This is a genomic window from Nocardia sp. NPDC051911, assembly GCF_040681035.1.
GTDB lineage: Bacteria > Actinomycetota > Actinomycetes > Mycobacteriales > Mycobacteriaceae > Nocardia > Nocardia sichangensis.
On the sequence record NZ_JBFAXY010000008.1, the window covers coordinates 56,872 to 113,201 of the forward strand.

Annotated in this window: 53 protein-coding genes and 1 pseudogene (2 of these 54 only partly in view); 24 read left to right on the forward strand and 30 right to left on the reverse strand. The window is 69.5% G+C overall.

Annotation, left to right across the window (positions count from 1 at the left end; translation table 11 throughout):
- A protein-coding gene (locus tag AB0L97_RS12100) for a response regulator (RefSeq protein WP_355080889.1) crosses the window boundary here: on the forward strand, nucleotides 1-149 show its final stretch. It extends 298 nt beyond the left edge of the window; 149 of the gene's 447 nt are visible here — the last part of the coding sequence; the start codon falls outside the window, past its left edge; its stop codon occupies nucleotides 147-149.
- 285 nt (nucleotides 150-434) lie between these two features.
- Complete coding sequence (locus AB0L97_RS12105) at nucleotides 435-854, forward strand: ATP-binding protein (RefSeq protein ID WP_364428119.1); 420 nt, start codon at nucleotides 435-437, stop codon at nucleotides 852-854.
- An 8-nt stretch (nucleotides 855-862) separates the two neighbouring features.
- Here the strand turns inward: AB0L97_RS12105 and AB0L97_RS12110 are convergent, their stop codons facing one another.
- Complete coding sequence (locus AB0L97_RS12110) at nucleotides 863-1,240, reverse strand: MerR family transcriptional regulator (RefSeq protein ID WP_355080893.1); 378 nt, start codon at nucleotides 1,238-1,240, stop codon at nucleotides 863-865.
- Between the two features lie 145 nt (nucleotides 1,241-1,385).
- On the opposite strand from AB0L97_RS12110, the gene AB0L97_RS12115 reads away from it, so the two are divergent.
- From AB0L97_RS12115 to AB0L97_RS12125, 3 genes are all read left to right on the forward strand, one after another.
- Nucleotides 1,386-1,805, forward strand: coding sequence for an HSP20 family small heat-shock protein (locus AB0L97_RS12115; RefSeq protein WP_355080895.1), 420 nt, complete (start codon nucleotides 1,386-1,388; stop codon nucleotides 1,803-1,805).
- Nucleotides 1,806-1,997: 192 nt separating this feature from the next.
- Nucleotides 1,998-2,171 carry a hypothetical protein gene (locus AB0L97_RS12120; RefSeq protein ID WP_355080897.1) on the forward strand — a complete coding sequence of 58 codons (174 nt, stop codon included), beginning with the start codon at nucleotides 1,998-2,000 and terminating at the stop codon, nucleotides 2,169-2,171.
- Between the two features lie 23 nt (nucleotides 2,172-2,194).
- The gene (locus tag AB0L97_RS12125; protein WP_356962144.1) at nucleotides 2,195-2,452 is read left to right on the forward strand and encodes a cold shock domain-containing protein; all 258 of its coding nucleotides are present in this window, start codon (nucleotides 2,195-2,197) and stop codon (nucleotides 2,450-2,452) included.
- Nucleotides 2,453-2,479: 27 nt separating this feature from the next.
- On the opposite strand, the gene AB0L97_RS12130 is transcribed toward AB0L97_RS12125, so the two are convergent.
- Nucleotides 2,480-4,075, reverse strand: coding sequence for a GMC oxidoreductase (locus tag AB0L97_RS12130; protein WP_364428125.1), 1,596 nt, complete (start codon nucleotides 4,073-4,075; stop codon nucleotides 2,480-2,482).
- 347 nt (nucleotides 4,076-4,422) lie between these two features.
- Between AB0L97_RS12130 and AB0L97_RS12135 the strand changes: the two genes are divergently transcribed.
- Nucleotides 4,423-5,886, forward strand: a complete 1,464-nt coding sequence (locus tag AB0L97_RS12135; protein WP_364428128.1) for a DUF6345 domain-containing protein — start codon at nucleotides 4,423-4,425, stop codon at nucleotides 5,884-5,886.
- A gap of 106 nt (nucleotides 5,887-5,992) precedes the next feature.
- Here the strand turns inward: AB0L97_RS12135 and AB0L97_RS12140 are convergent, their stop codons facing one another.
- On the reverse strand, nucleotides 5,993-6,127 hold the full coding sequence (locus AB0L97_RS12140) for a hypothetical protein (protein ID WP_364428131.1): 135 nt from the start codon (nucleotides 6,125-6,127) through the stop codon (nucleotides 5,993-5,995).
- A gap of 82 nt (nucleotides 6,128-6,209) precedes the next feature.
- The gene (locus tag AB0L97_RS12145; protein WP_364428568.1) at nucleotides 6,210-6,542 is read right to left on the reverse strand and encodes a TetR/AcrR family transcriptional regulator; all 333 of its coding nucleotides are present in this window, start codon (nucleotides 6,540-6,542) and stop codon (nucleotides 6,210-6,212) included.
- On the opposite strand from AB0L97_RS12145, the gene AB0L97_RS12150 reads away from it, so the two are divergent.
- The 4 genes and pseudogenes from AB0L97_RS12150 to AB0L97_RS12165 all read left to right on the forward strand — a co-directional run.
- Nucleotides 6,463-6,633 carry a hypothetical protein gene (locus AB0L97_RS12150; protein WP_364428594.1) on the forward strand — a complete coding sequence of 57 codons (171 nt, stop codon included), beginning with the start codon at nucleotides 6,463-6,465 and terminating at the stop codon, nucleotides 6,631-6,633. The two genes, AB0L97_RS12145 and AB0L97_RS12150, sit on opposite strands and share 80 nt — an antisense overlap.
- Before the next feature lie 137 nt (nucleotides 6,634-6,770).
- Nucleotides 6,771-6,962 (forward strand): (2Fe-2S)-binding protein, encoded by a 192-nt coding sequence (locus AB0L97_RS12155; RefSeq protein WP_355080904.1) that lies wholly within the window; start codon nucleotides 6,771-6,773, stop codon nucleotides 6,960-6,962.
- Nucleotides 6,963-7,020: 58 nt separating this feature from the next.
- Nucleotides 7,021-7,500, forward strand: a complete 480-nt coding sequence (gene bfr / locus AB0L97_RS12160) for a bacterioferritin (RefSeq protein WP_039801806.1) — start codon at nucleotides 7,021-7,023, stop codon at nucleotides 7,498-7,500.
- Between the two features lie 118 nt (nucleotides 7,501-7,618).
- Nucleotides 7,619-7,753: pseudogene (locus AB0L97_RS12165) on the forward strand (aldehyde dehydrogenase family protein); the annotation flags it as partial.
- Between the two features lie 91 nt (nucleotides 7,754-7,844).
- Here the strand turns inward: AB0L97_RS12165 and AB0L97_RS12170 are convergent.
- From AB0L97_RS12170 to AB0L97_RS12195, 6 genes are all read right to left on the reverse strand, one after another.
- Entirely contained in the window at nucleotides 7,845-8,687 is an 843-nt protein-coding gene (locus AB0L97_RS12170) for a patatin-like phospholipase family protein (protein ID WP_364428136.1), read from the reverse strand.
- A gap of 75 nt (nucleotides 8,688-8,762) precedes the next feature.
- The gene (locus AB0L97_RS12175; protein ID WP_364428139.1) at nucleotides 8,763-8,942 is read right to left on the reverse strand and encodes a hypothetical protein; all 180 of its coding nucleotides are present in this window, start codon (nucleotides 8,940-8,942) and stop codon (nucleotides 8,763-8,765) included.
- Nucleotides 8,930-9,130, reverse strand: coding sequence for a hypothetical protein (locus AB0L97_RS12180; RefSeq protein WP_364428142.1), 201 nt, complete (start codon nucleotides 9,128-9,130; stop codon nucleotides 8,930-8,932). The genes AB0L97_RS12175 and AB0L97_RS12180 overlap by 13 nt, the downstream gene beginning before the upstream one ends.
- A 38-nt stretch (nucleotides 9,131-9,168) precedes the next feature.
- The gene (locus AB0L97_RS12185) at nucleotides 9,169-10,197 is read right to left on the reverse strand and encodes an adenylate/guanylate cyclase domain-containing protein (RefSeq protein WP_364428145.1); all 1,029 of its coding nucleotides are present in this window, start codon (nucleotides 10,195-10,197) and stop codon (nucleotides 9,169-9,171) included.
- A 25-nt stretch (nucleotides 10,198-10,222) separates the two neighbouring features.
- Nucleotides 10,223-10,549: a hypothetical protein gene (locus tag AB0L97_RS12190; RefSeq protein WP_364428148.1), complete on the reverse strand. Its 327-nt coding sequence runs from the start codon at nucleotides 10,547-10,549 to the stop codon at nucleotides 10,223-10,225.
- A 338-nt stretch (nucleotides 10,550-10,887) separates the two neighbouring features.
- On the reverse strand, nucleotides 10,888-11,313 hold the full coding sequence (locus tag AB0L97_RS12195; RefSeq protein WP_355080915.1) for a DUF4383 domain-containing protein: 426 nt from the start codon (nucleotides 11,311-11,313) through the stop codon (nucleotides 10,888-10,890).
- A 1,094-nt stretch (nucleotides 11,314-12,407) separates the two neighbouring features.
- On the opposite strand from AB0L97_RS12195, the gene AB0L97_RS12200 reads away from it, so the two are divergent.
- Together AB0L97_RS12200 and AB0L97_RS12205 are read left to right on the forward strand one after the other, a co-directional pair.
- Nucleotides 12,408-14,252: an ABC transporter ATP-binding protein gene (locus tag AB0L97_RS12200; protein ID WP_364428152.1), complete on the forward strand. Its 1,845-nt coding sequence runs from the start codon at nucleotides 12,408-12,410 to the stop codon at nucleotides 14,250-14,252.
- The gene (locus AB0L97_RS12205) at nucleotides 14,249-16,084 is read left to right on the forward strand and encodes an ABC transporter ATP-binding protein (RefSeq protein WP_364428155.1); all 1,836 of its coding nucleotides are present in this window, start codon (nucleotides 14,249-14,251) and stop codon (nucleotides 16,082-16,084) included. Before AB0L97_RS12200 ends, AB0L97_RS12205 begins: the two co-directional genes overlap by 4 nt.
- Nucleotides 16,085-16,192: 108 nt before the next feature.
- Here the strand turns inward: AB0L97_RS12205 and AB0L97_RS12210 are convergent, their stop codons facing one another.
- Nucleotides 16,193-16,498: a hypothetical protein gene (locus tag AB0L97_RS12210; protein ID WP_355077673.1), complete on the reverse strand. Its 306-nt coding sequence runs from the start codon at nucleotides 16,496-16,498 to the stop codon at nucleotides 16,193-16,195.
- A gap of 172 nt (nucleotides 16,499-16,670) precedes the next feature.
- Nucleotides 16,671-17,261, reverse strand: a complete 591-nt coding sequence (locus AB0L97_RS12215; RefSeq protein WP_355077672.1) for an HdeD family acid-resistance protein — start codon at nucleotides 17,259-17,261, stop codon at nucleotides 16,671-16,673.
- 213 nt (nucleotides 17,262-17,474) lie between these two features.
- Here AB0L97_RS12215 and AB0L97_RS12220 point away from each other — a divergent pair, with 213 nt between their 5' ends.
- Entirely contained in the window at nucleotides 17,475-18,461 is a 987-nt protein-coding gene (locus AB0L97_RS12220) for a glycosyltransferase family 9 protein (protein ID WP_356962128.1), read from the forward strand.
- A gap of 30 nt (nucleotides 18,462-18,491) precedes the next feature.
- On the opposite strand, the gene AB0L97_RS12225 is transcribed toward AB0L97_RS12220, so the two are convergent.
- A complete protein-coding gene (locus tag AB0L97_RS12225) occupies nucleotides 18,492-18,812 on the reverse strand; it encodes a metalloregulator ArsR/SmtB family transcription factor (RefSeq protein WP_356962127.1) in 321 nt (106 codons plus the stop codon).
- A 183-nt stretch (nucleotides 18,813-18,995) separates the two neighbouring features.
- On the opposite strand from AB0L97_RS12225, the gene AB0L97_RS12230 reads away from it, so the two are divergent.
- From AB0L97_RS12230 to AB0L97_RS12240, 3 genes are all read left to right on the forward strand, one after another.
- Entirely contained in the window at nucleotides 18,996-19,712 is a 717-nt protein-coding gene (locus AB0L97_RS12230; protein WP_364428162.1) for a M23 family metallopeptidase, read from the forward strand.
- The gene (locus tag AB0L97_RS12235) at nucleotides 19,696-19,878 is read left to right on the forward strand and encodes a hypothetical protein (RefSeq protein WP_364428165.1); all 183 of its coding nucleotides are present in this window, start codon (nucleotides 19,696-19,698) and stop codon (nucleotides 19,876-19,878) included. The genes AB0L97_RS12230 and AB0L97_RS12235 overlap by 17 nt, the downstream gene beginning before the upstream one ends.
- Before the next feature lie 140 nt (nucleotides 19,879-20,018).
- Complete coding sequence (locus AB0L97_RS12240) at nucleotides 20,019-21,080, forward strand: hypothetical protein (RefSeq protein ID WP_364428168.1); 1,062 nt, start codon at nucleotides 20,019-20,021, stop codon at nucleotides 21,078-21,080.
- Here AB0L97_RS12240 and AB0L97_RS12245 read toward each other — a convergent pair.
- Nucleotides 21,052-21,372 (reverse strand): hypothetical protein, encoded by a 321-nt coding sequence (locus tag AB0L97_RS12245; RefSeq protein WP_355077663.1) that lies wholly within the window; start codon nucleotides 21,370-21,372, stop codon nucleotides 21,052-21,054. The two genes, AB0L97_RS12240 and AB0L97_RS12245, sit on opposite strands and share 29 nt — an antisense overlap.
- 243 nt (nucleotides 21,373-21,615) lie before the next feature.
- Here AB0L97_RS12245 and AB0L97_RS12250 point away from each other — a divergent pair, with 243 nt between their 5' ends.
- Nucleotides 21,616-21,951, forward strand: a complete 336-nt coding sequence (locus AB0L97_RS12250; RefSeq protein ID WP_355077661.1) for an RNA polymerase-binding protein RbpA — start codon at nucleotides 21,616-21,618, stop codon at nucleotides 21,949-21,951.
- Between the two features lie 76 nt (nucleotides 21,952-22,027).
- Here the strand turns inward: AB0L97_RS12250 and AB0L97_RS12255 are convergent, their stop codons facing one another.
- The 9 genes from AB0L97_RS12255 to AB0L97_RS12295 form a co-directional block, all read right to left on the reverse strand.
- Nucleotides 22,028-22,810: an ABC transporter permease gene (locus AB0L97_RS12255; RefSeq protein WP_355077700.1), complete on the reverse strand. Its 783-nt coding sequence runs from the start codon at nucleotides 22,808-22,810 to the stop codon at nucleotides 22,028-22,030.
- Between the two features lie 89 nt (nucleotides 22,811-22,899).
- Nucleotides 22,900-23,892: an ATP-binding cassette domain-containing protein gene (locus AB0L97_RS12260; protein ID WP_364428173.1), complete on the reverse strand. Its 993-nt coding sequence runs from the start codon at nucleotides 23,890-23,892 to the stop codon at nucleotides 22,900-22,902.
- Nucleotides 23,889-37,526 carry an amino acid adenylation domain-containing protein gene (locus tag AB0L97_RS12265; protein WP_364428176.1) on the reverse strand — a complete coding sequence of 4,546 codons (13,638 nt, stop codon included), beginning with the start codon at nucleotides 37,524-37,526 and terminating at the stop codon, nucleotides 23,889-23,891. The genes AB0L97_RS12260 and AB0L97_RS12265 overlap by 4 nt, the downstream gene beginning before the upstream one ends.
- Before the next feature lie 376 nt (nucleotides 37,527-37,902).
- Nucleotides 37,903-39,573: an apolipoprotein N-acyltransferase gene (lnt, locus tag AB0L97_RS12270; RefSeq protein WP_364428572.1), complete on the reverse strand. Its 1,671-nt coding sequence runs from the start codon at nucleotides 39,571-39,573 to the stop codon at nucleotides 37,903-37,905.
- Between the two features lie 666 nt (nucleotides 39,574-40,239).
- Nucleotides 40,240-41,838 (reverse strand): amidohydrolase family protein, encoded by a 1,599-nt coding sequence (locus AB0L97_RS12275; RefSeq protein ID WP_364428179.1) that lies wholly within the window; start codon nucleotides 41,836-41,838, stop codon nucleotides 40,240-40,242.
- Nucleotides 41,839-41,878: 40 nt separating this feature from the next.
- Nucleotides 41,879-42,133, reverse strand: a complete 255-nt coding sequence (locus AB0L97_RS12280) for a hypothetical protein (RefSeq protein ID WP_364428182.1) — start codon at nucleotides 42,131-42,133, stop codon at nucleotides 41,879-41,881.
- Between the two features lie 54 nt (nucleotides 42,134-42,187).
- The gene (locus AB0L97_RS12285; RefSeq protein ID WP_364428185.1) at nucleotides 42,188-42,670 is read right to left on the reverse strand and encodes an FxsA family protein; all 483 of its coding nucleotides are present in this window, start codon (nucleotides 42,668-42,670) and stop codon (nucleotides 42,188-42,190) included.
- A gap of 92 nt (nucleotides 42,671-42,762) precedes the next feature.
- Nucleotides 42,763-43,422, reverse strand: coding sequence for a response regulator transcription factor (locus AB0L97_RS12290; RefSeq protein WP_039798341.1), 660 nt, complete (start codon nucleotides 43,420-43,422; stop codon nucleotides 42,763-42,765).
- 133 nt (nucleotides 43,423-43,555) lie between these two features.
- Nucleotides 43,556-44,728 carry a histidine kinase gene (locus tag AB0L97_RS12295; protein ID WP_364428189.1) on the reverse strand — a complete coding sequence of 391 codons (1,173 nt, stop codon included), beginning with the start codon at nucleotides 44,726-44,728 and terminating at the stop codon, nucleotides 43,556-43,558.
- Between the two features lie 107 nt (nucleotides 44,729-44,835).
- Here AB0L97_RS12295 and AB0L97_RS12300 point away from each other — a divergent pair, with 107 nt between their 5' ends.
- A complete protein-coding gene (locus AB0L97_RS12300; protein ID WP_355077647.1) occupies nucleotides 44,836-45,603 on the forward strand; it encodes a TSUP family transporter in 768 nt (255 codons plus the stop codon).
- Here AB0L97_RS12300 and AB0L97_RS12305 read toward each other — a convergent pair whose 3' ends face one another.
- A complete protein-coding gene (locus AB0L97_RS12305; protein WP_356962114.1) occupies nucleotides 45,604-46,251 on the reverse strand; it encodes a TetR family transcriptional regulator in 648 nt (215 codons plus the stop codon).
- A 172-nt stretch (nucleotides 46,252-46,423) separates the two neighbouring features.
- Here AB0L97_RS12305 and AB0L97_RS12310 point away from each other — a divergent pair, with 172 nt between their 5' ends.
- Nucleotides 46,424-47,947, forward strand: a complete 1,524-nt coding sequence (locus AB0L97_RS12310) for a TldD/PmbA family protein (protein ID WP_364428575.1) — start codon at nucleotides 46,424-46,426, stop codon at nucleotides 47,945-47,947.
- Nucleotides 47,948-48,015: 68 nt separating this feature from the next.
- On the forward strand, nucleotides 48,016-49,332 hold the full coding sequence (locus AB0L97_RS12315; RefSeq protein ID WP_364428578.1) for a metallopeptidase TldD-related protein: 1,317 nt from the start codon (nucleotides 48,016-48,018) through the stop codon (nucleotides 49,330-49,332).
- Between the two features lie 10 nt (nucleotides 49,333-49,342).
- On the opposite strand, the gene AB0L97_RS12320 is transcribed toward AB0L97_RS12315, so the two are convergent.
- Nucleotides 49,343-49,726 carry a PPOX class F420-dependent oxidoreductase gene (locus AB0L97_RS12320; RefSeq protein ID WP_364428194.1) on the reverse strand — a complete coding sequence of 128 codons (384 nt, stop codon included), beginning with the start codon at nucleotides 49,724-49,726 and terminating at the stop codon, nucleotides 49,343-49,345.
- A 68-nt stretch (nucleotides 49,727-49,794) separates the two neighbouring features.
- Nucleotides 49,795-50,343: a helix-turn-helix transcriptional regulator gene (locus AB0L97_RS12325; protein WP_355077641.1), complete on the reverse strand. Its 549-nt coding sequence runs from the start codon at nucleotides 50,341-50,343 to the stop codon at nucleotides 49,795-49,797.
- Between the two features lie 112 nt (nucleotides 50,344-50,455).
- Between AB0L97_RS12325 and AB0L97_RS12330 the strand changes: the two genes are divergently transcribed.
- Nucleotides 50,456-51,172 (forward strand): glyoxalase, encoded by a 717-nt coding sequence (locus tag AB0L97_RS12330; RefSeq protein ID WP_364428198.1) that lies wholly within the window; start codon nucleotides 50,456-50,458, stop codon nucleotides 51,170-51,172.
- Between the two features lie 4 nt (nucleotides 51,173-51,176).
- Here AB0L97_RS12330 and map read toward each other — a convergent pair whose 3' ends face one another.
- On the reverse strand, nucleotides 51,177-51,941 hold the full coding sequence (map, locus tag AB0L97_RS12335) for a type I methionyl aminopeptidase (RefSeq protein ID WP_364428201.1): 765 nt from the start codon (nucleotides 51,939-51,941) through the stop codon (nucleotides 51,177-51,179).
- A gap of 102 nt (nucleotides 51,942-52,043) precedes the next feature.
- Between map and AB0L97_RS12340 the strand changes: the two genes are divergently transcribed.
- Nucleotides 52,044-52,307 (forward strand): helix-turn-helix transcriptional regulator, encoded by a 264-nt coding sequence (locus AB0L97_RS12340; RefSeq protein WP_356962109.1) that lies wholly within the window; start codon nucleotides 52,044-52,046, stop codon nucleotides 52,305-52,307.
- Here the strand turns inward: AB0L97_RS12340 and AB0L97_RS12345 are convergent.
- Nucleotides 52,304-52,699, reverse strand: a complete 396-nt coding sequence (locus AB0L97_RS12345) for a PPOX class F420-dependent oxidoreductase (protein WP_356962108.1) — start codon at nucleotides 52,697-52,699, stop codon at nucleotides 52,304-52,306. The genes AB0L97_RS12340 and AB0L97_RS12345 overlap by 4 nt on opposite strands.
- Nucleotides 52,700-52,822: 123 nt before the next feature.
- Entirely contained in the window at nucleotides 52,823-53,809 is a 987-nt protein-coding gene (locus AB0L97_RS12350) for a putative sulfate exporter family transporter (RefSeq protein ID WP_364428206.1), read from the reverse strand.
- 118 nt (nucleotides 53,810-53,927) lie between these two features.
- Between AB0L97_RS12350 and AB0L97_RS12355 the strand changes: the two genes are divergently transcribed.
- Entirely contained in the window at nucleotides 53,928-54,851 is a 924-nt protein-coding gene (locus AB0L97_RS12355) for a LysR substrate-binding domain-containing protein (protein WP_364428209.1), read from the forward strand.
- A gap of 133 nt (nucleotides 54,852-54,984) precedes the next feature.
- Nucleotides 54,985-55,755 (forward strand): histone deacetylase, encoded by a 771-nt coding sequence (locus AB0L97_RS12360; protein WP_364428212.1) that lies wholly within the window; start codon nucleotides 54,985-54,987, stop codon nucleotides 55,753-55,755.
- Here AB0L97_RS12360 and AB0L97_RS12365 read toward each other — a convergent pair.
- On the reverse strand, nucleotides 55,695-56,330 hold the 3' portion of the coding sequence (locus tag AB0L97_RS12365) for a helix-turn-helix domain-containing protein (RefSeq protein WP_355077629.1). The gene runs 630 nt beyond the window's last position; the window shows 636 of its 1,266 coding nt (coding positions 631-1,266); its start codon lies beyond the right edge, outside the window; its stop codon occupies nucleotides 55,695-55,697. The genes AB0L97_RS12360 and AB0L97_RS12365 overlap by 61 nt on opposite strands.

Genomic DNA, 56,330 nt, shown 5'->3' on the forward strand with positions numbered 1-56,330 from the left:
CGGCCGAGGAGGACATACTGCGCAGTTACCGGCTGCACGCGAACGCGTACGTCACCAAGCCGGTGGACCTCGACCAGTTCGTCGCCGCCATCAAACAGATCGACGAGTTCTTCGTCCAGGTCGTCCGACTGCCGCGCCAAATGCTGTGATGACGTTCGCCGCGGTGCCGGTGCCGGTGGTTCTCACCGACGGGACCGCGGCCTTGCATGAGGAATGATCAACTGGGTATAGCTTCGGGGAGAACGGCACATCCACGGCGAACACGACAGCCGAGCTCGACGGCGGTCCACGTGCTCGGCGTGGCGAGTACAGCGCACCGATCCCCGATAGGGAGGTAACGAGGTGACGGCGCATCGACGCTATCGGCGAGGCACGACGACGGGAAAACCGGGCCGCGACAGACACACTGCGATCCCGGCGGCTGGTACGCGCTCGTGAGCGCGGGCGAGCGGGTTCCCCTACCCAACGCCGTGACGCCGCTGGAGCTGGACTTCCCCGCCGAGGCGGTGCAATTGGCTACCGTCCGGCATACCTTGCAGGATTGGCTCACCCAGTGCGGCATGGCCGCGGCCCCGGCCTACGACGTGCTGCTCGCCGTCGGTGAGGCGTGTACCAACGCCGTCGAGCACGGCCATGAAGGCGACGGCGGCGTGGTCCGCTTGCGCGCGTCGGTCGACGGCGACGAACTCCGGGTGACCATTTCTGACAGCGGCCGATGGAAACACCCTGATCCGCAAGCCGATTCGCTGCGGGGTCGGGGCATGCCACTGATCCGCGCACTCATTCCAGAGGTCACCGTGACCGCTGGCGATACCGGCACGGTGGTCGATCTGCGCACACCCTTTTCGGCATAGTCCCGAACCTACGCGCCACCGGGCGGATGGTTCCGCGCGTCTCGCAGACGGACGTTGTCGGCCTGCAACCGGTCGTTGTCCGCGTGCAGCCGGTCGTTGTCCGCGTGCAGGTCGGCGTTCGCGTCCTCCAAGTCGAGGATGCGGCGGATGCCGGCCAGGTTCGCTCCCGTGGCGACCAAGTCGGTGATTCGCCGCAGCCGGGCCAGATCGTCGCCGCTGTATCGGCGTGTGCCCCCGTCGCTGCGCGCAGGGGTCAGCAATCCGTGACGCTCGTAGAGCCGGAGCGTCTGCACCCCGATTCCGGCGAGTTCGGCAGCGACCGAAATCCCGTACACCGCTCGGTCGGGATCCGGCAGATGCACCGAGTCGCCCCTCTCCTGCGCCATCCATCCTCACTTCACTTCGGTCGACAGATTTCCTAGTTTAGCGCCTTGCGCTCAACTTTCTCTGGTGGTACAAAAAATCTATGCCAGACAACAGAGGTTATCTGGCCCCTACTATGGAGAATGGAGTGAGTTGGAGGTGGCGACCATGCTGATGCGCACCGATCCGTTCCGCGATCTGGACCGTCTGACGCAGCAGGTGTTCGGCACGAAGGCGCACCCCGCGGTGATGCCGATGGATGCCTGGCGCGCCGGCGAGGAGTTCGTCGTGGAGTTCGACCTGCCCGGTATCGATCCCGAATCCCTGGACCTGGACATCGAGCGCAATGTGGTGACGGTACGCGCGCGTCGTCCCGAACTGGACTCGGGCCGGGAGATGATCGCCGCGGAACGCTCTCGCGGCGTGTTCAGCCGTCAGCTGTTCCTGGGCGAGAACCTCGACACCGACAAGATTCGCGCCGACTACACCGACGGCGTTCTCCGCCTCACGATTCCCGTGGCAGAGAAGGCCAAGCCACGCAAGATCGAAATCGGCCGCGGTAACGGGCACAAGGCGATCGACGTCTGAGAAGCCGCGTAAACCGCAAGATTCCCGCACAATCGAAAGCGAGGTGATGTCGCAGCCAGTGATATCGGAGTCAAATCTGCGAAGAGTGTCATTCCCGCTTTTTCGGGCGGGCCCGGAATACCGGGCCCGCCTCTCGCCGAAATATGGAAGATGTTGTCGCACAAGCGTTTTCGTGCGAACGGAGCGTACTCGATGGAGCATCCGATTATGGCAGCCACCGATCCACCCGACCCCATGCTCACCGCGACCGAGACCGGAGCCGGGATCTCCTCCGACGCCGCGATCGTCTGGCCCGACCCCAGTCCGCTGGACGCTTGGTGGCGGCGGATCATGCATTCCGATCCGGTGCGCCGCAGCGCCGCGTGATCCGGCCTCTATCCTTGACTTTCGTGACCGAACAGCCCTACCGCCCCCGTGCCGCGGCGGAATACTGGCGCCGCGGCACGGTGGTCTGGTTCAACATCGAGAAGGGCTTCGGGTTTCTACAGCCCGAAGACGATCCCACGCCGGTTTTCGTCGAGTACACCAGCATCGAGACCACGGGATACAAAGCGCTGTACGCGGGTCAGCCAGTGGTGTTCACCGCCGCCATGCGCAAGCGCGGCCCCGAGGCCACGGCGGTGCGCCCGGTGCTGCCTGACGCTTGACCACGGCCCTGGGCCCGGCGGCAACGGTCAGATGACCGTGCCGACGTCATCGGCCACCAAGGTGTCCAAAGCGCGCTCGGCAACAGCGGCAATCGTCATCGACGGGTTGCACGCCGCGGTGTTCCCGGGCATGAGAGCACCGTCGAGCACGTACAGGCCCCGCTGGCCGTGCACCCGGCCCTCCAGATCACAGACGGCTCCCATACTCGCACCACCCAAGGGGTGCCAGGTCGACGGGAACAGGAGGTTGGTGTCGGTGAGAATGCCCGCCGGACCGGCGATCCGGTGGGCCGCGGGACCGATGTAGTTGTCCTGGATGTAGCTGTCACCGTCCTGCGGCCACTGCAGAATCGCGTCGTCGCGGGCCGCGTCGTAGACGAAGTGCCCACGACCGTCGCTGATGCCGTACCCGACCATCATGGTGCTGTTGGCATCGGCGCCCATGGGCGGGATGGACGCCTGGATCAGCGTGTGAGCGGAGTGCGGGTCGGACCAGTTCTTGCTGCCGTAGACCACTGGACCGCCCTGCTCCGCACCGAAACTCGCGGTCGGATCGGTCCACAGGTAGATGCGGTCGGCGTTGGTGCCCCAGCCTTGGCCGAGTCCGTCGGGCATATCGGGAATCAGGCCTTTCGCCGAGGCGCGCACCAGCAGTCTTGTGGTGTTGAGGCTTCCGGCCGCCAGCACCAGCGCACCAGCGGTGATGATCTTGTTCTCCAGCACCGCGCCGCTGGTGTCCAGGCGCTCGACGTGGACGATCCACTTGCCGTCGGCGGCACGCTCGACATCGGTGACCTGGTGCAGCGGCTCGACCGTCACCAGGCCGGTCGCCTCGGCGGCGGCGATGTAGGTGACGTCGACCGAATGCTTGCCGCCGTTGTTCACCCCCATGGCGCCGTCGCCGTTGGTGTAGGAGGGCTTCATCTCGCCCCGCAGTTCGGCCAGGGCGAAGTTCCAGTCGATGGGCATCGGGATCTTCGACAGCGGAAGCCCGGCGCGGCGCACACGGTCGGCGAAGACCCGCGCGGCCGCGTAGTTGGGACTGGCGATCAACTCGTCCGGGGCGACGGCCAAGCCGAGCATGCCTGCCACCCGCGGGTAGTGCACCCTATTCATCGTCGGCCAGTCCAAGGCCTCGGGGAAGTGGGTATCGAACACCTCCCGCGTCGGTTGCAGGGACATCCCTTGATAGACCAGCGATCCCCCGCCCACACCCGCCGCGCACAGCGCGGTCATGTTGGTACCCGGCACCGCCTCGACGAGTCCGGTGTACGGCTCGAAGACCATCGGCTTGCCGAACAATACGGGGCTGGACTTGTACCAGAGCACCCGCTTGTCCAGCGCCGAAGCGCGCGGGAAGGTCTCCGCGTTCGGGCCCGTCCGCCAGCGCAGACCACGTTCGAGCACCAGGACCCGAACTCCGGCCTCGGCCAGGCGCAGGGCGGTGACGCCACCGCCGAACCCCGATCCGATGACGACCACCCGATGCTCCTCGCGGGTGAGCGGAACGCTGTTCACCCGCGCGGCGATCGGACTCGTCGTGTTCGCGTAGCGGGAGGCGACCACGAGACCGCCCGCCGCGGCTGCTCCGGTCAACAGTGACCGGCGCGAAATTGCTGACATCACACACCCTCGAAGATCAGACGCGAGCTCGGATCTCGCGCGGCCCACCATGGCCGCTACGGGACAGTAATATAACCGGACATGCATGTCCGGTAGTGGCATGATCTGTAGCAGAGGTCACAATCGCTTCGGAGGTGGTCGGGTGCTCGATGAAGTTCCGGATGCGGCTGCGGTCCTCGCGCAGGCACCACTGGATATTGGGTTCCTCCTGCGGTCCTCGACGTACGCGGAGAACTCGGTGTAATCGCGACGTTCCGTTCAACCAGGTCGAAAACGGCCGATGACCCGCGCGGATCGAGTAGTCGGCTACCCGTGCTCCGATGGCCGATGCCCGCGACCATTCAGCCATGTCAGACAACATCTACGCCGGCGCGTCGATTCAGGTCTACCCGCAGGACGCCCCACTGAGTCACCCGCACGCCTGCGTCAACGGCTTCCTCGACTACGTCGCGAAGTTCAACACGATCAATTTCCACGCCAAGGACGACGACGTCCGGGAATGGCGTTACGACAAGGAGTACGACAACTGGCAGGATCGCCTCGGCATGGACTCGGTGAAGGTCTTCTATCACTACGCGCACAGCACGACCATGGACGACGGCGTGTTCCTCACCGCGATGGGCCGGACCTGGGACGACACCATCTACGCGTGGTCGGATCGAATGAGTTTCGGTGACCAGCGGTTGCGCTACTTGTTCCTCCACGGATGCGAGTCGTTGCGAATGCACGACGGGCACAGCCCATTTCGCACCTGGCATACGCCGAACCTGGGCGCACGGATGCTGTTCGGGTTCGACAGCCTCACCTTCGACACCGATCAGCAGGGAACGCGGTTCTTCAAGGAGTGGAACACCGGCAAGTCGTTCAGCCAGGCCTGGCAGGACGCGGCGCTGTCGATCTTCCACAACGATCACCGGGTGTCCTCGGCGGCATGTGGCGCCACCGACCGGGAGGCACAGGACCGGCTGTGGAACGAGCGTCTCTTCTTCGGCGAGCCGGTGTCGGACAATTGGTACTGGTGGCGATGGGCTGGCCAAGTCCCCATCGAGGTCGACCTCGGCCTTCACGTTCCTCGCCGGCCGCGGGCGCTGCGCTTGTCGCGCCGTCGCGCCGACGCGGATACCGCCGCCGGACTCGCCGAACGGTTCGGTCTGCGGGCCGTGCTCGCCGAGCCCGCGTCACCCACAGCCGAGGAATATTCTGCCCCGGTCGAATTCGAACCGCGACTGGTCATGCATCCGGACGGCGCGTACCACGTGTTCTACGCCGAGCCGGACCGCACTGCCGACAGCATCGCACCACAGGAGGTTCGGGATATCGCCGATCGCGCGATCCGGCAGCTCGACCTCGGCCACGACCTGGCGTTGGCCGGCATGTCGGCCACCTTCCACGGCGGTGGCAGCCGCGACGGCGACGAGGTAGCGGCATCGGTGGCCGAGTACACCCTGCACTACCGCCAGGTCTACGACGGCGTCGCCGCGGTGGCAGGCGGCGATGGTCAACTGAGCGTGACGCTCGACCCGGCCGGTCGGCTCTGCTCGATATCGGACACGACAGTCCCGATCGCGGGCGCCGACGAGACCCGCCCGCCATCGGGCGACGATTTCGACGCCATGGCGGCTCTGGACGCGGCGACCAGCGCGCGGGCCGAATGCCTGCGCGACGGAGCGCGCTCGAGCGTCGTGCCCGATTCGCTCGAGGTCGGCTACCGCTTCGATCGCGACGCCGCGATCGTTGTCGCCCGGCAGGCGGTCGAGATCACCTCCAGTGACCGCTTCCGGATCCGCGACGTCGTCGAGATCACCGTCTGAGCCGGGCCCGGCGCCCTCTCTCCCGCGCATTCCGGGTCTCAGTCCTGGATGGTTTGTCGACCAGAACGAACCGCGCCCACCCGCACCTACGTCGACAGGCGCGGATTCATTCCGGACCCGGCGGAGTCAGGGCGCGCAGGCAGAAGGCCGTGATGCGCTCGACGTCGCCGGGAGCGGGCTCGCCGCGTCGGCGCAACCGCTCGGCGAGCGTGCCGGTGATCGCGTAAGCGCCGCGTCGCAATTCGTTGCGGCGCTTACCAATGCCGCGAGCGTGTCGCGCAGTAGCCCGGCAGGCGCGGTGTCCACCACATCAGGTCCGGCCGTCAACCCCAGGCCCGGCCCAGCGGCGTTCCAGAGCACGGCCAGTGTCGCGGCCGCGGTCCGCTCTTCGGTCTGCGCCAGGATCGCCGCGACCAGCGCCGGAAGCGCGCACGCGGGTCGGCTTCCTTGGCCATCGGGTGGGCCACACAGCCGGTCAACCGCTCCGCTCCGTCCTCCAGCAGGGCGGCCCCCAGCGCGTCCTTGGACGGGAAGTGCCGATAGAACGCGTCGTTGGACAGCCCGGCGGTGGCCACGATGTCCGTTACCCGTGGACGTCCGGTGGTACCGGCCGCGCTGATCACCGTCAGCGCGGCGTCCACCAATGTGCGCACCATCGCGTACTCGGCGCCGCGTTTGACCAACGTCCGCCGGGCGCTCCAGTCCAGCGAGTTGCGGCAGCTGGCCGCGAAGCGGCTGACCGGCTAGCGCCCCTATCCGATGCGCCGCGATTCGCGTCGGCACCGGACTTCACAGCGCTGCTCCGAGCTGCTATACATTAGGGGAGGCTTACCTCGTTAGTCGAGGCTAACCTCAGCGATAAAGTGACCTGGTTGTGAGGCTTCATGTATGTCTGCATCTGTAACGCGGTGTCCGAAGGTGACGTGCACACCTGCGTTTCGGCGGGCGCCGACAGCATCCGCCAGGTGAAGAACGCCTGCGGATGGAAGCCCGGTTGCGGCAGCTGCACGGCGCGGTTGGCCGAGGTGATCGGCCGCGCGCGGGCATCCACCGGAGCGCAACCCTCGGCCGCCTGAGCCGACACACCAGGCGGTCTGTCCGCAGCTGCGCGCATTTTGTGCCACGATCGCTGCTATGGACGGCGACAAGGACATCGTTGCGCTGCTCAACGAGCAGCTGACGGCCGAACTCACGGCGATCAACCAGTACTTCCTGCACGCCAAGATGCAGGAGAACTGGGGCTTTACCAAGCTGGCCCGGCACACCCGGCACGAGTCCATCGATGAGATGAAACATGCCGAGATCCTCACCGACCGGATCCTCTTCCTGGAGGGCCTGCCGAACTACCAGAAGCTCAACCCGCTGCGCATCGGGCAGAGCGTGCCCGAGCAGCTGCGGGCCGATCTGCAGATCGAGATGGAGGCGGTCGAACGGCTGCGCCGTGGCATCGAGTTGATGCGTTCACGCGGCGACGTCACCTCCGCTCGTATCTTCGAGCAGATCCTGGAAGACGAAGAACAGCACGTCGACTACCTGGAAACCGAACTCGATCTGGTGGAGAAACTCGGCGAGCCGCTGTACCTCCAGCGCTTCACCGAGACTCCGGACGACTGATCTGCCCTCGCGGTGCGCCTCGGAGCGGCCGACCGGCGTTACGCTCCGGCGCTCGTCACGCCGAGGCGTATCGCCGGGCCAGCCGCCTCCGGTGCTCCGCGGGCGAACCATCGACGACGCCTTCGACTTCCACGCGCCCTTCGGCGGCTATCGCAAGAGCGGAAACGGCCGGGAATGGGGCGAATTCGGTTTCCACGACTACTTGGAGATCAAGGGCATCCTCGGGTACGCGCCGGACGAGACCGGGACGTAGTGAGGGATGAGGCCGACGACGACCACAGCGGCGCCGGACGTGTAGCGACGGGACACGCCCGGCCGATCGGCCGGCGCTCGCCACGGCTCGGTCAGCCTTCGGGCCAGACGTCCTTCAGCAGCAGCGCGGCATCGGCAGACTGGCGCACGCCCGCCGCATACGCGGGAGCAAGCGCCGCCGAGTCGAACACGTCGATTCCGAACGCGGCGACGCCTTCCTCGTCGGGGACAATGGAAACCTCTGTCGCCGAGCCCAACTCGCGATCGCTGGGGATGCGCGGGAACATGTGCGCCAAGGGTTCGAGGATAACCACGACATCCGCGCCCGCGGCCAGGTCCGCGTTGACCGGCGAGCGCAACCCGCCGTCGAAGTAGTGGCGGCCGTCGATCGGGACCGGCGGGAAGACACCGGGCACCGCCGTGCTGGACGCCAGCGCTTCGGGCAACGACGCGGCGCCGTCCTTGGTCCATGCCCGCAATTCACCAGTGGTGATGTCGATCGCGGTCACGACGAGATCGCGCGCCGGCCACTGCGCCACACCGGCCAGCCCGCCGATACGCGCGATGTGCTCGTCCGGATCACCGGCCTGCGCGGCCAGCGCCAGCTCCCCCGCCCGGCGGCGCGCCTGGGCCGGATCCTGGCCGGGGGCGCGCAGCACGGCGAATATCTCCGCGATTCGCGCCGGATCCGCCCGCACCGCCGGCGCCGACGTGGACGGCGGCCGCAACAAGCGCGCCGGATCGCCACCGTCGGCCAGGACCGCACCGACCACCGAGCCGGCGGAGGTCCCCACGAACCGGTCGGCCAGCGTCAAGTCGATCCCGTTGTCCCGCAGCCCCGTGGCCAGTCCCGCCAACCACGTCAGACCGACCGGGCCACCCCCGCCCAGCACCAGCGCGACCGAGAAACCCTTGGATGACACTGTCTCCGACATGACGCCAGCCTATCCGCACCGGCCCGGCCGACCGCTTGCTCATTCGGCCGACTCGTCGACCTGGCTCGCGATCTCTCAACGGTGATAGATCTCCACGACGGCGTTGCCGACCACCCCGACGAGACCGGGACCCCAGTTCATGCACCCTGTCGTCGTACGCTGCCCGTTCGGCGTGAAGGGATAACTGAGCTGGACGTAGGAACCGACCGCGTACAGCGGGAACGGCCCCGAGCTGTAGATGCCTACGCATTCCACGGCAAGATGTATTCGGCTCCCTCGAGCTCGTCGGGTTGGCAGACCGCCGAAGCGCTGAACAGATCCCGCTCGACGACGCAATCCCGCGGCGTCGCCTGAGCCGGGCCCGAACCGGCGACCGCCACGAAGGCCGGCACCGGAATCCCGGCGACCCCGAGCCGCGCGAGTGCGGCGACAGTGCTTTTCATCGAAGCTCCACATCATCTCGCCACGGGGCGGTAGCCGGTCAGCTTTGTTTCCGCTGGCGCTCTCGCAACACGTGGGAACGCAATCGTGAGAATCCCTTGACCCGCACGCTGCGCAGATGGCGCAAGAGGAATTGGTCGTCGTCATCCAGAGCCGCGGCGGCGCCGTCGTCGAGGAGGACGGTCCCAGGGCGGGCCACGCCGGTGAGCCGAGCGGCGACGTTGACCACCGTGCCGTAGAGGTCGCCGAAGCGGGTGAGGACGGGCCCGTACGCCAGGCCCACCCGGATCTGGGGCATTTCCGGAACGGTTTGCGCCGCTCGGGCGACCGCCGCGTGCATCGCCAGGGCGATTCGCGCACCGTCGCGGGCATTCTCGGCGGCGAACATCACCTCGTCGCCCACGTTCTTGATCACCCAGCCGCCGTGGGCGGTGACCGCTTCGGTGGTGGTGGTCTCGAATGTCTCCAGCAGATCCGTCAACTCGTCGAGGTCGAGGTGACGGGAAAGCCGGGTGTAGCCGACCATATCGGCGAAGCCGACGAGCAGTTGGCGTGTGGCGCCATCGGATTCGAGTGAGCGGCTCAGCGCCGCGGCGAGATGTCGTTGCCACGCGTACTGCTGCAGATCGGTGAGCACCGCGATGGTCCGGGCAGTGGCCTGGCGGTTCGATTCGGACATCGACTGCCCGCCTTCGGCGGCGATGCGGCTGCCGATCTCACGGGCGATCAGATCCGCCTGCCACTCGGCCAGTCGCGCCATCGCCTGACCGACACTGCGGGCGGCGGCGATCTGACTCTGCTCGCTCGCCCCCGCGACCGGGTCCATCGCGGTGAAGTGGCGCACCGCGGCGATGTCGGCATCGGTGAACACCACGTCGTCGTCACTCGCCGTGGCGGGGAAGCCGAGCGCCACCCACAGCTTCTTGGCACGTTCGACAGACACTCCGGAAAGCTCGGCCACCTGGGCGCGCGTGTACCGTCGTGGGCCGCCGAGCAACGACTGCTCGACCACAGCGTCGACCACGTCGGTCACCGCACCGGATTCGATCACCCCGCCAGTACAGCACATGCGGCGGCGACCGGCGCCCGATGATTCATGCCCAGATTCGCGACAGCGCCGAACGGGAGTACGTCTGCTGGGGCGTCACGGTGATCAGGTCGCAAACCTCGACGAGTTCGCCCGGCACCGCATTGCCGAAGTGGTGCAGACCCGGTGCGATCACGGCGTCGACGCCGAAGGTGCGAACGACGTCGACGAGGCGATCCACCGGTGCGTCGGTGCCGGCGCCGAAGGTCACCGTCTTACACAACTCGTAACCCAGGCGTTTTGCCATACTCCGCATCTGCGCTTCGTCCCAATCCTGGGACACACCCGAGACGTCCTTGCGGAGATATCCCAGTGCGGGTGGTTTGGCCCTCATCGGTACTCCCTTGCCGCGTTGCCGAAGTAGTCGAAGCGCCTGCACTCCTGCGGCTCGCGCGGTGTCGGCGCATCGAATTGCAGGCTGAGCAAGTTATTGACATCATATGTTGTCAACAGCAGTCGATGTCAACATGTGAGGCGTTCGACAAAGCGACTTTCCGGCATCGCCCGCACCGAGCGTACCGCCGAAGGGCGAGCTGCGCCGGTTGCGCCGCCTGGCGATGGGATTCGTTGAACCACAACACTTTTCGGTAACAGACCGGACACGGGGTGGTGTCGGGACACAGCCTTCGAACCGGCGGTCCATTCCCATGGACGACGCGGCCGATGCGTCGGCTATTCCAGAATTCCGGTCTGCCTGCCCGCGCCGGGCGCCTGGGTCAGTGGCCGCCGCGCCAAGACCGCACCGAGGGCGATCATGCCCGCGCCGAGCACGAAATGCAGCCAATTGTCGGCCGTATCGAGCGGCACGAAGTTCGCGTCGCTGCCGGGGTTCACGACGAGTCCGTACAGCCACAGCACGAGATAGAGGGCGCCGCCGCCGAGGAGGAACGCGCGCGCCGACGGAGCCGTGCGGGCGGCCAGCACTCCGGCGAGGCCGAAAGCCAGATGGACCGCGTTGTGCAGCACCGACACGCTGAACAGACCGAGCAACTGGGCCTGCGAGTGATGTCCCGCCCAATCGAGTTCGCCGTAATCGGTCGTGATCCCCGGAATGAACCCCAGGATCCCGACCAGGAGGAACGCGGCTCCCACCGCCATGGCGGCGACCTGAAGAGGAGACCGCCGATCCGTTGTCGCGCCCGGTGTGGAATTGGACATCGCCGAACCAGCCCTTTCGGTGTGGGTGGACCTCCGTCCCCACCGTGCTACCCGGGCGACAACGAGGCAAACAACGACAGCCCAGCCCGGCGGGACGACATCGCCCCGCAGCGAGCGGCAGAGTCCGAGCACCGCCCATCGCGACGAACGAGCGAGACATGGTCGTGCTGAGACGCCACCCACATACTGTGCGACAGAGGCACTTTCGTGATTAGCATCTCCTCCGTTCGGCGCACCGAAAGCCACGGCGGCGAAAGCATCGGCGTTCGCGCTGGTTATTCCGTTCGCAGCGGGGTCGGTCGCGGCTTTCGGACACGATTGCGGAGGCATCGGCCCCGCGCCGCGGACTCGCGCGCGCCATCCGGTCGGTGAATACTGTTGACGACTCGAAAACAACTGTCCGCCTTGGTAAGCCGACGCAGTCTGTCAACCGGATGGTGATGCCAGGGAGGCAAGGACCGTGTTGGTCTGGTGTGTTGTGACGATGATCGTGGTCGTTCTGCTGGGAGGAGCGGCGTCGGCGATGGCATGGGATCCGCGGGGGCGTCGCCGCTCGGCCGCCGCTACGCCGGTTCCGGTGTCGGTGACCTCGGAGTCCACCGTGCCGAACCAGGGCGAGTGGCCGCGCACACGGTGAACGCGACGTCCGGCCCGCAAGAGGGATACCCGGACGAGTGCACGGGCGCGGTAGCGACGATGCGCCGGCCGCTGTCGCCGGAGGCGCGTTTGCGGCCGCATTGCTCGCTTTAGCACCTTCCGTCATCAGCGGCATACTCGGAATCTCTCGGGCGCATTCTGTTCGCACGAAGGTGCGGTCGTAGCCTTCCCCCGGATCGGGATCGCACCGGCGGCAAGATCGTCCGCACCACCGCCGAACTTTTGCCGGGAAGCATCGTCGTCCCCGCGATTTCCGATCACGCTGATCGAGTCCATTGCTGCCGATTCACGATCCGAGGCACGGTTGTCCAGGGCAGGCAGGCGGTTGGAGGCGTGGTGGCGAACGGATCAGCCCGGACATTCCGGTGTCCGGGGTCATGAGCTACGGGAGAGGCGCACTGCTCGCCGCGGCCGCCGACAGCGAGGCCGGGCAGGACCCCCGCACCCTGCGCAGCGGGCTGGCGATCATGCTGCGCGGGTGCGGGCGGGCACCGGGCGCCGCCGCGGTCGCGATCGGCTCCGGCCTGGTGAACGCGTGCTGCATGGTGCTCGCCGCGAGAGCCGTCGGATGGAGTACGGAGCACGTGGTGGTCGCGAGCTTCGCCGAGGGCCGTTTCCTGGCGGGCGCCGCCGCGACCGGTGCGGCCTTCGTGCTGGCGGTCTCGCTGCTGCGCATCGCGACGATCATCCTGCGCGGTGTGGCGACCGGCACGGTGCAATACCGCAACGAGGCCCAGACCCGCAAAGCCGTGGTCGCGCAATACCTGCGGCTGGGCATCGCCTGGCATCGCCGCAGGCCGGCTGGGCAACTGGTCTCCCGCGCGATCTCCGACGTGGAGACGGCCTGGGATCCCATGCAGCACTTCCCTTTCGCGGTCGGTATGACCGCCATGCTGCTGTTGGTCATGGTCGACATCGCGCTCGCCGACCTCTGGCTCGCTCTGATCGCGCTGGTGCTCATCCCGCTGGTGCTGGCCGCGAATCTGCTCTACCAACGGGTGCTCGCACCGCGGGCCCGGGCGGCTCAGCAGCAGCGAGCACTGGTCAGCGGGCTCGCGCACGAGGCCATCGCCGGACGGCAGGTGGTGCGCACCCTCGGCATCGGCGATCGGGAGATCGATCGTTTCGCGGCGGCCGCCGACGCCTCCCGCGCGGCGAACCGGCACATGGGCAACGCGAGCGCCGTCTTCGACCCCGCGATCGAGCTGATGCCGCCCCTGGCGGCGCTGGCCATCCTGGCCGTCGGCGTGGCACGGGTCGACGCCGGGCTGCTCGGCGTCGGCGCCCTGGTGGAGGTGATCTACCTGCTCATCACCACCGCGATTCCGCTCAACGTCATCGCCCGCTTCCTCGGCGTGCTACCGCTGGGCGTGGCGGGGCAGACCCGAGTCGACCACGTACTCACCGCCGCCGACCGCCCGGCGCACGGGCAGCTCCCACTCGGCGCGCACGATCGCGGCGTCGCCGTGCAGCTCGCCGGAGCCGGTTACGGCTACACCGGCGACACCCGCGCGGTGCGCGACCTGACCGTACGGGTACGTCCCGGCGCCGTACTGGCGGTGGTCGGCGCGACCGGCGCGGGCAAGAGCACGCTGCTGGCGCTGCTGGCGCATCTGCTCGAGGCCGACCGGGGCGCGGTCGCGCTCACCGGGGTCGACACCCGGCGCCTCGCACCGGACGCGGTGCGCCGCCGGACCGCGCTGGTCACCCAGAACGCCTTCTTGTTCGCCGACACCGCTCGCGCCAACATCACCCTCGGCGCCGCGGCCTCGGACGAAGAGATCGAGCGCGCGCTGCGCATCGCCGACGCCGCGGGGTTCGTCGGCCGCCTCCCCGACGGCCTGGACACCTACCTCAGCGAAACCGTGCAACTCTCCGGTGGTCAACGTCAGCGGTTGGCGCTGGCGCGCGCCGTCTTCCGCCGCCCCGGCCTGCTCCTGCTCGACGACGCCACCTCCGCGCTGGATCCCCTGGTGGAGCGGACCGTGGTGGAGGCGCTGCGCGCCGAGTACGCGGGCGACGACCGCCGCACCACGGTGGTGCTGGTCGGGCATCGCGCCGCGACGGTCGGTCTCGCCGACACCGTGGTTTTCCTCGCCGGTGGACGCATCGTCGCGCAGGGACGGCACGAGGACCTTCTCGCTACCGAACCGGCGTATCGCGCGCTGCTCGGCGCATACCACGCGTCCGATCAGACCGACACCATGGAGCCGGCGTGGTGAACACGAGTCCAACCGAGCCGACGGGACCCGACTACCGAACCACCGGTCTACTGCGCCGGGTGCGCCGCGACACCGTGCTGTCCCGCCGCACTCTCGCGGTGATCTTGCTACTGGCCGTCGTCGCGGCCTCCGGCCGGATCGTCATCCCCGTCACCATCCAATACGCCCTCGACCACGCGCTGCTCGGTGCGATCGACCAGGCCACCCGCGCACGCGTCGTGACCGGCGCCGTGTTCGCCGGAGTACTCGCGGTACTGCTGGCGATGCTCGCTTCCGCGTTGATGAACCACCGGGTCATCAGCACCGTCGAGCAGGCACTGCTGGATCTGCGGGTGGCCGCCTTCGCCCGCATCCTGCGCCTTTCCCCCGCCCATCCCCGCGCGGATTCCGCAGGCGCTCTCGTCGCGCGCGTCACCAACGACGTCGACGTGGTCACGCTGTACGCCCAGTCCGGCGGAATCACACTGGTGCAGAACATCTCTCAGATGCTGCTGGCGCTCGTGGTGATGCTGGTCTACTCGTGGCCGCTCGCGCTGCTCGTGCTATTGATCGGCATCGGCGTCCCGGTCGCGGGCCACACGTTGCAGCAGTGGGTGGCGCGCCGCTTCGATGCCGTGCGCCGAAGCATCGGCGAACTCTACGGCGGCCTGCTGGAAGTGCTCGTCGGCATCGACACCATCCGCGGTTACGGCATCGAGGAACGGATGCGCGCCCGCGCCGACACGCAGATCGACGCCGTTCTCGACGCCCAGCGGCGCACCCTGTGGCCGATGGGATTCAACGTCTCCATCGGCGAGGTCGCCAGCGGGCTCATCACCACCTCGGTGGTGGTGGCGGGCACCGCGGCCGGAATGGGCGTGCTGGGACCGGAGCTCGGGCTCAGCGCGGGCGACATCGTCGCCTTCCTGTTCCTGGTGACCTTCTTCGTCCGACCCATGCAGTTCGCCGTCAGCAGCCTCGCCGACGCCCGCAATGCCGAGGCCGGCCTGCGGCGCGTGGTCGAAATCCTGGACATCCCCGAGGAATCCACGGCGGCTCGGCGCACAACGCTGCCATCCGGCCCGGCCATCGTGGAACTGCGCGGCGTCGGCTTCCACTACTCCCCCGACCGGCCCGCGTTACGCGGCCTGGACGTGCGTATCGCGCCCGGCGAGCACGTCGCCGTCGTCGGCGAGACCGGCTCCGGCAAGAGCACTTTCGCGAAACTCGTGACCCGGCAGCTGCTGCCGACCAGCGGCACGCTCACCCTGTGGGGTGTCGACCTCACAGAGATCGCCGACGAAGCACTCACCCGGCGGGTCGCGATCGTCCCGCAGGACGCCTTCCTCTTCGATCGCACCGTCGGCGAGAACATCGCGCTCGGTCGCGCGGGCGATTCCCGCGACGCCGTGCTCGACGTACTGGCCCGGCTCGGGTTGCGGGACTGGGTGCGGACTCTGCCGCAGGGACTGGAGACTCCGGTCGGCCAGCGCGGCGAGGCCTTGTCGGCGGGTGAACGCCAGCTCGTGGCCTTGGCCAGGACCGCACTGGTCGATCCAGATCTGCTCGTCCTCGACGAGGCCACCAGTGGCGTCGACGCGGGCACCGACGTGCGGGTGCAACACGCGCTCGCGCGCCTCACCCGCGGCCGCACCACCCTCACGATCGCGCATCGGATGCACACGGCCGAGACCGCCGATCGGGTGCTGCTCTTCCACGAGGGCCGGATCACCGAGGACGGCACCCACACCGAACTGCTCGAACGCGGCGGGCGCTACGCGCGCCTCCACGCGGTGTGGGCACGCGACACCGTGTCGCCCTCACAACGGATTCCCACCGACGTCGGCGGGTGATCCGGGGCGCGGCAGGCGATCACGGAAACGGCCGAGGCGGTCGCACCACACCGACGAAGTTCGTGCGATGGGTGACGCCACGCCTCGGCCGCCATTGCGACGAGCGGCTCAGCTGACGGAGACGCTGCCGCCCTTGGGCAGATACCCGATCTTCTCCACGGGCAGCTCGCCGACCACGGAACCGGTGCAGTCCCTTCCGGAGTACAGCGTGACGGCACGATCGGTGCTGTTGACGACGGTGATCTGGAACGTGGTGTAGAAAAGTCCGTCGGTGTTCAGGCAGCCCACCGGATCCGCGTGCAGTTCGCCGTTGATCCCCAGCGTGCCGACCGCGGCCTGCGCCGTCCCCGCCGACAGCATGGCCGCGGCCCCCGCCAGGGCCAGCGCACCGACAAACCCAGCAGTACGAATCATTCGTGCCTCCAGTTCTTTTCGATGTCGACCAACCCCGAAGCCGACTTCTGGTGAAAATGCGCCTGTGATTCTGTCACGAGTTCCAGCAGGACGGAACCGCGCTGGTCAGGCGCACGCGAACACGGCACCGCCCGGCCGGGCACCGGTGGCGCCCCGCCGAGCGGGCTCGTGATCAGGCGACAGCGCCCTCGGCGCGAAGGGCCTTGACCTCCCGGCGCACCCCGAACGCCACGATGATCTCCATGAGGCCGACGATGATCAGCCACACTCCGGCCAGGACGGCCAGCGTGGCCACCGACCGCACCGGCCAGACGATCAGCACGACACCGGCCGCCGCGGTGACGACCCCGAAGAGGACCTGCCACCAGCGTCCCGGCATCTCCGGTTCGGAGATGCCGGCCACCAGCAGCGCGATCCCGCGAAACAGCCAGCCGATGCCGATCCACAACCCGAGCAGCAGCAACGAGGCCAGTTCGTCGCGGAAGCAGAACACGCCGATCACGATGGACAGCACGCCGATGATGAACGCCAGCACCCGCAGGCCGGTGCTCGCCGGTGCGCCGAAGGCGGCGACCAGCTGCAGGAAGCCGGTGACCACGAGGTAGATGCCGAAGACGATGCCCGCCGCCGCCAGAGTGATGTCGGGCCAGACCAGGATCAGGATGCCGAGGATCACCGCGAAAACGCCGGTCAGCAGGATGGTTTGCCACGCACGGCGGGCAAGAGACTGCAGTGGACCCTCTACCACGCTGTTTGTCGTCATTCACTGATGCTATAGCCGCTCCACATGAGTTCTCTGGACATTTGCTGAGTGGGATTCCTCGCGGTTTTCCGGTAGGCGCGGCAACGTTGCGCGGTGTTCACGTTTCGCTGTTCGAACGTCCGGGTAGTTATCCCTTAGTGACTCTTCCTTGGCGCCCCTGGGCTGAACGGGTGGGTCGGGGTTCGGTGAGACTCGGGTGGCTAGGAGAAGAGGGTGGCGGTTCTGCTCGTGTTGCAGGCGCGTGGGCTGGGTGATCTACTCACCGCGGTCCCGGCTCTACGTGCGCTGCGCCGGGCCAAACCGCACGATCGCATCGTTTTGGCGGCACCGCTGCGACTCAAACCGATCGTCGACCTGATCGCCTCGGTCGACGCCTTGATGCCGACCGCCGATCCGAGCGGCTTCCGCTGGGACGCGCCTCCCCCCGAGTTGGCGGTCAACCTGCACGGCTCGAGCGCCGAAAGTATCGTCACGCTGTCCAAGACCCGGGCCGAGCGCATACTCACCTTCCGCAATCCCGCGTTCCCCGAGTTGTCCGGCCCGGAGTGGGAACCGGACATGCACCAGGTGGACCGATGGTGTCACCTGCTGGAGTACGACGGCATCGGCGCGGATCGCCGCAACCTCGGACTGGTTCCGCCGGTGTCGACGACCAGCCGCCGCGACTGCGTGGTCGTGCACGTCGGCGCGGGCGCACCGGCTCGCCGCTGGCCGGCGGACCGGTTCGCCGCCGTCGTCCGGCACCTGCTCGCCCTCGGGCGAGAGGTGGTTCTCACCGGGGACGAATACGAACGCCAACTCGCGCTGGGCATCGCCGCGCGGGCAGGCCTGCCCGTGGGCCGGGTGCTCGCCGGGCAGCAGAACCTCATCGATCTGGCCGCCACCGTCGCCGAGGCGGCCCTGGTGATCTGCGGAGACACCGGCGTGGCGCATCTGGCCACGGCGTTCGGCACCCGCACCGTCCTGTTGTTCGGCCCGACGCCGCCGCGGTGGGCGGGTCCGCCCGCGCACCTGCTCGGCAGGCACGCCGTGCTGTGGACCGGCCACGTCGGCGATCCGGACGCCGACACCCCCGACCCCGGTCTGTTGCAGATCGGCGTCACCGAGGTGATCAACGCCGTCGACAAGCAGCTGAGCAAGCGCAATTGGCCCGGCACGGGTACCGACCGCCGTAAGACGGCGTATCGACGCGTGGGATGACAGGCGTTCGGTGCGGTCGCACCGCCGCGGTCAAGCGTTCGCCGTCGCGGCGGTTTCGAGGGCCGCGGAATAGGCGGCGATCGCACTCGGCCAGAACTGCTCGAGGTAGTCGCGGGCGTCGGCGAGACCGCGCGGGTCGAGGGAATACAGCCTGCGGTTGCCGTCCGGCCGCATCATCACCAACCGCGCCTCGCGCAGCACACGCAGATGCTGTGAGACCGCCGAGCTGGTCACTCCGAGTTCTCGAGCGAGTTCGCCGACCGAGCGCGCGGCCTGCGGCAGGGCCTCGAAGATCGCGCGGCGGGTCGGGTCCGCCAGCGCCGTGATGGCACGAACTCCATTAGTCGCCACTCACACAGTCTGCGCACCCAGCTTTTCTCCGGTCAACTATCGACACGGCATCGTCTTCCCAGCTCGCATGGGAATCCGGCGCCTTTCGTCACCTTTCTGTGACCGGCGAGCTGGGTTTTTGCCCGGCGGTGACGGTTGCCACAGGATTGCGGATACCCGAGACGGCTGCCGTACGTTCGACGCATGCCCGTGACCTTTCCGTTACCGATCCGTCGCGCCGCGACGCGGTTGCGCCGTGATCGCGCCGCCGCCCGCGTCGTCGCCGCCTCCGCGGTCGTCACCGCCTCCTTCGGCATCCTCGCCGCGGCGCAGCAGGACGAGGACACCGACGCGTCTGCCCGTCTCGTCGCGGGGAAGATCGCCTCGGGCGAGATCCGCCCGGCCGAGGGCATGGCTCGATTCGCCGTCTTCACCCCGCCGACCGGTCCGGCGCCGCAGGCCGCCCCGATGCCCGCGCCCTCGGACGTGAACCGCATCGCGCAGAACTTCGCGCGCCCCATGACCGTCCGGCCCGCAGCGGGCGTGCTCACCTCGAATTTCGGCACGCGCTGGGGCGCGATGCACGCGGGCCTGGATTTCGGTGACCCGCTCGGAGCTCCGATCGCCGCGGTCACCGACGGCGTCGTGATCGAGGCCGGTCCCGCTTCGGGCTTCGGCCTGTGGGTGCGCGTGCAGCAGGACGACGGCACCATCGGCGTCTACGGCCACGTGAACGACATCCTCGCCACCGTCGGACAGCAGGTCCGCGCGGGCGACGTCATCGCGACGGTCGGCAATCGTGGTTACTCCACCGGCCCGCATCTGCACTACGAGGTCCGTCTGCCCGACGGCACGCCGATCGATCCGCGGCCCTGGCTGGCCGGACGCGGCATCGACGTCGGGTATGCGCAGGAGGACTGATCTCGCGAACGGACCCGGCGACAGCGCCGTCGCCCGCGAGGGCCGCGAACGCAACGACGCGTTCGCGGCCCGCTTCTTCTCTCCAGGCGGGCCGGGCACGCCGGGCACGACGGCCCGCGATCTCGCCGCGGGATCACATCGTGTGAGCCGACCGGACGAGCTGTGACAGCGAGCCGGGGCACGAGCTATGCGGCGGCATGTGCGTCTGCGGTACCGACCGATCGTGTCGCCCGATACCCGGGTACTAGGCGCGAATAGCGCCGCGGCGGGACGCCCTCCGGCGTCCGTGATTTCTACGTTCGGTCCATGTCCACAACATATTTCGCCACCGCGCCCGAAGACGGGTCGCGGGCGAGCGCGAAGACGGCGACGCGCGGGCGACTGCATCGGCCACTGCTGGGCACGGTCGCCGCGATGACGGCGCTCGTCCTGTTCTCCCTCGCGGCGATGCCGATCGACGACCGCACGCTGCTCGGCGAATCGGTCTGGCTCAAGCCGATGAAATTCGGCCTGGCGTTCGCGCTCTACAGCCTCACCCTGGCGTGGCTGCTGTCGTTGCCGCACAAGGGCAGCCGGGTCACCTGGTGGCTGGGCTCGGTGTTCGCGGTGACCGGATTCATCGATGTGGGATTCATCGTGCTGCAGGCCGCACGCGGCACGTTCAGCCACTTCAATACCGAGGACGACCCGGTGAACTCGATCGGGCAGATGGTCTTCGCCTCCGGCGTGCCCGGCCTGTTCCTGGCCAACCTGCTCATCGTGCTGATCTTGTCCTGGCAGCGTTTGGTGGACCGCCCGACCGCACGCGCTGTCCACGCCGGGCTGGCACTGGCCGTGGCGGGCATGGCGCTGGGCTACCTGATGGGCTTCACCGGCAAGCAACTCGTCCGCGACAGTGACGGACGAATCGTCGAATTGGCCGCCGGGCACACGGTGCTGTCCGGCGCGGGCGATCTCGCCGCGCGCGACGCCACGCGCGGCATGCCGATCACGCACTGGAGCACGGTCGGCGGAGACCTGCGCGTTCCGCACTTCGTTGGGCTGCACGGCATCCAGGTGCTGCTGCTGGTGGCCGTCGCGCTCGCCTGGCTCGCTCCCCGGTACCGCTGGCTGCGCCCCGAACGCGCCCGCGCGGCCGTCGTGGGTGTGCTCGCGGCGGGCTACGCCGGCCTGCTGGCGCTGGTCTTCTGGCAGGCGATGCGCGGCCAGTCGCTGGTCCACCCGGACACCGCCACCTGGTCGGCGGGCTGCGGACTCGCCGCGACCGTAGTCGCGCTGCTCGCCGCGGCGTATCTACGCCACCGCGACCGCGCCGCACACCCGAACCCGGCGGACCCGGTCAGCGCAGACGTTCCGCGTCACGGGTGAGCGCGACCAGCGTCTTGCCGAGCACGGCCAGCTCATCGGGCGTCGCCCCCTCCGCGATGGCGGTGGCGACGTCCTCGGCGGCGCAGCGGGCAGCGAACCAGCGATCGGCCAAGTCGGCGGCCTCCTGGGCACTGAGTACCACCGCGTCGTCGGGAATCCCCGTTCCCTTCAGACTGTTGCGGTGTTCGTAGGCGCGTTGGCGACAGGACTGGCGGCAGTACCGGCGACGGCGGCCGGCCTCCGATTCCACGATCTCCCGCCCACACCACTGGCAGGACAAGCGGCGCGACATGACGCAGAACACTAATAGCTCGCCATCCGCGGTCCACTCAGCGACCCCCGGCGAATCACCCGCCATCGGGCGCGACGAGTCCTGTGCGCCGCGGGCACTACAATGGAACGGTTCACCGCGGCCGCGTCGGGAACTATCGGCGCAGGCCCGATCGTTGTACATCAGGTCCGGCGGGTGCCACGCGCACTCGCGCGGACACGGTCGCAGCGCACGAAGACTCGAGCACACAGGGAGAGGCACACCATGGCAGATCGCGTACTCCGAGGCAGTCGGCTCGGAGCGGTGAGCTACGAGACCGATCGCGACCACGACCTGGCTCCGCGTCGGATCGCCCGGTACCGGACCGACAACGGCGAGGAATTCGACGTTCCCTTCGCCGACGACGCCGAGATCCCGCCGACCTGGCTGTGCCGCAACGGCCAGGAGGGCGTGCTGGTCGAAGGCACCAGCCAGGAGACCAAGAAGGTCAAGCCGCCGCGCACGCACTGGGACATGCTGCTGGAACGCCGCAGCAAGGAGGAGCTCGAGGAGTTGCTCAAGGAGCGCTTGGAGCTGCTCAAGACCCGCCGCCGCGCCTGACGGTTCGCGAATACTGAAACGGCCGCCGCATCGTCCGGATGCCGGCGGCCGTTCGCTGTTCGCGTGGTCGTGCGGGTCAGTGACTGGCCACCTTGCGGTAGCGCAGCAGCGCCAGCGGCACGGCCACCACGAGGATCGCCACCGAGCAGGCTGCCGCGTATTCGACGCTGTGGTCGGCGGCCCAGCCGCTGGGCGGGACGAAGGTGGGCGGCGAGTCGTTGTCGAACAGCTTTCGTCCCGCCGCCGACACCGCGGTGATCGGATTCCACTCGGCGATCGTGCGCAGCGGACCCGGCAGCGTCTCGGCCGAGATGAACGCCGAGGAGATGAACGTCAGCGGGAACAGCCAGATCAGTCCGGCGCTCTGTGCCACTTCGACGGTCGGCGACATCAGGCCCGTCAGCGCGCCGACCCAGGACATCGCGAAGGCGAACAGCAGGATCACCGCGAACGCCAGCACGGCGTCGGAGACGCTGCCGTGGATGCGCCAGCCCACGATGTACCCGCACCCGACCATCACCGCCAAACTCAGGATGTTGACCACCAGGTCCGACAGCGTGCGGCCCATCAGCACGGCCAGCCGCGACATCGGCAGCGCGCGCATCCGGTCGATGATGCCCTTCTGCAGGTCCCCGGCCAGGCCGACCGTGGTGAACGCGGCGTTGAACGCCACCGTCTGGGTGAAGATGCCCGCGAGCAGGAATTCGCGGTATTGGCCGCCGCCCAGCGAGGCGCCGAAGATGTAGGCGAACAAGAACACGAACATCAGCGGTTGGATCGTGGCCGTCACCAGCAGCGTCGGCACGCGCAGAATGGTGAGCAGATTGCGGTGCGCGACGATCGCGCTGTCCCGGAACAACCGCAGCCGCGGGGCGGAATTCGGTTGCGTCGCGGCCTTTTTCGGCTCCTGTTCCGCCTTCGCGGCGGCCTCCCCAACGATTGCCGTGCTCACGACATGATCTCCTCTTGTACGTCGTCGGTCTCCGGTTCCGTGACGGTCGCTCCGCTCGGTTTGCCGGTGAGGGAAAGGAATACGTCATCGAGGCTCGGCCGGTGCACGTTGGCGTCGACCACGCAGACGCCCGCGTCGTCGAGCCTGCGCAGCGCCTCCACCATCGTGCGCGAACCGTCGCCGACCACCACCGATACCTCGTCGGTGCCCGCCTCGTGGCCGGGCTCGCCGACGCCGACCTGCGCCAGCACGGCCAGCGCGGGCGCGGCGGCCTGTCCGGCGGCCAAGGTGACGGTGAGCCGGTCGCCGCCGATCGAGGTCTTCAGTTCGTCAGCCGAGCCGCGCGCGATGACCTGCCCGTGATCGATGACGGTGATGCGGTCGGCCAGCAGGTCGGCCTCTTCCAGATACTGCGTGGTGAGCAGCACCGTGGTGCCGTCGTCGACCAGGTCGCCGATCACCCCCCACATGTCCAGTCTGCCGCGCGGGTCCAGACCGGTGGTCGGCTCGTCCAGCACCACCACAGTGGGCCGGGCGACCAGCGCGCCCGCGAGGTCCAGCCGCCGGGCCATGCCGCCGGAGTAGGTTCCCGCTCTGCGGTGCGCGGCGTAGTCGAGCCCCAGGGCGCCGAGCAGTTCGGTGGCCCTGGCGGTCGCATGCCGCGGCGACATCCCGTACAGCCTGGCCACCATGCGCAGGTTCTCGTAACCGGACAGATTGGCGTCGACGGCGGCGTACTGGCCGGACAGGCCGATCCGTTTGCGCGCCGCCGCGGGATCGCGCAGTACGTCGACGCCCGCCACGCGCACCGACCCGGCGGACGGCTTCAGCAGCGTGGTGACGATCCGCACGGTCGTCGTCTTGCCCGCGCCGTTGGGGCCGAGCAGACCCATCACGGTGCCCGTGGGAATCCGTAGGTCGATCTCGTCCAGCACGCGGACCCGGCCGTAGTTCTTCACCAGGCCGGTCACTTCCACCGCGAAACTCACCTGTGCGTCTCCTTCGTCTCCAGCCACCTCCGCAGCACCGGCCCGATCACCGCCAGTGCCTCCGGGGTGGTCATCGCGGAGTGCGCGCAGCGCAGCTCGTGGTCGTGGACGGCGCCGGTGACGTACGGCTCCCAGGCGTCGGCGCGCCGGTCGGGATCGGCCCGGTTGATCGGGTCGTCGCCCGCGCTGAAGAACAGCAGGTCGCCGTCGAACGGGCGGGGCCGGAAGCTGTGTGCGAGCACGGTGCCGTTGTCGTAGCCCGCGTAGAGCCGCTCCAGATGCTCGACGGTCAGCGCCGCGAACGGTCCGGACCGGGCGCGCAGCAGTTCGGCCGCCTCCCGAAGACTCATGCCGGGATCGATCTCCGCGCCGAGTTCGTCGCTGCCGAACTCCCCGACGATCTCGGCGACGCTCGGCGTCGCCTGGTCGAGCAGTTCGTCGGACAGGCGGTAGCTGTCCATCATCGACAGCAGCGCGACTTCGTCGCCCGCCTCTTGCAACTGCACGGCCATCTCCTGTGCGATCAATCCGCCGAGCGACCAGCCGAGCAGGTGGTAGGGCCCCTCGGGCTGGATCTCCTTGATCGCGGCCACGTAGTGGCTCGCGGCCTCGTCGATCGACGCGTAGCCGTCCTGCCCGGCGGCGTGCGGCGCCTGCAACCCGTACACCGGCCGGTCCCCCGGCAGATGCGCGAGCAATCCCGAGTAGCACCAAGCCAGACCGATCGCCGGATGCACACAGAACAGCGGCGCCCGGCTCGCCGCGGTACCCGGCCGGATCGGCAGCACCGGCGCCAGCATCGCCGCCACCGCGGCGCCCGAGGTCGCGCCCGCGTCGTCCAGCCGCGCCGCGATGGCGGCGGGCGTCGCGTCGCCGAACATCAACTGCACCGGCAGGTCGATGCCCGTCTCCCGCACGCGCGCGACGACTTTCGTGGCCAGCAGCGAGTTGCCGCCGAGTTCGAAGAAACCGTCGTCCGCGCCCACCGACTCCACACCGAGCACCTCGGCGAAAGCCGCGCACAGCGCCTCCTCCGTCGGGGTGGACGGGGCCCGATAGCCCTCACCCGTGGTGAACACCGGTTCCGGCAGCTTCGCCCGATCCAGCTTGCCCACGGGGCTCAGCGGAACCTCGTCGAGCAGCATGATCGATTGCGGCACCATGTAATTCGGTACCAGTCCGGCCACATGCCCGGTCAGCTCGGCCGCGGTGAGCGACACTCCGTCGCGCGCCTTCACGTACGACACCAGCGCTGTCGCGCCTGCCGGGGTGCGATGCCCGATGGTGGTGGAGAACGCCACCCCGCCGTGACGCGCGAGCGCGGCGTCGATCTCGCCGAGTTCGATACGGAAGCCGCGGATCTTGACCTGATGGTCGGTACGGCCGACGTACTGGATCTCCGGCGCGGCGTCCGCCGACGACCCGTGCTCGCGCGACCCGGCCCACCAGCGCACCAGGTCGCCGGTGCGGTACATCCGCTCCCCCGGCTTGCCGAACGGGTTGGCGACGAACCGCTGCGCGGTCAGACCAGGACGGTTCAGGTAACCGCGGGCCAGCGCGTCTCCGGACAGGTGCAGCTCGCCGGTCACCCCCAGCGGAGCCGGATGCAGCCGCGCGTCCAGGACCGCCGCGTTGACGCCGCGAATGGGTCCGCCGATGGTGATCGGCTCGCCGGGCGTCATCGGCTGCGACATCACCGTGACGATGGTGGTCTCGGTCGGGCCGTAGACGTTGTACAGATTGCGGCCCGGCGCCCACTGGGTCACCAGGTCCGGCGGCAGCGCCTCACCGCCGACCAGCACGTGCTGCAACTCCGCGAGGCCATGCGGGTCGACCGTGCCGAGCGCCGAGGTGGTGATGAACGCGTGGGTGATTCCCTCCGCGGCGAAGACCTGCCGCAGTTCGTCGCCGCCGACCACGCCGCTGGGCGTGATCACCAGGGTCGCCGCGCCGCCGAGGGACAGCAGCAGATCGAGCATCGCGGCGTCGAAGCTCGGCGTGGCGAAATGCAGCACCCGGCACCCCGGCTGGACGTCGAACCGGTGGGCGGTCTCGGCGGCGAAGTTCGACAATCCACCGTGCGTGACCATCACGCCCTTCGGCGTACCGGTGGAGCCGGACGTGTAGATCACGTACGCGGGATTGTCGATTCGCAGCGGGGCGAGGCGCTCCGCGTCGGCGATCGGCGCGTCCGGCGCGGCGAGCACCAGGCGGCGGAACGCCGGGTCGTCGAGCACGATCCACTCCGCGCCCTCGGGCAGCTCGCCGCGGTAGCCCGCCAGCGTGATGCCCAGTGACGCACCGGAATCCGACAACATGTGCGCGATGCGCTGCCGCGGGTACAGCGGGTCGACCGGCACGAACGCCGCTCCGGCCTTGGCCACCGCGAGCACCGTCGCCACCGACTCGATCGACCGCGGGATGCCGAGTGCCACCAGTGTTTCCGGGCCGACGCCACGGGCGATGAGTACGCGCGCCAGCCGGTTGGTCCAGCGATCCAGGGCGTCGTAGGTCACCTCGGTGCCGTCGGCCACCAGGGCGATGCCGGCCCGGTCGACGCTCGCCGCCAGCTCGAACACTTCGGGGAAGGTGATCGGCCGGTCGGGTTTGGCCCCGCGCACCGGAGCCAGCCCCGACCACTCGGCGGGATCGAGCACCTCCAGATCGCCCACCGCGGTGGTCGGGTTCGCGGCGATCGCGGCCAGCAAGCGGGCCAGGCGCTTGCCCAGCCGCTGCGCGGTCGGCTCGTCGAACAGGTCACTCGCGTAGTTCACCGCCACCGTGATGCCGGCCGGATCACGTTGCGGGGTCTGCGTTTCGGTCAGGGTGAATTGGAGATCGAACTTTGCTATCCCGGTGTCGATGTCGGCCGCCTCGATGCGCAGCCCCGGCAGGTCCAAGCCGCCGACCGGCTCGTTGCGGACCGAGAGCATCACCTGGAACATCGGATGGTGCGCCTGGGACCTGGCCGGGTTGAGCACCTCCACCAGACGTTCGAACGGCAGGTCCGCGTGGGCGAAGGCGTCCAGGTCGGTTTCGCGCACGGCGTGCAGCAGGTCGGTGAACCGGGCGCCCGGGTCGATCCGCGTGCGCAGCACCAGCGTGTTGACGAACATGCCGACCAGCCGGTCCAGCGCGGGATGACCGCGACCCGCGATCGGGGTGCCGACGGTGATGTCGTCGGTGGCGGTCATCCGGTGCAGCAGCACCGCGAGCGCGGCGTGCAGGACCATGAAGAGGCTGACGTTGTTGCTACCGGCGATCATCTGCAACTCGCGGTGCGTGACCGGGTCCACCGCGCACTCCACGGTGCCGCCCCGATAGGACGGGGCGGGCGGACGCGGCCGGTCGGCGGGCACGGTCAGCAACTCCGGGATGCCGTCCAGGGTGTGCCGCCAGTACTCCAGCTGCCTGGTCACCGCCGAGTCCGGGTCGTCCTCGCTGCCGAGCACCTCCTGCTGCCACAGGGTGTAGTCGGCGTATTGGACCTCGGGCTCCGCCCACTCCGCCGCGCCGCCACCGCAGGCGGCGCGGTAGGCGACGGCGACGTCGGCGGCCATCGGTTCGAGCGACCAGCCGTCCATCGCGATGTGATGCACCACGACGACGAGCACGTGCTCCGCGGGCTCGCCGGTCTGCACCGAGATCAACGCCGCGCGGATCGGAACGGTGGTGGCCAGATCGAATCCCGGTGCGGCGAAACGACGCACGGCGGTCTCGACCTCGTCCGGGCGCACCGTCATCCGCGACAGCGAGATGGCCGCCTCGGCCGGGTCGAGCACGACCTGCGCGGGTGCGCCGTCGGTCTCCGGGAACACCGTGCGCAGGGTTTCGTGTCTGGCTTGCACCGCGTGCAGTGCGGAGACCAGCGCGCCGACATCGAGGGCACCGGTCATCCGAAGGACGAGCGGGACGTTGTAGGCGCCCGACGACTGCCCGGCGCCCGACCCGGCGTTGAACCGGTTGAGGAACCACAGCCGCCGCTGAGCGGCCGACAGCGGGATGCGCTCGGGGCGCTCCCGGCGCACCAGCGCCGGGCGGTCCGCATCGGACGCCGCGCCCGTGTCCAGCAGCTCGGCGAGCCCGGCGACCGTCGGCGTGGCGAACACGGTGCGCACGGCGAGCCGTACGTTCGTCGCCGCGGCCAGCCGCGCGACGAGCTGGGTCGCCAGCAAGGAGTTGCCGCCGATGTCGAAGAAGCTGTCCTCGGCACGCACGCCGTCGGCCCCGATCAACTCACCCATCACCGCGGCCACCAAGCGCTCCGTGTCGGTCCGCGGCGCACGGCCGGGCGAATCCCCGAGCAACTGCGGTTCGGGCAGTGCGCTGACGTCCAGCTTGCCGACCGGAGTCAGCGGAATGGCGTCCAGCACGGTGAGCCCGGAGGGCACCATGTGCGTGGGCAGCCTGCCCGCGACGAAGGCGCGCACCTCCTCGGTGTCCACCCCGGCCGCCCGGTCGGCGGGCTGTACGAACGCGACGATCCGGTCGGCGCCGGCGATGCGGCGCACCTCGGTGTGCGCGAACCGCACCGACGGGTGTTCGCCGAGCACGGTGGTGATCTCGCCGAGTTCGACCCGGAACCCGCGCAGCTTCACCTGGTGGTCGCTGCGCCCGAGGTAGACCAGCTCGCCGGCGGCGTTCCAGCGCACCACGTCGCCGGTCCGGTACATCCTGGCGCCCGCGGGCCCGCACGGGTCGGCCACGAAACGCGTTGCGGTGAGCCCGAACCGGTCGAAGTACCCGCGCGCGAGGCCGTGCCCCGCGAGGTACAGCTCGCCGGGAACACCGACCGGCACCGGGCGCAGTCGCTCATCGAGCACCAACGCCCTGGCTCCGCGCACCAGGCTGCCGATCGTGATCGGATCGCCGAAGCGGATCGGGCGGGAGATCGTGATGACCACGGTGGTCTCGGTCGGTCCGTACACATCGCACAGCACACGTCCCGGTGCCCAGCGCGCCACCAGATCCGGCGCAACCGCCTCGCCGCCGACCATGAGCGCACGCAGGTGCGGCAGCGGCCAGCGTTCGTGGTCGATGGTGGCGAGCGCGGCCGGGGTCATGAAGCCGTGGGAGACGCGCTCGCGCTCCAGCAGCGCGGCCAGCTCGTCACCGCCGTAGATGTCGGCCGGGCAGATCACCATCGCCGCGCCCGCGCCCAGCGCGATGAGCAGATCCAGGATCGCCGCGTCGAAACTCGGCGTCGCGAAGTGCAGTGTGCGGGAACGCTCGTCGACGCCGATGCGGTCGCGGATCTCGTCGGCCAGGTTGGACAGACCGCCGTGGGTCACCGCGACACCCTTGGGCGTTCCGGTCGATCCGGAGGTGTAGACCAGGTAGGCCAGGTCCGCCACCTGGTTGGCGCGCGAGCGTTCGTGGTCGTGGATCGGCGCGTCGTCGTGGCCGTCGAGTTCCGCGGCGAATTCGGGACGATCCAGTAACAACCACTCGATCTCCCGCCCGGCCGGGGCGCCCGCGCGCAGCTGCTCCGCGTGCGCGGTGATCGTGACGCCGGTCGCGCAACCGGAGTCGGCGAGCATGTGCCGGATGCGCTCGGCGGGGTACTTGGGGTCGACCGGGACGAACGTCGCGCCTGCCTTCGTCGCCGCCAGCAGCGCCACCACCGAATCGATCGAGCGGATGAGCCCCAGCGCCACCCGCGTTCCCGGGCCGAGTCCGCGCGCGATGAGTGCCCGCGCCAAGCGGTTGGAGCGCCGGTCGAGCTCGGCATAGGTCAGTGAGGTCGTCCCCGCGCACAGCGCCGTGTTGTGCGGGAACCGCTGCGCGGTGGCGGTGAAGTACGCGGCCAGCGTGCACGGCTCGGCCGCCTGCCCGCCCCGCGCCGGGGCGAGTGTGCGGCGCTCGTGGTCGGTACGCGCGTCGACGTCGCGGATCGGCACGCGCGGGTCGGTGGTGACGGCGGAGAGCACGCGCAGGAATCGGTCCGCCAACGTCTCGATCGTCGTCGCGTCGAAAAGTTCTGCGGCGTAGACGAACTCGTAGACGCTGTCGGTCTCGTCCGCGGCGGATCCCGGTGCGCCGGTGTCGTTCGCGACCCGCAGCTCCAAGTCGAACTTCGCCAGCGCGATGTCCAACGGCTCCGCGCGCAACGCGAGGCCGGGCAGTTCCAACGCGGGCACCGGACCGTCCTGCACACTCAGCGCCACCTGGAACAGCGGATGACGGCCCGTGGCGCGGGCATCGGCGCCGAGTTCGTCCACGATGCGCTCGAACGGGATGTCGGCGTGCGCCAGCGCGGCCAGTTCGGTATCCCGGTCGGCGCGCAGCAGGTCGGTGAAGCTGCGGTCCGGGTCGACGTCGGAGCGCAGCACCAACGTGTTCACGAACATGCCGACCAGTTCGTCGAGCTTGGTGTCGGTACGCCCCGCCACCGGGGTGCCGATCACGATGTCCCGACCGCCGGTGACACAGCGCAACAGCACCGCGAACGCCGAACGCAGCACCATGAACTTGCTGACACCTCGATCGCGAGCCAGCTCGGCGAGCCCGCGCCGCACCTGCTCCGGCACCGTGAAACGCACCGTTCCCGCCTGCTGCGTCGGCTCCTCCGGCCGCGGCCGGTCATAAGGCAGCGGCAACTGGTCGGGAATGTCGGCCAGCGCGGTGCGCCAATACTCCAGTTGGGTCGCCGCGACGCTGTCCGGATCGCCCTCCGAGCCGAGGCAGGCACGCTGCCAGATCCCGAAGTCGGCGTACTGCACCGGAAGCGGCGTCCACGACGGCGCCGCACCCTCGTGCCGCGCCGCGTAGGCGGCGGCCAAGTCCTTGGTCAGCGGACCGAGCGACCAGCCGTCGGCGGCGATATGGTGCAGCACGACGCCGAGCAGGTAACGCTCCGGGGAGGTGCGCAACAGCGACAGACGCAGCGGCGGCTGCCTGGTGAGATCGAAACCGCTGTGCGCCAGAGCTTCCAGCGCGGCCTTCGCGCCGGAGTCATCGATGTCGGTGACCACCACCTCGGGCACCGCCCGCTCGACCGGCAGCACCACCTGCTGCGCGCCGTCGGCGTCCTCGGGGAAGACGGTGCGCAGCACTTCGTGCCGCCCCACCACGTCGGCGATCGCTTCGCGTAGCGCGGGCACGTCCAGATCGCCGGCCACGCGGATCACGAAAGCGATGTTGTACGCACTCGATTCGGGCGCGAATCGGTTGATGAACCACAAACGCTGCTGCGGCAGCGACAATGGAATGCGTCCCGGACGTGGCGTCTGCACCGCCAGCGCCTGCCGCTGCGTCCGGGGCGCTCGGTCCAGTTGCTCGGCGACTCCCGCGACCGTCGGCGCCTCGAAGATCGACCGCACCGGCAGCTCCACACCGAACTCCGCGTGCAGCGCGGCGGCGAGCCGGGTGGCCAGCAGCGAGTTGCCGCCGAGATCGAAGAAGCTGTCCTCGGCTCCGGTCACCGGGCGACCGAGCACCCCGCCGAACACGCCCGCCACGCCGAACTCCAGTGCGGTGCTCGGCGGACGGGACGTCGCCGCGGCCTCGAACACGGGCTGCGGCAACGCCTTTCGGTTCAGCTTGCCCGCGGGCGTCACCGGGATCTCGTCCAGCACCGCCACCGACGCGGGCACCATGTAGCCGGGCAGCCGCTGCCGCGCGGTCTCCAGCACGGCCCGCGCCTCGACCGGCCGATCGGCCGTCACATACGACGCCAGCCGTACCTGGCCCTGCTCGTCGGTGTGCACCACGGTGAGCGCGAACCGGATGCCGGGATGCAGGCGCAGCACGTTGTCGATCTCACGCAGTTCGATACGGAAGCCGCGGATCTTGATCTGATCGTCGGCGCGCCCGAGGAACCGCAGCTGTCCGGACCGCTCCATGACGACCAAGTCGCCGGTGCGGTACATCCGCTCCCCACGCCTGCCGTGCGGGTTGGGCACGAATCGCTGCGCGGTCAGGCCGAAACGGCCGTGGTAGCCGCGGGCGACGCCGGGACCCGACACGTACAGCTCGCCCGGCGTGCCCGGCGGCACCGGATGCAGGCGACTGTCCAGCACGAACAGACGCATGCCACGCACCGGCGCACCGAGCGGCACGGGCCGGCCCGGCCGCATGGGCCCGCTAGCGGTCGCCGCGACGGTGGCCTCCGACGGACCGTACATGTTGTGCATGCGATGCCCGGCGGTCCAGGTCTCGACGAGCTCCTCCGAGCAGGCGTCACCGCCGACGATGACCGTCTCCAGCTCGTCGAGCCCCTCGCTCGGCACGGTGGCCAGCGCGGCCGGTGTGACGAAGGCGTGGGTGACCCGCTCCTCGCGCAGCAGCGCGGCCAGCTCGACGCCGCCGTACATGCCCGGCGGGGCGATCACCATTGTCGCGCCCGCGGCGAAGCCGAGCAGCAGCTCCAGCACCGAGGCGTCGAAACTGGGCGAGGAGAAGTGCAGCGTGCGCGCCGCGTCCGAGATGCCGAACAGGTAGTTCTGCTCGCCGGCGAGGGAGGCGATACCGGCGTGGGTCACGACGACCGCCTTCGGCGTGCCGGTGGACCCGGAGGTGTAGATGAGATAGGCCGGGTGGCTCACCCGCATCGGGTGGTGCCGCTCGTCGTCGGTGATCGGATCCGCCGAGTGGCCCGCCAGCTCGGCGGTCAGTTCACCCGAGCCGAGGACCAGCCAGTCGACCTGGGTCTTGCGGTGCCTGCCCCGGGTCGCGGGCAGGGCGGGCATGGCGTCGAGGCATTCGGGGTCGGTGATGCCGAGCGTCGCCCCGGAGTCACCGATCATGTGCGCGATCCGCTCGCCCGGGTAGCTGGGATCGATCGGCACATAGGCCGCACCGGTTTTGGCGACGGACCACACCGCGGTGATCGCGTCGAGCCCGCGCGGCAGCGCGATCGCGACGACCGTCTCGGGACCGGCCCCGTGCTCGATGAGCACGCGCGCCAGCGTGTTCGATCGCTCGTCGAGTTCGCGGTAGGTGGTGTCGGCGCCGAGATAACGAACCGCCACCGCGTCCGGCAGCCTGCGCGCGGTGCCGGACAGCAAGGTGGCCAGCGTGATCGACGGCTCGGCGGGCGCGCCCCCGATGGGCACCAGATTCTCGGACTCCCTGCGGTCGAGGATCGGCAGGTCGCCGACCGGCAGCTCGGGAGCGGCCACGCCGCCCGCCAGCACGGCGATGAACCTGCGGGCGAACGACTGCACAGTGGAGTGGTCGAAAACGTCCGTCGTATAGCCGAGTTCGGCCGACAGCGGTCCGTCGCCGGAGTCGTCGTGGACGACCAACTGCAAGTCGAACTTGGCGACGTCCGAGGCGATCGGCAGCACCGCGGCGCGGACCCCGGGCAGCTCGATCCGCAGATCCGGCGCGTGGTCGTAGGACAGCATCACCTGGAACAACGGATGCCGCGACGGAGAACGCTCCGGGTTGACCACCTCGACCAGCCGCTCGAACGGTACGTCGGCGTTGGCGAAGGCGTTGAGGTCGGTCTCGCGCACCACGTCGAGCATCCGGTCGAACCCGGCCGCCGGGTCGACCGCGGTGCGCAGGACGAGGGTGTTGACGAACATGCCGACCAGGTCGTCGAGCGCCGGATCGGAACGACCCGCGATCGGGGTGCCGATCGCGATGTCACCGCTCGCGCACAGCCGCGACAGCAGGGTCGCCAGCGCCGCGTGCAGCACCATGAACATGCTCACGCCCCGGCCGGCCGCGAGTTCGACCGCCGCGCGGCGGATCTCGGCCGGAATGGTGAACTCGACCCGGCCGCCCACGGTCGACCTGCGCAGTGGGCGCGGGCGGTCCAGCGGCAGATCGAGTTGCTCGGGGAGCCCGGCCAGCGCCGTGCGCCAGTGCGTGAGCTGACGGCTGAGCGCGCTGGCCGGATCGGACTCGTCGCCGAGCAGCTCGCGCTGCCAGAGGGCGAAGTCGGCGTACTGCACCGGCAACTGCGTCCACTGCGGTTCCACGCCGTTCGCGCGCGCGGCCACCGCCGTCATCAGGTCCTTGGCCAGCGGTGCGATGGACCAACCGTCACCGCAGATGTGATGCAGCACGACGAGGAAGACGTGGCGCTGCGGGCCGGTGCGGTAGAGCGCCACCCGGATCGGGGCTTGGCTGCGCAGATCGAAGCCGTACCCGGCATACTCGGTCGCCAGGTCCGCCACGTCGGCCGCTGTGACATCGATCGGGTCGAGCGTCAGCGGGATCGCCTCGGCCGAGTGGATCAGTTGGTAGGGCCCCTCCGGCGACTCCGGGAAGGTGGTGCGCAGGCTCTCGTGCCGTTCGATGACGTCCACCAGGCCCGCACGCAACGCGGCCACGTCCAGTGGGCCTTCCACCTCCACCGCGAGCGGCATGTTGTACGCGGCGGCGTGTTCGGAGAACCGGTTCAGGATCCACAGCCGCTGCTGCGCCTGCGACAGCGGGATCCGCTCCGGTCGTTCGGCGGGCGTCAGCCGCGGCGAGGCGACGTCGGTGGTCTGCATGGCGAATCGCCGGGTGAGCGCCTCGATCGTCGCCGACTCGAACAGGTCACGGATGGTCAGCGCGGTGCCGAGGGCGGCGTTGATCCTGGATACCGCCCGCGCGGCGATGAGCGAGTTGCCGCCGAGATCGAAGAAGTTGTCCTCGATGCCGACCTCGGTGTCGAGCACCTCGGCGAAGATGCCTGCGAGCACCCGCTCGACCTCGGTGCGGGGTTCGGCGATCGGCCGGATCGACCGCGTGCCCGGCGTGGGCACGGGCAGCGCCTTCCGATCGATCTTGCCGTTGGCGCTCAGCGGCAGCTCGTCGAGTTCCATCAGCGCGGACGGCACCATGTAGCTGGGCAGCGTGCGCCGCAGTGCGGTCAACAGCGCGGCCGTGTCCAGCGGGGCATCGTCGTCGTCCTGCTTCGCCGCGACCACGTAGGCGACCAACTCGTCGCCCGCGCGTCCGGTGTGCGCCACGCATACCGCGCGAGCCACCTTCGCGTCCTCGAGCAGTGCGGCCTCGACCTCACCGAGCTCGATGCGCAGGCCACGGATCTTGACCTGGAAGTCGCTGCGGCCCAGGTATTCCAGCACGCCCGGCTCGGCACCGGAGCGGCCGATCTGCCAGCGTGCCAGGTCACCGGTGCGGTACATCCGCGCGCCGGGAGTGAAGGGGTCGGCGACGAATCGGTCGGCGGTCAGCCGCGGCTGTCTCAGGTAGCCGCGGGCCAGCTGGATTCCGGCGAGATACAGTTCGCCGACCACGCCGGGCGGAACGGGCTGCAAGCGGTCGTCCAGCACGTAGGTCTGGGTGTTCCACACCGGCGAGCCGATCGGCACGGCGGCGGCATCGGGTGGGCACGCCCAGTAGGTGACGTCCACGGCGGCCTCGGTCGGACCGTACAGGTTGTGCAGTTCGGCGGCGGGCAGCGCCGCGTAGAACTCCCGCACGGCGGCGGCGGGCAGCGCCTCACCACTGCAGAACACCCGGTGCAGGCAGGCGCAGCCGCGTAGATCCGCCTCGGTGACGAACACCGATAGCATGGACGGCACGAAATGCGCTGTGGTGATGCCTTTTTCGGCGATGATCCGGGCGAGGTACGTCGGGTCGCGGTGCCCGTCGGGGGCGGCGATCACCAAGCGCGCGCCGACCTGCAAGGGCCAGAAGAACTCCCACACCGAGACGTCGAAGGTGGCCGGGGTCTTCTGCAGCACCGCGTCGTCGGGGCCGAGCGGATACTCGTGCTGCATCCAGCGCAGCCGGTTGACGATGGCGGCATGGGTCACGCCGACGCCTTTGGGCTTTCCGGTCGATCCGGAGGTGAAGATGACGTAGGCGAGGTGGTCGGGGCGCAGCGCGCCCGTGCGGTCGGCGTCGGTGACCGGCGCGTCGTCGAATCCGGAGAGCCGCGCGGTGTCGATGTCCAGCCGGGTGACCGTCGCGGGCAGCTCCACGTCGTCCCGGCTGGCGGTGAGCACGCACAACGGCTCGGCCTGACGCACGATCTGCGCGATCCGCTCGGCCGGGTGCTCGGTGTCCAGCGGCAGGTACGCCGCGCCCGCTTTCACGATCGCGTACATGCCGACCACCAGGTCGAGGCTGCGGCGCAGGCACAGGGCGACCGTCGTATCGGGCCCGGCGCCGCGCGCGATCAAAAGCCTGGCCAGGCGGTTGGCGCGGCCGTCGAGTTCGGCGTAGGTCAGCGACTCGTCGCCGAACTCGAGTGCGATGGCGTCCGGATCGGACCCGACGCGTTCGGCGAAGAGGCTCGCGAGGGTGCCCTCCTGCCGGGGCGCGGCGGTGGCGTTCCACTCGTGCAGGACCTGCTCGCGCTCGGCGTGGGTGATCGCGCCGAGCGACTCGGCGGGCACCGTGGGATCGGCGGCCAGGAAACGGCCGAGGAAGTCCAGATAGCGTGCGTGGTGCACGCCGACTTCGGCCTCGCCGTAGAGGCGGGGATTGGCTTCGAAGTCGATGTGCAGGCGGCCACCCGCGCCGTTGTAGACGTTGACCGAGAGGTCTTCCACCGGGCCGGTGGCCAGCACGTGCATGGAGCCGAGCAGACTGCCGAAACGCAGCTCGTCGTGGAACAGCATCAGATTGACCATCGGGCCGAAGAATCCGCGCGCGTCGCGGGAGTAGCCGCTGTCGCGCCGAATGTCGTCGTGCCGGTAGCGCTGATGCCGCAAGGCGCCGGTGATCTGCAGCTCGGCCGCCTTCACCAGGTCGCCGATCGTGGTCGCCTCGTCGAAACGCAGCCGGATCGGCACGACGTTGGAGATCACGCCCGCCGAGCGGCGCAGCGACACCGTGGTGCGCGCCGAGACCGGCAGGCTCAGCACCACGTCCGCGTTGCCCGTCACCGAACGCACGTAGGTGGCCAACGCCGCGACGAACACCGCCGAGTCGGTGGTGTTCCACGCGCTGGTCGCCGCGTCGATCGCGGCATGCTGCTCGTCGTCGAGCACGGCGGTGGCCAGCCTGCGGCCCGCGTCGTGGGTGGCGGCGCCGAGCCGGGCGCCCCCGAGGCTCACCGGCTCGCCCACGCCCGACAGCTGCCCGGCCCAGTACTCGCGGTCACTCTGGAAACGGCTGGAATCGTGGTAGCGCGCCTCGTCGGCGTAGATCTCGGCCAGCGGCGTCGCCCGCGACGCGACCGGCTCGGTCCGGCTCTCCAGCGCGGTGTAGATCTCCGCGGTACGGGTGAGCGCGTTCATCGCACCGTAGCCGTCGATGACGATGTGGTGGGCGAACGAGTACCAGATGTAATGGGAGTCCCCGATCCGCAGAACCGCGTTGGAGGTCAGCGGATCGCGTTCCAGATCGATCGGCGAGCTCGTGTGTTCGTGCATCCAGCGCAGCGCCGCGGCGCGCGGGTCGGCCTCGCCGCGCAGATCGAAACGGCGCCAGCCGGGCCGTGTCACCGGGTCGACGATCTGATACGGAGTGCCATCTATTTCCAACAGGCGCACTTGACCCACCTGGGTCTCGGCGCCGAAACGCTCGATCGCGTACAGCAGCCGCCCCTCGTCCAAGTCGCCGTGGATCTCGACGTACTGAGAGATCGTGAGCGGTACGTCGGGGCGAATCCGCTGCGCGTACCAGAGAGCTGTCTGCGCGGGTGACAGAGCAAACGGTTGGGCCGAGAATTCGCCGGATGAACATTGGTCGACGCGATCCGTGGCCAATGAACTCATCAATCACTCCGTTCTGCCGCTGTTGACGCAACTCCCCGAGCACCGCCCCAGCAAGCGCACGCGCGCCAGCCGTAGGACGTAATCCACGCCCTATGATTCGGAGCGTCGCATCAGCCGGATTGCCGACGTTTTGGATTTGTTTCACATCCAACGTCCTTGGCAGAAGGCCACTTTGGTTGGTTACATTTCCGCAAACATTGCGACTCAACTAGGTCGAACCGAAGCAAAACGGGCCCTGACCAGACTGTTCGATGCTACTCCGCAGATCGCTTCAGTTGTCTGGCGAACGGCGCGCAACTTTACTACGCACCTTCGTTTTCGGGGCGGTAGGGGCGAGAACAAACCGAGTGTTCGGTAAAAGCTGGTTCGACAGGATCTATCGGTCGTCGACGGCTCGACGACCGGTTCGCTCGTCCACGCGGGTAACAGATCGCCGCCGGAGGGCCGCGGCCAGCGCGGCGGCAGCCGTCAGGATAACGAAAACTCGCTCCGGCGCGGGCCCGATTCGTGTTGCGAGAGTGGTGTCGTTGCGCAACGGAAGCTCGGAGACCAGAGCCGCGGGCACGAACAACGCCGATTCCTGCCGCACACTGCCGTCGGCGGCGATGATGGCGCTGACACCCGACGTGGCCGCGACGACCAGCGCTCTGCCGTGTTCGACGGCGCGAACGCGGGACATGGCCAGCTGCTGATAGGTCATCTCGCTGTCGCCGAAGGTCGCGTTGTTCGTCGGCACGGTGAGCAGTTGGGCGCCCGCGCGCATCGCGTCCTCGAACGAGCGATCGAAAGCGACCTCGTAGCACGTCGCCACGCCGATGTCTATACCCGCCGCGTGCACAACTCCGTCACCATTTCCCGGTACGAAATACCCCGCCCGATCGGCGTATTCGGAGAAATGCCGGAAGAAACTCCGCATCGGCAGATACTCGCCGAAAGGCTGGATGATCTTCTTGTCGTGCCGGTCTCCCGGACCCGCCGCGCCGTTCCACACCATCACCGAGTTGGTCGTCGTCCGGTCCGGGTTGATCAGCACGGCGCCGACCAGAATGGGTGCGCCGATGCGCTCGGAGGCGGCGGTGATCAGGGCGGCGGCGTCGGCGTTGCGCAAAGGATCGATGTCGGAGGAGTTCTCCGGCCAGATCACCACATCCGGGCGCGGCGCGCGGCCCGCCGCCACCTCGTCGGCCAGTTCTTCGGTGCGCCGGACGTGATTGTCCAGCACGGCCCGCCGCTGTTCGTTGAAGTCCAGTCCGAGGCGGGGCACGCTGCCCTGGATCGCCGCGACCGTGACCGTTCGGTCGCCCGCGTCCGGATCTGGCAGAGCCGACCGGAGCAGCAGACCGCTGAGCGGCATGATCAAGACGGCGAAAGCCACAGCGGCGTATCCCAGTCGGGTCGCCGGGACGGGTCCGCTCACGGCGGTCGACTCGGGCGCACCGTTTTCGGAGACCATGGTTTCGCGCCCGTCATCCGTGGTACGCACCGACCACAACACGGAGCCCAACGCGGCCAGCCCGGTTCCGGTGAGCGCGACGGCGAACCCGACCAGCGGGGCGCCGCCGATCGCCGCCAGTGACAGGAACCAGCCGTCGGCCTGACCGAAGGCCAAACGGCCCCAGGGAAAACCACCGAACGGGAAGCTGGACCTGCCCCACTCCGCCGCGGCCCAGGCCAGTGCCACCCACAGCGGCCAGCCGGGCAACGCGCCGACCAACCGCCCGAGCACGCCGAAGACGCCGAGGTAGACCGCGCAGGCGGTGGACAGCGCCAGCCACGGCAGCGGTCCGACGTAGATGCCGGTCCACGGCAGCAGCGGGACGAAAAACGCCAGCCCGGCCAGAAATCCGTAGCCGAAGCCCGCCCGCAGGCGGCCGTCGCCGCGTACGGTGAGCGTGAGCACCGCCACACCCAAAGGGGCGAGAAACCACCACGGTCTGGGCGGGAAGCTGCCGAACAGCAACAAGCCCGCGGCGACCGCCGCCACCGACCGCGTCGCCACCGGGTGATTGCGCGCCACCGCGGACGCCTGCCGCACCGACGCGAGCATTCGCTCTCGCACCATCACTCGGCCACCGTCCGCCATCGCGCAGGCCCTCGCCAGTCGGCGGTCGACAACCGAGCCGTCCAGCGGTCCGAGTCCGTCCCACGCCGCTCGACAAACCTCGACCCAGCAATGGACGTGATGTTTATCACACGGAATATCAAGTCCGCCATGCTTCGAGTGCGCGCACGCGACTCGCCCAACCGATCGACTCGCCCGGGGGTGTATTCACACCACACGGCCGACCGACCGGGAGCGAGGGCCGGAAAACGGCGGATACGCGAGTCATCGGGTATCCATATTTTCATCGCCGGGCCCCACTGAATCGTTAGCCGCCGCGCACGCGATATCGGTTCTCCGCTCACGCTCCGTCGAACAGACCGGAGCGTTCCAGCCGGTGCGTACGAAATCGCGAGCCGCCACGCTCGGTTATGCGGCTGGCTCACGCACCGATCCGCGGTGGCGCCGCGGTACACCGGAGAGCGTCCGGCAAACGGAGAAGATGGAGTACTGGCACGCAGTGCCACATCGGACCGCCGTGGACGAACAGAGTGCACTCGGCAAGGGGTGTTGTACGCCCGGCCCGAGCCGAGCCGCTCACGAGCCGCCCCGCGCACCCGAACGCCGGGCACGAGACGGCCGGGAGCCGTCGCGGACTCCACCATCGCGCGCTCACTTCGCATAGATAGTCACTCCCCGGTGCACGGTGCGCAGGCACGTGGGCAGCGGCGCGCCCGGCTCCAGCGCGGGCAACCCAGGGACGCGCGACCGCGGGTCGGTGGACCAGCGCTGCACCGAGTCGGCAGCCGCGCTGACGACCAGTTCGCCGGCATCCCAGATCGCATAGGAGGCGGGCGCCCCGGGGACCAGTGTGCCCGCCACCCCGTCGCGAACTCCGCCCGCGCGCCACGCGCCGCGCGTTGCCGCGGCGAAGGCGGCCCGCGGGGACAGGGCGTGGCCGGGCGTGCGGTGCCCGGCGGCGGCACGCACCGCCGCCCACGGATCGAGCGCGGTGACCGGGGCGTCGGAACCGATCGCCAGGGCCACGCCCGCGGAGGCCATGGCGGCGAACGGGTTCAGCGCCGCGGCGCGCTCCGCGCCGAGCCGCGCCGCGTACATGCCGTCGGTTCCGCCCCACGCGGCGTCGAATCCCGGCTGCACACTGGCGATCACGCCCCAGCGGGCCAGGCGGGAGATGTGCTCGGCATCGACGAGCTCGGCGTGTTCGACGCGATGCCCCAGCGCCGCTACGGCGGGACCGCCGAGTTCGGCGACCACCCGTTCGACACCGGCGACCACGGCATCCATTGCGGCGTCGCCGATCACGTGGAATCCGGCCTGGATGCCCGCGACGGTGCAGGCGCGGACGTGATTCGCGATCGCCTCGACATCGAGATAGCTTCGGCCGCAGCCGGATTCGTCGGAGTAGGGTGCGCGCAGCCACGCGGTGCGCGATCCGAAGGAGCCGTCGACGAACAGGTCGCCGCCGAGTGCGTGCACGCCGAGTTCGCCGATCAGGGCGCGAGCCTGCTCGGCGCTGCGCACCGCCTCGCCCCAGTAGGCCCGCACCTGGACGCCGTGCTCGAATTCGAGCAGTTCGCGGACGTCGTCACGGCCCGCGATCTCCGGCCCCGCGCATTCGTGGACCGCGACGACACCGCGCGCGGCGGCATGGTCCAGCGCTGCGGCGCGCGCTCGATCCCGTTGTGCCCGAGTCAATCCGGCGAGCGCGGCGGCGCGCACCAAGTGGTGGGCGGCGGCACGCACGGGCTCGCCTCGGGTGAATCCGTCGGTCGCCGCCAGCCCGGGCAGCGCGTTCAGCAGCGCCGAGGACGCCACCGCGGAGTGCGCGTCCACGCGCGAGAGATAGACCTGCCTGCCCGCACCCGCCGCCGCGTCGATCTCCTCGACGGTGGGCGGCCGTCCCTCCGGCCAGGTGGTCTCGTCCCAGCCGTCACCCAGTACCGCGCCGTCGGGGTGCGCCTCGGCGAACTCCCGCAGCAGCCGCAGGCAGTGTTCGAGCGACCGGGCGGCCGACAGGTCGAGCCCGGTCAGTTTCAGGCCCAGCGCGGTGACGTGCACATGCGGATCGACGAACGCGGGCGCGACGAAGGCGCCGTGGAGGTCGACGATCTCGGCATCCGGATGCAGCGCCCGTCCGGGTTGCTCGGCGCCCAGCCAGACGACGGTTCCGTCGCTCACCGCCATCGCCGTGGCGTCGGGTGAACTGGCACTGTAGAAACGGCCGCCGATCAGCAACTGGGTACTCACGAGGCACCAGTCTGCCCCATGCCCGATTCGGCGGTTTCGGTCAGGCGTTCAGCACGGAGTGGCGGTCCAGATCCTCCGGTTGCGCGAGCACCGCCATCACCTCCGCGTATTCCGGCGGCGTATCGCCGGTTCTCCCGGCCGCCGCGGGCAGGCAGCCCGCCTCCACGGCGATCAGCTCCAGGCGCAGCGCCGCGGCCGTGAATCCGGAAATCGACTGTCCCGCAGCGGCGGCCGCTCGTTTCACCGCGGCGGCCAGCTCTTCGCTCACCGTCACGGTGAGTTGCTCGGTGGTCATCGCGTCACGATAGCCCTTCGCGGCGCGACACGGAACCGGGTGCGGCGAGTTCACTCAGGCCGAGGGGATCGCGCGGCGCGCGTTGCCCTGACCGTCGTCGTACCACTGCCCCACGACGACGCCGTCCACCACGTCACCACCGTCGACGACGACCCCACGGTAAGGCCCGGTCGCGACCAGCTTGCCGAAGCGCCGTGCGGCGAAGGCCGCCAGCACTGGACGCGCCGGCAACCGCGTGGGCGGCAGCAGCAGGAGCAGACCGAACAGCGAGGTGACCAGGCCGGGTACGAACATCAGCACACCGCCCGCCGCGACCAGGGCGCCGTCCGCCACGGCGGTCCCTGGCGCCACTTCCCCGCGCGCGGCCCGGCGGAACTGCTCGAACACCCGCCGCCCCTGCGAACCGACCAGCAGCATGCCCGCTCCCGATCCGGCGATCAGCAGCAGAATGGTCGGCAACGCGCCGATCAGCTGACCGACCGTGACCAGCGCGGCGATTTCCACGACGACGTACAGCACGAACAACAAGGCGGGCATGGCGATCCTTTCGGACGATCTACCCCGGTCAACGTCTCGCGCCCAGTTTTTTCTCCCTGATTCGCCTGATAGGTCGCTGAGAGCCCGCGCCGTCATCCGCCCGGCCGCACCAGCCCGGTCTCGTAGGCGAGCACGACTGCCTGAACCCGATCGCGCAGACCGAGTTTGGTCAGCACCCGGCCCACGTGTGTCTTGACCGTGGCCTCCGAGAGGTACAACTGCTCGGCGATCTCCGCGTTGGAGCGGCCTGCCGCGATCTGCTCGAGCACCTCACGTTCGCGGGCGGTGAGCACATCGAGCACGCCCGGGTCGCGGGTGCGCGCCGGGTTCTCCGCGATGAGCCGGTCCAGCAGACGTTTGGTGACCTTCGGCGACACCACGGCGTCACCGGCGGCGACGCTGCGGATGGCCGAGACGAGATCCTCCGGCGGGGTGTCCTTCAACAGGAATCCGCTCGCCCCCGCCCGCAGCGCGCCGAGCGCGTGCTCGTCGAGATCGAAGGTCGTCATGACGAGCACCCGGCTGCCGTGCCCGGCCTCCACGATGCGGGTCGTGGCGACGACCCCGTCCACCACGGGCATCCGCACGTCCATCAGCACCACGTCGGGACGCAGTTCCGCCGCCGTGGTGACCGCGGCCGCGCCGTTGGCCGCCTCGCCGATCACTTCGATGTCCGGGTGCGCGCCGAGCACCATCTTCAATCCCATCCGCATGAGTTCCTGGTCATCGACGACGAGCACGGTGATCGGCACGTTCCCCAATGTAACGTGGCCGCTTCGCCGCGCCGGGCGGCAGCTGCGGCGCCGGTCTCGCCTACCGGTCGACATGGGCCGAATTCCACTGCTGCTCATTACTTTTCACGCAACGAGCGGCCGGGCGGCTCGTTCAGTCCGCCGGGTCGGAACGCAGCGGGATGCTGGCGTGCACCCGCCAGGCTCCGTCCGCGTGGCGGCCCGCGTCCAGGCTGCCGCCGAGCACGGCGACGCGTTCACGCATCCCCACCAAGCCGAGACCGCTGCCCTGGATGCGCGCGCCCGGTTCCGTCGGCGACGCCCCACCGGTGTCCGTGACGTCGATCAGCACGTCGGCATCGGTGCGGCGCACCCGCACCCACGCCTTCGGATGCGGACCGGCATGCCGCAGCGTGTTGGTCAGCGATTCCTGCACGATGCGGTGCACGCCGAGACTGACCTCCGGCGCGATGTCGTCGAGTTCGCCGGTCAATTCCAGCTCGACGGCCAGGCCGGTGCCGCGCATCATCTCCACGACCTTGGCGATGCCCGCGGTGCCGTGCTGGGGCAACTGGTCGGGCGCGTGCTCCGTGCGCAGCAGGGCCACGGTTCTGCGCAGTTCGCGCAGCGCCTCTCGGCCGGTGCTCGCGATGGTGGCGAGCGCCTGCTCGGCCGCGTCCGGGTCGCGGCGCAGCGCGTACTTCGCCCCGTCGGCCTGCACGATGATCACACTCACTGCGTGGGCGACCACGTCGTGCAGTTCCCGCGCGATGCGGGTGCGTTCGGCCGCGACGGCGTCGTGCGCGCGACGTTCCTTGTCGTAGTCGGCGACCGCGAGCCGGGCCGCCACCTCGGCGTCGTAGGCGTGCCGCGCGCCGATGAACTCCGCGAGCGTCCAGCACAAGGCGTAGAACATGGCGGTGAACACGCTGTCGGACCCGGACGGCTTGCCGATCGCGACGATCGAGAGCACGAGATCCACCACCAGGCCGAGCCCGTACCACAGTCCGTCCCGCCTGCCGACGTAAGCGACCAGCGTGTACAGCATGATGCCGTGGGACAGCTGTGCGATGTGGTCCGCGTCGTCCTGGACCAGGAAGCCGACCAGCGTCTCGGTCAGCGACAACGCCAAAGTAGCCGCCGCCATGGCCCGGGGATACACCCGCCGCAGGGCGAGCGGCAGCGGAAGCAGCACCCCGATGGCCAGGTAGGCGAGCTTGTTGTGCGCGTTCCCCACCCCGATGATCTCGAGCAGCACGAAGATCGCCGCCAGCGCCGAGTCGGCCACGACGGGCTTGCCCCGGAGCCACAGACTGAAACGACGCACCGGATCAGAGTAGGTGGCCTCGGCACGCGGGCGACCCGGCCCAGCCGACGACTGCCCGTCCCCGGCACCGGGCAGGGTCCGGATCCGCGGTCTGGTTGTCTGACCGGGTGGAGATCGGAGACTGGGCGGTTTTGTTGACCGCGGCGACGGCGGCGGGCTGGGTGGACGCGGTGGTGGGTGGCGGCGGGCTGATCGTGCTGCCGACGTTGTTCGTGGTGGCCCCATGGATCGCGCCGCAGACCGCGCTGGGCACCAACAAGCTCGCCGCGGTCGCCGGGACCAGCGCCTCGGTGCTGACCTTCGCTCGCAAGGTGCCGATGCGCTGGCGGGTGCTGCTGCCCGCGGCGGTGATCGCCGCGGGGGCGGCGGCACTGGGCGCGGCCGCGGTCTCGCTGATCGACCGGGAACTGTTCATTCCGATCGTCATGGTGGTGCTGGTCGGTGTCGCGGTCGTGGTCACGCTGCGTCCGTCGATCGGCGTCACCCTGGCCACGCATCCACCCACCAGGCGGAAGGTCGTCCTCACGGTGGCGTTGGCGGCCGGGTTGATCGGCTTCTATGACGGCTTGCTCGGGCCCGGCACCGGGACGTTCTTGATCATCACCTTCGCGACCCTGCTCGGGACCGAGTTCGTGCGGGCCGCCGCGATGGCGAAGGTGATCAACTGCGGCTCCAACCTCGGCGCTCTGCTCTTCTTCGGGGCGACCGGGCACATTCTCTTGGCACTCGGCGCGGGGATGGCCGTCGCGAATGTCCTCGGTGCCGTGGTCGGCGCGCGCATGGCGCTGCGGAAGGGCGCCGAGTTCGTCCGCGTCGTGCTGCTGGTGGTGGTGATCGGGATGGTGATCCGCTTGGGCTGGCAGCAGTTCGGCTGATCAGCCCACCGGTTGGGGGTGCTGGGTGGCCAGCCACGGTTGCAGCACCCGCGAGGTGGTCTCGTGGATCTCGCGCTGCAGGCGCTCGCCGTCCTCGACTCCCGCCACCGGTCGCTGGAACAGCACCGTCAACGCACCCGACACCGCACCGACGACCGCGCCGACCAACGCGGCGGCGCCGACCTCGTCGAGCTCGGCGGGGAACGCCTTGTGCAACTGCCTGGCGATCTCGCGTTGAGTGACCAGCTGGGCGTGCGCGGCGCGGCCGCTCACCGCGGGCACCGTCCGCGACACCTGGGCGCGCAGCGCCCCGATCCGGGCATGGAGGTCGTCGACGAGGTGCTCGCCGGGGTTGTCACCCGCCGCGCGCAGCCCGCGCAGCACGACCTCCACCGGCCGTTCGCCCGGACGTCTGCTGGCGATGGCCGCCACCGCGGCGCGCACCCGCTCGTCGGATTCCGGGAAGAGCAGCTCTTCCTTGCTCGCGAAATAGTTGAAGAACGTGCGTGTGCCGACGTCCGCCGCCGCGGCGATGTCGGCCACCGTGGTCTCCTCGTAGCCGCTCGTCTCGAACAGCTCGGCTGCGGCTTCCAGAATGGCTCGGCGGGTACGTTCGCGTTTACGGTCACGGAGGGCGGATGGCGGCACGCGGGCACAGTACGGCATCCGGCGAGCAACACGCGGTAAAGCCCGAGTGTCGCGCGCGCCGTTCACCCAGCGCCACTACGCATCGCGCGCGAATCGGCACCCGATGCGCTGTCGCACGGCGTGTGATCACCGCGCACGCGCGGCGAGACCGACTAGGTTGGTGCGGGTGAGCATCGCGACTTCCAGAGACGTGGACGCCGAGTTCCTCGGCCTGCCACTGGCCGCGCTCGCCGACGCCGCACTGGCCGCGGCCACGGCGGCCGGTGCCGAGCACGCCGACCTGCGGGTGCACCGCCTGGTGACCCAATCGATCCGGTTGCGCGACGGGCGCGTGGAGGCCGTCACCGACAGCACCGAACTCGGCTTCGCCGTGCGGGTGATCGTGGACGGCACATGGGGTTTCGCGTCGCACGCCGCGCTCACGCCCGGTACCGCCGCCGAAGTGGCGCGCACCGCCGTCACGGTCGCGACCACGCTGCGGGCACTCAACCGCGAACGCGTCGAGCTGGCCGACGAGCCGCGTTACGCCGACGCGCGCTGGGTGTCGGCCTACGATGTCGACCCGTTCGCCGTCCCGACCGGCGAGAAGGTCGCGCTGCTGCAGGACTATTCGGAGCGCCTGTCGCACGCCGACGGAGTGGATCACGTCACCGCGAGCGTGTTGCAGGTCAAGGAGCAGACCTTCTACGCCGACACCGCAGGCTCCTCGATCGTCCAGCAACGGGTGCGGCTGCACCCGAGCCTCGAAGCGATCACCGTGGACGCGTCGGCAGGTGTGTTCGAGACCATGCGCACGCTCGCCGCACCGGTCGGCCGCGGATGGGAGTACGTCACCGGGGCCGACGGCATGTGGGACTGGGACGGCGAACTGGCCCGGATTCCGGAGTGGCTGGCCGAGAAGGTGAAGGCGCCCAGCGTGCAGGCCGGGCCGACCGACCTCGTCATCGATCCGACCAACCTGTGGCTGACCATCCACGAATCCATCGGCCACGCCACCGAGTACGACCGCGCCATCGGCTACGAGTCCGCTTACGCGGGAACCTCGTTCGCCACTCCGGACCAGCTCGGGTCACTGCGCTACGGCACGCCGATCATGCACGTGACCGGTGACCGCACCGAGTCGCACGGGCTGGCCACGGTCGGCTACGACGACGAGGGCGTCGCCGGGCAGCGCTGGGATCTGGTCCGCGGCGGCATCCTGGTCGGCTATCAACTGGACCGGGTGTTCGCGCCGCGCCTCGGCCTGGAGCGGTCCAACGGCTGCTCGTACGCGGATTCGGCGCATCACGTGCCGATCCAGCGCATGGCCAACGTGTCACTGCAACCGGATCCCGACCGCGATACCAGCACCGAGGAACTCATCTCGCGGGTGGACGACGGCCTCTACATCGTCGGCGACCGGTCCTGGTCGATCGACATGCAGCGCTACAACTTCCAGTTCACCGGCCAGCGGTTCTTCCGCATCCGCGGCGGCAAGCTCGACGGCCAGGTGCGCGATGTCGCCTACCAGGCCACCACCACCGACTTCTGGGGCGCGATGGAAGCGGTCGGCGGGCCGTCGACCTGGCAGCTCGGTGGCGCGTTCAACTGCGGGAAAGCGCAGCCGGGCCAGGTCGCCGCGGTCAGCCACGGCTGCCCGTCGGTCCTGGTGCGCGGCGTCAACATTCTCAACACCCGGACGGAGGCAGGCCAGTGAGCGACGATCTGTTCCCCGCCGGCGTCACCGTGGAGCGCGCGCTGGCGCTGTCGCGCGCCGACGAGGCCATGGTGATCGTCCGTGACGAGCACGAGGCGTCACTGCGCTGGGCGGGCAACTCCATGACCACCAACGGGTCGTCGGTGTCGCGCAAATGGGCGGTGATCTCGGTGTTCCGCGAGGGGCCCACGCTGGCCCGCGTCGGCACCATCGCCTCGTCCAGCGTCGACCCCGACGACATCGAGGCCGTCGTGCGCGCCAGCGAGGAGGCCGCGCGCGGCGCCGAACCCGCGCGCGACGCGATGCCGCTGCTGGAGCCCGACACCGTCGACCAAGACTGGGCCGCCCCGGCGACCGGCACCGGCATCGAGGTGTTCACCGATCTGGCCGAGGGCCTGTCCGCCGGATTCGACAGCGCCGACCGCCTCTACGGCTTCGCCCATCACCAGATGCACACCACCTGGCTGGGCACCTCGACCGGCATCCGGCGCCGCTTCGTGCAACCCACCGGTTCGGTGGAGATCAACGGCAAACGCGGCGAGGGCGCGGATCTGGCCAGCGCGTGGGTCGGGGTGGGTACCGCGGACTTCACCGACGTCGACGTATCCGGCTTGCTCGCGGACCTTTCCCGCCGCCTGGACTGGGCCAAGCGCAAGGTCGAGCTGCCCGCGGGCCGCTACGAGACGCTGCTGCCGCCCTCCACCGTGGCCGACCTGATGATCTACCTGGCCTGGTCGATGGAGGGCAGGGGCGCGCAGGAAGGCCACACGGCGTTCGCGCGAGCGGGCGGGACCCGGGTCGGCGAGCGACTGAGCGATATCCCGCTCACGCTCTACTCCGATCCGCACGCGCCCGGACTGGAATACCAGCCGTTCGTGGCGGCGACCGCGTCGTCGGAATCGATGTCGGTGTTCGACAACGGCCTGACCGCGGAGCGCGTGGACTGGCTGCGCGACGGCGTGATCTCCGCGCTGATCTATCCGCGCGCCACCGCCGCCGAGTTCGACGCACCCGCCACGGTTCCCGGCGACAACCTGCTGCTCACCGGCGGTTCCGACGCCACGATCGACGACATGATCGCGCGTACCGAGCGCGGCTTGCTGCTGACCACCCTGTGGTACATCCGTGAGGTCGATCCGGCGACGCTGCTGCTCACCGGTCTCACCAGGGACGGGGTGTATCTCGTGGAGAACGGCGAGGTCACCGCCGCGGTGAACAACTTCCGGTTCAACGAGAGCCCGCTGGATGTGCTCCGGCGGGTGAGCGAGGCGGGCGCCACCGAGCTCACGCTGCCGCGGGAATGGAAGGACTGGTTCACCCGGACCGCGATGCCGCCCTTGCGGATTCCGGACTTCCACATGTCGTCGGTCAGCCAGGCGACCTGAGCGCGGCGGGTCAGGCCGCGAGGTCGATCTCGATGCCGATGGTTCCGGACTTGCCGCGCCGCAGGTTGCTGCCGAGGATGACGAGGGGACCGGTGAGCCGGTACTTGCGCCGCAGCAGCTTGCGGACCCGCTCCGTGCCCTCGGCATCGAGGATCCGTCCGGTTCCTTCGACCACCGCGCCGTACGGCTTGCCGGTCGCGCTGCACGGTTGCACGCTGACCGCCGGATTGCGGCGCAAGCGCTTGACTTTCCAGCTGTCGGTCACGGTCCAAACGTACAGTTTGCCGTTCTCGGACACCGCCCACACCGCGGTGCCGACGGGCGATCCGTCCTTGCGGAAGGTGGTCAGCAGCACGTAGTCGGCCTTGGCGACGGCGTCCAGCGAATTCGTCATGCGGGCAGCGTATCCCGCATCCCGGTGCGGTGAGCGACGCGGGAAAGGCGCGGGTTCGTGCCGAACATTCACTCCGGCAGTCGGTACTCCCCCGCTTCCAGACGCGCCAGTACTCCGTCGGTCCACTTCGACAGGTTCTCGAACACGCCACTCCACAGCTCCAGCAGATCGGTCGCGTGCGGCGCTTCGTACCGCCCGGGGAAGTCCGGGATCATGGCGAGCAGGTCGGCGCGCACTTCCTCGCTGCGGCGGCGCTGTTCCCGCAATTTCGCGATGACGTGCGCCCTGGGCAGCGCGTCCATGAAGGCGATGGCAGCGCCCAGTTCCTCCATATCGATGCTGACCAGCGCCTCGTCCATGAGCCCGCGGAACTCGGCCTCTCCCGCCTCGGTCAGCTCGAACAGCGTGCGCCCAGGGCCCTGGTCGCTGGTCTGGGTGCCGAACGCGCTCAGCTTGCCCTCGCGGGTGAGCTGCTTGAGAGCGTGATAGATCGAGCCGGGCTTGACGTTCGTCCAGGTTTCGGCCCGCCAGGACAGCAGCTCCTGACGCACCGCGTAGCCGTGCACGGGCTGACGCAGGCGCATCACCCCCAGCACGAGCAGGCGCACCACCGACATCGCGAACTCCTTCCGCTCCGAGATCGCATGGTAGTCAAGTTTGACTTCCGGCGAAAACCATCGCTACGCTCACCTAGTCAAAATTGACTACCGCAGGTAAATGGGAGTTTTCATGGCCGACACGGCGGTACCGCAACTCTGGACCAGCGACCTGACCGACACGCTCGACTTCTACCGGACGCTGGGCTACACGGTGACCCATGAGCAGACCCGTCCCTACGTCTACGGAGCGGTGGAGGACCACGGTTGCGCCCTGCACTTCGTGCCCGCGCCGAAGGACGCCGACATCCCCGCCGAACGCGCAGGCTGCCTCGTGATGGTCGACGACGTCGCGAGCAGGCATCGAGCCTTCTCCGCGGCGCTGCGCAGCCGCTACGGCAAGATCCCCGCCAAGGGCCTGCCCCGGATCACCCGCTTCCGGCCGGGGCAGTCCCGGTTCACCGTCATCGATCCGGCGGGCAACCAGGTGATCTACATCCAGCGCGACGAACCCCCGAAGGTGGAGTACGGCGGATCGAAGGAGCTGGACGGGCTGTCCAGAGTGCTGGACAACGCCCGCATCCTGCGCGATTTCAAGACCGACGACAAGGCCGCGTTCCGCGTGCTCGAGGTCGGTCTCGGCCGGTTCCGCAGCGAAGCGCCCCGGCTCGACGTGGCGCGGGCACTGGCGGCGCTCGCCGAACTCGCCGTCGCGACCGGCGACCCCGGCGGAGCCGATGGATTCCGGGCGGAGTTGCGCGCGATGGAACTGTCCGCCGAGGAACGCGCGTACATCGCCGACGACTTACGCGCCTCCGACGAGCTGTCTTCCTGGCTGTCGGAGACTTAGACCCTCACGCCGCGGTCAGCACCTGTGGCCCGTCCGGAGTGATCGCGATGGTGTGCTCGGAGTGCGCGGTGCGGGAGCCGTCGGCCGAACGGATGGTCCAGCCATCCGGATCGGTGACGATGCGGTCGGTGGTGCGCGCGAACCACGGTTCAATCGCGATGGTGAGTCCGGGGCGCAACCCATAGCCGCGCCCCGGGCGGCCGTCGTTGGGCACGTGCGGGTCCTCGTGCATGGTGCGGCCGAGGCCGTGACCGCCGAATTCGGTGTTCACCGGATAGCCGTACGCCCGCGCCACCTCGGCGATGGCGGCGGAGATGTCGCCGATCCGGTTGCCCGGCACCGCGACCGTGATCGCCGCGGTCAGCGCCTCCTCGGTCGCCCGCACCAGCCGAACGTCCTCCTCGGCGGCCGAGCCGACCACGACCGTGGTCGCCGCGTCCGCGACCCAGCCTTCGATGCCGACCGCGAGGTCCATGGTCAGCACGTCGCCGTCGCGCAAGGCATAGTCGAACGGAAGTCCGTGCAGCACAGCGTCGTTCACCGACAGGCAGACGGTATTGCGAAACGGTCCTCGCCCGAACGAGGGCGCGTAGTCCCAGTAGCAGGACTGGGCTCCGCGCGCGCGGATGCGTTCTCGGACGTGGGCTTCCAGGTCGAGCAGGTTCACCCCTACCCGCGCCCGGTCGCGCAACTCGGCGAGCACGTCTGCGACGAAGCGCCCCGCCACTCGCATCCGCGCGATCTCCGCGGGACTCTTCAACTCGACCATCATTCCTCCAGTGCGCCGGTATTTTAATACCACCCTAGCTGCGCCGGTATTTTAATACCAATCCGTCTTGCGACCTCGCACTGCCGTCCGTAGCCTGAGCGCATGGTCCGCCTCCCGTTGACCCCCGCGCAGATCGAGTCGGGTCGCCGCTTGGGCGCCGCCCTGCGCGCGGCCCGCGCGAACCGCGAACTCACCGACGTCGCCCACGCCGCCGGGATCTCACCGGAGACGCTGCGCAAGATCGAGACCGGACGGTTGCCCTCGCCGGCTTTCGGCACGGTGGTGGCATTGGCACAGGCGCTCTCGATCCCGCTCGACGATCTCGCGGACATCTGGCGCTCGGCCGGTCTCGCCGAATCCGCTTAGGCAGGATCGACTGTCGCCTTCGGAGCGATCGCGATCCCGACGGACGCGTTCGCGCCGCGCAGCAGCTTGTGCCCGCGAATGGCGAGCTTGCCGATGATCCCGTACTTGTCCGCGACCACATCGCGCACGCGCTGGGTGCCGTCCGCGTCGAGAATGCGCGCGCTGCCCGGCAGGACCTCCGCTGCCGTCGGTCGGCCGCGCCCGTCGCAGACCTGCAGCGTGACGTCCGGATTGCGGCGGATCCGCTTGACCTTCCAGGTCTCGGGATTGGTCCACACGACGATCCGGTCACCATCCGGAGCCACCCACACGGGTGTGCCGACCGGCGTCCCGTCCTTCTTGAAGGTGGTCAGCCGCACGTATTTGCTCTGGCTCATCTCGTTCCACGTCATAGGGCAACGGTAGGCCCGCGCGACGGCGGCGACATCCGACCGCAGGACGGTTCGCGATTACGTGTATGGGCGTAGGTGGCGGCAACCGTGTCCGCCGAGCCGCCGCCACAATTCGTATGTTGCTCACCGCCAGCCGGTGGCGAATTGCAGCGCGAGGCTGGAGATTCCGAGGATGACGGAGAGGATGCCGCCGAAGAGCAGGGGGCGATGGCCTGCGGTGCGTAGGCGCTGCGGCGTGAGGGTGGTGCCGACGACGGCCAGGACGGCGGCGATCAGCCAGGCGCTCACATGGCTCAGGGCGGTCGTCCACGAGGGCCGGATCACGCCGGTGGCGGCGAGGGCCGACGCGGCGAGGAACAGCACCACGAACAGCGGAATGGTGCGCCACAGTGGCGTGACGCCGGAATCGCGCCGGGCTCCGAAGTGCAATCCGACGCACAGCGGGATGATCGCCAGACTGCGCACCAGCTTGACGATGACGGCGAAATGCGCGGCGGCGGATCCGAACGCCACGCCGGCGGCGAGCACCGAGGACGTGTCGTTGATGGCGGTGCCCGCCCACAAGCCGAATGCCTGCTCGGACATGCCGAGCAGGTGGCCCAGCGGCGGATAGACCAGCACCGCGACGACATTGAAGACGAAGATGGTGCCGAGTGCGTAGGCGGTCCGCTCGCGGTCGGGCTTGATGACCGCCGTGGCGGCGGCGATGGCGGAGGCCCCGCAGATGGTGGTGCCCACCGCCACCAGGATGGCGGAATCCCGGTCCAGGGCCAGCAGCCTGCCGACGACCAGCGCGGCCAGGGCGCCGACGAGCAATGTGCCGATCAGTACGACTATGGTGCCGCGGCCCACGCCGACCACCGCGCCGACGGGCAACCCGAGACCGAGCAGGACGATGGCGGCGCCGAGCAATCGTTGCTGCGCCGAGGCCAGCCCGGGAGTGAATCGCTCGTCCCCGGTGCGGCGTGCGAAAACACCGAACATCGCGCCACCGGCCAGGGCGAGCACGGGCACGCCGAGGACGGGCCACACCGCGCCCAGGAAAGTCGCGGCGGTGGCGAGCACCGCTGCCACCAGAAGGCCGGGCCCGTGCCGGCGAAGATGCGTCATTTCGACAACGATCGCGGCAAACGATCTGTCCGGGTAGCCGTCGGGACGACAGCACCTCATAAGCCGCGCTGATGGGGCGGGGAATGCCGCGCCATCGCAGCAGGCTCATAATCTGCCCATGACGCTGCCGCCAGGAACACCTGATCTGGAGGTGCTCGACCTGCTGGTCTCCGTCGCGGAGTCGGGCAGCCTCGGCGCGGCCGCGCGCAGGCACGGCATCAGCCAGCCCGCCGCGAGCATGCGGATCAGCGCCCTGGAACGACGGCTACGGCTACGGCTGCTGGATCGCGGGCCCACCGGGTCGGCGCTCACCGACGCGGGGCGCTCGGTTGTGGAGCACGCGCAAGCCGTGCTCGACGCGGCGCGGGCCTTCGGCGCGGGTGTGGCCGCGCTGCATGCCGCTCAGGTGCCACACCTGCGGATCGCCGCGTCGAAGACCATCGCCGACCATCGCATTCCGCAGTGGCTCGACGCTTTCCGCGAGTCCTATCCGGAGGTGGCGGTATCCCTCGAAGTCGACAACACCCGGCATGTCGAGGAACTGGTCCGCAACGCCAGGGCGGACATCGGTTTCGTGGAGGGACCGCACCCGCCGCCCGGACTCGGCAGCCGAGTGCTCGGCGCCGACGATCTGGTTGTCGTGGTCGCGCCCGGCCACCGGTGGGCACACCGCCGACGGCCGGTGACATTGCGCGAACTCGCGACCACTCCCCTGCTGTGGCGCGAGCCCGGATCCGGCACCCGCGACACGGTATGGGAAATCCTGGGCGCGGAGTGCCAGCCTGCCCACCCGGCCGCCGAACTGGGCTCGGCGGCGGCGATCGTCGCGTCGGCGCGGGCCGGAGTCGCACCCGCGGTGCTGAGCCGGTTGATCGCGGCGCCCGATCTGGACAGCGCGGCCCTCGTCGAGGTACCGACGGCCGACTCCGTCGTGCTCACCCGGGAATTCCGCGTCATCTGGCGTCGGCAAGCTCCTCCGTCCGGGCCCGCGGAAGCGCTGGCCCGGTGCGCCGCGGGCGGCGGCGTGGCGCGCAACCGGTGAAGCACTCGGTCCGCGCACACGGGCACCCACCCGGCCGACGGGCAAGGAATGACGATGCGCAGGCGGCCGACCGCGTCCCTCGGCCGGAAATGTCAGGTGGGCGCCACGTCGCGAACAGTCGAGAATGGGTGCCATGACGGCCTGGCATACCGACGGCGCGACAGCGCCCGGCGCGCGACCGGACGTGAGTCGGTCCGAGCCGCCCGTGCGCACGGATCCGGTCTGGTACGCCGCGTACGGCTCGAATATGAGTCTGGCCAGGCTGCGGACCTATCTTCGCGGTGGCAAGCCCGCAGGCGGAACACTCACCCTGCCCGGCTGCCGCGACAACGCCGACCCGATCCGCTCGACGCCCCTCCTGCTCCGGGGCGTGCTGTATTTCGCCACCGAATCGTTGACCTGGACCGGCGGCCGCGCTTTCTACGACCCCGACTGCCCGGGCGAGATGGCCGTGCACGCCCACTTGCTCACCACCGCCCAGTTCTCCGACATCGTGGCGCAAGAGATGTATCGCGTCCCGGGGGCGGACATGGATCTCAGCGATGCGATCGCGCAGGGAACAATGACTCTCGGCCCGGGACGCTACGAAACGTTGGTCTGCGCGGGAACGCACGCCGGGTACCCGGTGCTCACCTTCACCGCCCCGTGGCGTTGTCGCGACGTTCGGGGCAATCCGCCCGCCGCCGCCTACCTGCGGTATCTGGCCGCGGGCCTGCGCGCGGCACACGGCTGGTCCGCCCGCGCGACCGCGGGTTACCTCGCCACTCGGCCCGGCGCCGACCGGCGCTGGACCCCCGAGACGGTCCATGCCCTGCTCGGCGACGATGAAGTGGTGCGCCGAACCTATGAGGAGACCGCCCCCGCCCACGCACCGACCGGCGATTCGTCCTCGGAGTCCCGGTAGCTGCGGGCGACCAACGCCGCACGCAGGTACCACACCCCGGATGCCTGGGCGGGGTCGAAACCGGTGAGCTGACCGATGCGCTTGAGCCGGTAGTCCACGGTGTTGGTGTGGATGTGCAGCGATCGCGCCGTGCGCTGGCGATTGAGATTCGTACCGATATGACGTTTGAGCGTCTCGAGTAGTTCGGGGTGCTCGTCGAGTGGGTCGAGCAGTGTGCGCAGGGTCTCCAGTCCGGGTCCGGGCCGGGTGAGCTGATATTCGAGCGCGAGGTCGTCGAAGCGGAACAGTCCGCGGGTCCAGCGCAGCCGTTGCACCATGTCCAGCAGCTCGTGCGCGCGGTCGGCGGCCGTCGGCACTTCGACCGGGGTCGCGGCGATCACCGTCGCGACGATCGGCACCTGCGCGGCGCGGCCGAGACTGTCCACCAGTTCGTCCAGCGACTTGTCCTCCGGCGACGCGGACGGTAACAGGATGGTGCCGCCGTCGACGCTGAGCAGCGACAACACCGATTCACCGCAGCGGGTGGCGAGTTCGGATTGCACTCGGCGCAGCTTCCGCCGCGCGACCACCGCACC

What these genes read in the sequence shown, in the direction of transcription:
- AB0L97_RS12230 (WP_364428162.1), top strand. Translation starts at nt 18,996, where the DNA reads ATGCCCGTGACCTTTCCGTTACCGATCCGTCGCGCCGCGACGCGGTTG.
- AB0L97_RS12265 (WP_364428176.1), bottom strand. Translation starts at nt 37,526, where the DNA reads ATGAGTTCATTGGCCACGGATCGCGTCGACCAATGTTCATCCGGCGAA.
- AB0L97_RS12340 (WP_356962109.1), top strand. Translation starts at nt 52,044, where the DNA reads ATGGTCCGCCTCCCGTTGACCCCCGCGCAGATCGAGTCGGGTCGCCGC.
- AB0L97_RS12155 (WP_355080904.1), top strand. Translation starts at nt 6,771, where the DNA reads ATGTATGTCTGCATCTGTAACGCGGTGTCCGAAGGTGACGTGCACACC.
- map (WP_364428201.1), bottom strand. Translation starts at nt 51,941, where the DNA reads ATGGTCGAGTTGAAGAGTCCCGCGGAGATCGCGCGGATGCGAGTGGCG.
- AB0L97_RS12235 (WP_364428165.1), top strand. Translation starts at nt 19,696, where the DNA reads ATGCGCAGGAGGACTGATCTCGCGAACGGACCCGGCGACAGCGCCGTC.
- AB0L97_RS12120 (WP_355080897.1), top strand. Translation starts at nt 1,998, where the DNA reads ATGGAGCATCCGATTATGGCAGCCACCGATCCACCCGACCCCATGCTC.
- AB0L97_RS12180 (WP_364428142.1), bottom strand. Translation starts at nt 9,130, where the DNA reads ATGAAAAGCACTGTCGCCGCACTCGCGCGGCTCGGGGTCGCCGGGATT.
- AB0L97_RS12245 (WP_355077663.1), bottom strand. Translation starts at nt 21,372, where the DNA reads ATGTCGCGCCGCTTGTCCTGCCAGTGGTGTGGGCGGGAGATCGTGGAA.
- AB0L97_RS12315 (WP_364428578.1), top strand. Translation starts at nt 48,016, where the DNA reads ATGGTGATCGTCCGTGACGAGCACGAGGCGTCACTGCGCTGGGCGGGC.
- AB0L97_RS12360 (WP_364428212.1), top strand. Translation starts at nt 54,985, where the DNA reads ATGACGGCCTGGCATACCGACGGCGCGACAGCGCCCGGCGCGCGACCG.
- AB0L97_RS12325 (WP_355077641.1), bottom strand. Translation starts at nt 50,343, where the DNA reads ATGTCGGTGGTGCGCCTGCTCGTGCTGGGGGTGATGCGCCTGCGTCAG.
- AB0L97_RS12130 (WP_364428125.1), bottom strand. Translation starts at nt 4,075, where the DNA reads ATGTCAGCAATTTCGCGCCGGTCACTGTTGACCGGAGCAGCCGCGGCG.
- bfr (WP_039801806.1), top strand. Translation starts at nt 7,021, where the DNA reads ATGGACGGCGACAAGGACATCGTTGCGCTGCTCAACGAGCAGCTGACG.
- AB0L97_RS12355 (WP_364428209.1), top strand. Translation starts at nt 53,928, where the DNA reads ATGACGCTGCCGCCAGGAACACCTGATCTGGAGGTGCTCGACCTGCTG.
- AB0L97_RS12215 (WP_355077672.1), bottom strand. Translation starts at nt 17,261, where the DNA reads ATGACGACAAACAGCGTGGTAGAGGGTCCACTGCAGTCTCTTGCCCGC.
- AB0L97_RS12210 (WP_355077673.1), bottom strand. Translation starts at nt 16,498, where the DNA reads ATGATTCGTACTGCTGGGTTTGTCGGTGCGCTGGCCCTGGCGGGGGCC.
- AB0L97_RS12330 (WP_364428198.1), top strand. Translation starts at nt 50,456, where the DNA reads ATGGCCGACACGGCGGTACCGCAACTCTGGACCAGCGACCTGACCGAC.
- AB0L97_RS12350 (WP_364428206.1), bottom strand. Translation starts at nt 53,809, where the DNA reads ATGACGCATCTTCGCCGGCACGGGCCCGGCCTTCTGGTGGCAGCGGTG.
- AB0L97_RS12320 (WP_364428194.1), bottom strand. Translation starts at nt 49,726, where the DNA reads ATGACGAATTCGCTGGACGCCGTCGCCAAGGCCGACTACGTGCTGCTG.
- AB0L97_RS12200 (WP_364428152.1), top strand. Translation starts at nt 12,408, where the DNA reads ATGAGCTACGGGAGAGGCGCACTGCTCGCCGCGGCCGCCGACAGCGAG.
- AB0L97_RS12135 (WP_364428128.1), top strand. Translation starts at nt 4,423, where the DNA reads ATGTCAGACAACATCTACGCCGGCGCGTCGATTCAGGTCTACCCGCAG.
- AB0L97_RS12280 (WP_364428182.1), bottom strand. Translation starts at nt 42,133, where the DNA reads ATGACCACCGAGCAACTCACCGTGACGGTGAGCGAAGAGCTGGCCGCC.
- AB0L97_RS12285 (WP_364428185.1), bottom strand. Translation starts at nt 42,670, where the DNA reads ATGCCCGCCTTGTTGTTCGTGCTGTACGTCGTCGTGGAAATCGCCGCG.
- AB0L97_RS12195 (WP_355080915.1), bottom strand. Translation starts at nt 11,313, where the DNA reads ATGGCGGTGGGAGCCGCGTTCCTCCTGGTCGGGATCCTGGGGTTCATT.
- AB0L97_RS12240 (WP_364428168.1), top strand. Translation starts at nt 20,019, where the DNA reads ATGTCCACAACATATTTCGCCACCGCGCCCGAAGACGGGTCGCGGGCG.
- AB0L97_RS12190 (WP_364428148.1), bottom strand. Translation starts at nt 10,549, where the DNA reads ATGAGGGCCAAACCACCCGCACTGGGATATCTCCGCAAGGACGTCTCG.
- AB0L97_RS12185 (WP_364428145.1), bottom strand. Translation starts at nt 10,197, where the DNA reads ATGTGCTGTACTGGCGGGGTGATCGAATCCGGTGCGGTGACCGACGTG.
- AB0L97_RS12145 (WP_364428568.1), bottom strand. Translation starts at nt 6,542, where the DNA reads ATGGTGCGCACATTGGTGGACGCCGCGCTGACGGTGATCAGCGCGGCC.
- AB0L97_RS12170 (WP_364428136.1), bottom strand. Translation starts at nt 8,687, where the DNA reads ATGTCGGAGACAGTGTCATCCAAGGGTTTCTCGGTCGCGCTGGTGCTG.
- AB0L97_RS12345 (WP_356962108.1), bottom strand. Translation starts at nt 52,699, where the DNA reads ATGACGTGGAACGAGATGAGCCAGAGCAAATACGTGCGGCTGACCACC.
- AB0L97_RS12250 (WP_355077661.1), top strand. Translation starts at nt 21,616, where the DNA reads ATGGCAGATCGCGTACTCCGAGGCAGTCGGCTCGGAGCGGTGAGCTAC.
- AB0L97_RS12110 (WP_355080893.1), bottom strand. Translation starts at nt 1,240, where the DNA reads ATGGCGCAGGAGAGGGGCGACTCGGTGCATCTGCCGGATCCCGACCGA.
- lnt (WP_364428572.1), bottom strand. Translation starts at nt 39,573, where the DNA reads ATGCTCGCGTCGGTGCGGCAGGCGTCCGCGGTGGCGCGCAATCACCCG.
- AB0L97_RS12150 (WP_364428594.1), top strand. Translation starts at nt 6,463, where the DNA reads ATGTCCGTTACCCGTGGACGTCCGGTGGTACCGGCCGCGCTGATCACC.
- AB0L97_RS12115 (WP_355080895.1), top strand. Translation starts at nt 1,386, where the DNA reads ATGCTGATGCGCACCGATCCGTTCCGCGATCTGGACCGTCTGACGCAG.